At 63.8% G+C, this 53,131-nt stretch carries 65 protein-coding genes (2 of these 65 cut by a window edge); 42 read left to right on the forward strand and 23 right to left on the reverse strand.

Going from position 1 to position 53,131, the window contains the following annotated elements:
* Positions 1-456 carry the start of an ATP-binding cassette domain-containing protein gene (locus IVB45_RS15385; protein ID WP_027517420.1) on the reverse strand. The gene continues 1,350 nt to the left of window position 1, outside the view, so only the first 456 of its 1,806 coding nucleotides appear in the window; the start codon lies at positions 454-456; its stop codon lies beyond the left edge, outside the window.
* An 8-nt stretch (positions 457-464) separates the two neighbouring features.
* Positions 465-962, reverse strand: coding sequence for a YaiI/YqxD family protein (locus tag IVB45_RS15390; protein WP_007609125.1), 498 nt, complete (start codon positions 960-962; stop codon positions 465-467).
* Between the two features lie 141 nt (positions 963-1,103).
* Here IVB45_RS15390 and IVB45_RS15395 point away from each other — a divergent pair, with 141 nt between their 5' ends.
* Positions 1,104-1,904 (forward strand): hypothetical protein, encoded by an 801-nt coding sequence (locus IVB45_RS15395; protein ID WP_247360513.1) that lies wholly within the window; start codon positions 1,104-1,106, stop codon positions 1,902-1,904.
* A 125-nt stretch (positions 1,905-2,029) separates the two neighbouring features.
* On the opposite strand, the gene IVB45_RS15400 is transcribed toward IVB45_RS15395, so the two are convergent.
* Positions 2,030-4,402 (reverse strand): xanthine dehydrogenase family protein molybdopterin-binding subunit, encoded by a 2,373-nt coding sequence (locus IVB45_RS15400; protein ID WP_247360515.1) that lies wholly within the window; start codon positions 4,400-4,402, stop codon positions 2,030-2,032.
* Between the two features lie 211 nt (positions 4,403-4,613).
* On the opposite strand from IVB45_RS15400, the gene IVB45_RS15405 reads away from it, so the two are divergent.
* Both IVB45_RS15405 and IVB45_RS15410 read left to right on the forward strand, forming a co-directional pair.
* The gene (locus IVB45_RS15405) at positions 4,614-5,681 is read left to right on the forward strand and encodes a Ppx/GppA phosphatase family protein (RefSeq protein ID WP_247286523.1); all 1,068 of its coding nucleotides are present in this window, start codon (positions 4,614-4,616) and stop codon (positions 5,679-5,681) included.
* A 1-nt stretch (position 5,682) separates the two neighbouring features.
* On the forward strand, positions 5,683-6,369 hold the full coding sequence (locus tag IVB45_RS15410; RefSeq protein WP_027569580.1) for an RlmE family RNA methyltransferase: 687 nt from the start codon (positions 5,683-5,685) through the stop codon (positions 6,367-6,369).
* Positions 6,370-6,476: 107 nt separating this feature from the next.
* Here IVB45_RS15410 and IVB45_RS15415 read toward each other — a convergent pair whose 3' ends face one another.
* The gene (locus IVB45_RS15415; RefSeq protein WP_247360516.1) at positions 6,477-7,967 is read right to left on the reverse strand and encodes an MFS transporter; all 1,491 of its coding nucleotides are present in this window, start codon (positions 7,965-7,967) and stop codon (positions 6,477-6,479) included.
* A 401-nt stretch (positions 7,968-8,368) separates the two neighbouring features.
* Here IVB45_RS15415 and guaB point away from each other — a divergent pair, with 401 nt between their 5' ends.
* The 3 genes from guaB to IVB45_RS15430 all read left to right on the forward strand — a co-directional run bounded on the left by guaB (position 8,369) and on the right by IVB45_RS15430 (position 11,643).
* Positions 8,369-9,859, forward strand: coding sequence for an IMP dehydrogenase (gene guaB / locus IVB45_RS15420; RefSeq protein WP_007609139.1), 1,491 nt, complete (start codon positions 8,369-8,371; stop codon positions 9,857-9,859).
* A 313-nt stretch (positions 9,860-10,172) separates the two neighbouring features.
* Complete coding sequence (locus tag IVB45_RS15425; RefSeq protein WP_247360517.1) at positions 10,173-11,195, forward strand: NADP-dependent oxidoreductase; 1,023 nt, start codon at positions 10,173-10,175, stop codon at positions 11,193-11,195.
* Positions 11,196-11,346: 151 nt separating this feature from the next.
* On the forward strand, positions 11,347-11,643 hold the full coding sequence (locus tag IVB45_RS15430) for a hypothetical protein (RefSeq protein ID WP_247360691.1): 297 nt from the start codon (positions 11,347-11,349) through the stop codon (positions 11,641-11,643).
* A gap of 54 nt (positions 11,644-11,697) precedes the next feature.
* Here IVB45_RS15430 and IVB45_RS15435 read toward each other — a convergent pair whose 3' ends face one another.
* Positions 11,698-12,345 (reverse strand): acriflavin resistance protein, encoded by a 648-nt coding sequence (locus tag IVB45_RS15435; RefSeq protein ID WP_247360518.1) that lies wholly within the window; start codon positions 12,343-12,345, stop codon positions 11,698-11,700.
* Positions 12,346-12,513: 168 nt separating this feature from the next.
* Here IVB45_RS15435 and IVB45_RS15440 point away from each other — a divergent pair, with 168 nt between their 5' ends.
* Both IVB45_RS15440 and IVB45_RS15445 read left to right on the forward strand, forming a co-directional pair.
* Complete coding sequence (locus tag IVB45_RS15440) at positions 12,514-12,936, forward strand: MAPEG family protein (protein ID WP_027569585.1); 423 nt, start codon at positions 12,514-12,516, stop codon at positions 12,934-12,936.
* Between the two features lie 34 nt (positions 12,937-12,970).
* A complete protein-coding gene (locus IVB45_RS15445; RefSeq protein ID WP_247360519.1) occupies positions 12,971-14,269 on the forward strand; it encodes an RsmB/NOP family class I SAM-dependent RNA methyltransferase in 1,299 nt (432 codons plus the stop codon).
* Between the two features lie 125 nt (positions 14,270-14,394).
* Here the strand turns inward: IVB45_RS15445 and IVB45_RS15450 are convergent, their stop codons facing one another.
* The 3 genes from IVB45_RS15450 to IVB45_RS15460 form a co-directional block, all read right to left on the reverse strand.
* A complete protein-coding gene (locus tag IVB45_RS15450; RefSeq protein WP_007592195.1) occupies positions 14,395-14,604 on the reverse strand; it encodes a cold-shock protein in 210 nt (69 codons plus the stop codon).
* Between the two features lie 258 nt (positions 14,605-14,862).
* Positions 14,863-15,195 (reverse strand): DHCW motif cupin fold protein, encoded by a 333-nt coding sequence (locus IVB45_RS15455; RefSeq protein ID WP_027569587.1) that lies wholly within the window; start codon positions 15,193-15,195, stop codon positions 14,863-14,865.
* 156 nt (positions 15,196-15,351) lie between these two features.
* Positions 15,352-15,723: a nuclear transport factor 2 family protein gene (locus tag IVB45_RS15460; protein WP_247360520.1), complete on the reverse strand. Its 372-nt coding sequence runs from the start codon at positions 15,721-15,723 to the stop codon at positions 15,352-15,354.
* Positions 15,724-15,799: 76 nt separating this feature from the next.
* On the opposite strand from IVB45_RS15460, the gene guaA reads away from it, so the two are divergent.
* From guaA to IVB45_RS15475, 3 genes are all read left to right on the forward strand, one after another.
* Entirely contained in the window at positions 15,800-17,470 is a 1,671-nt protein-coding gene (gene guaA / locus IVB45_RS15465; RefSeq protein WP_275992119.1) for a glutamine-hydrolyzing GMP synthase, read from the forward strand.
* A 109-nt stretch (positions 17,471-17,579) separates the two neighbouring features.
* Positions 17,580-17,726 (forward strand): integrase, encoded by a 147-nt coding sequence (locus IVB45_RS15470; RefSeq protein ID WP_247360521.1) that lies wholly within the window; start codon positions 17,580-17,582, stop codon positions 17,724-17,726.
* The gene (locus IVB45_RS15475; protein ID WP_247360522.1) at positions 17,726-18,109 is read left to right on the forward strand and encodes a hypothetical protein; all 384 of its coding nucleotides are present in this window, start codon (positions 17,726-17,728) and stop codon (positions 18,107-18,109) included. The genes IVB45_RS15470 and IVB45_RS15475 overlap by 1 nt, the downstream gene beginning before the upstream one ends.
* Before the next feature lie 83 nt (positions 18,110-18,192).
* On the opposite strand, the gene IVB45_RS15480 is transcribed toward IVB45_RS15475, so the two are convergent.
* Complete coding sequence (locus IVB45_RS15480) at positions 18,193-19,104, reverse strand: LysR family transcriptional regulator (protein WP_247360523.1); 912 nt, start codon at positions 19,102-19,104, stop codon at positions 18,193-18,195.
* A 156-nt stretch (positions 19,105-19,260) separates the two neighbouring features.
* Between IVB45_RS15480 and IVB45_RS15485 the strand changes: the two genes are divergently transcribed.
* On the forward strand, positions 19,261-19,932 hold the full coding sequence (locus tag IVB45_RS15485; RefSeq protein WP_247360524.1) for a glutathione S-transferase family protein: 672 nt from the start codon (positions 19,261-19,263) through the stop codon (positions 19,930-19,932).
* Positions 19,933-20,123: 191 nt separating this feature from the next.
* Here IVB45_RS15485 and IVB45_RS15490 read toward each other — a convergent pair whose 3' ends face one another.
* Together IVB45_RS15490 and IVB45_RS15495 are read right to left on the reverse strand one after the other, a co-directional pair.
* Positions 20,124-20,717 (reverse strand): NAD(P)-binding domain-containing protein, encoded by a 594-nt coding sequence (locus tag IVB45_RS15490; protein WP_247286502.1) that lies wholly within the window; start codon positions 20,715-20,717, stop codon positions 20,124-20,126.
* Between the two features lie 41 nt (positions 20,718-20,758).
* Positions 20,759-21,493, reverse strand: coding sequence for an SDR family oxidoreductase (locus IVB45_RS15495; RefSeq protein ID WP_247286501.1), 735 nt, complete (start codon positions 21,491-21,493; stop codon positions 20,759-20,761).
* A gap of 267 nt (positions 21,494-21,760) precedes the next feature.
* On the opposite strand from IVB45_RS15495, the gene IVB45_RS15500 reads away from it, so the two are divergent.
* Both IVB45_RS15500 and IVB45_RS15505 read left to right on the forward strand, forming a co-directional pair.
* Positions 21,761-22,657, forward strand: coding sequence for a LysR family transcriptional regulator (locus tag IVB45_RS15500; RefSeq protein ID WP_247360525.1), 897 nt, complete (start codon positions 21,761-21,763; stop codon positions 22,655-22,657).
* Between the two features lie 148 nt (positions 22,658-22,805).
* Positions 22,806-23,708 carry an HNH endonuclease gene (locus IVB45_RS15505; protein ID WP_247360526.1) on the forward strand — a complete coding sequence of 301 codons (903 nt, stop codon included), beginning with the start codon at positions 22,806-22,808 and terminating at the stop codon, positions 23,706-23,708.
* Positions 23,709-23,724: 16 nt separating this feature from the next.
* Here the strand turns inward: IVB45_RS15505 and IVB45_RS15510 are convergent, their stop codons facing one another.
* The gene (locus IVB45_RS15510; protein WP_247360527.1) at positions 23,725-24,624 is read right to left on the reverse strand and encodes a LysR family transcriptional regulator; all 900 of its coding nucleotides are present in this window, start codon (positions 24,622-24,624) and stop codon (positions 23,725-23,727) included.
* Between the two features lie 108 nt (positions 24,625-24,732).
* On the opposite strand from IVB45_RS15510, the gene IVB45_RS39070 reads away from it, so the two are divergent.
* The 7 genes from IVB45_RS39070 (at position 24,733) to IVB45_RS15540 (ending at position 30,073) form a co-directional block, all read left to right on the forward strand.
* On the forward strand, positions 24,733-24,915 hold the full coding sequence (locus IVB45_RS39070) for a hypothetical protein (protein ID WP_346015312.1): 183 nt from the start codon (positions 24,733-24,735) through the stop codon (positions 24,913-24,915).
* A 24-nt stretch (positions 24,916-24,939) separates the two neighbouring features.
* Positions 24,940-25,377 carry a hypothetical protein gene (locus IVB45_RS15515; protein WP_346015313.1) on the forward strand — a complete coding sequence of 146 codons (438 nt, stop codon included), beginning with the start codon at positions 24,940-24,942 and terminating at the stop codon, positions 25,375-25,377.
* A 72-nt stretch (positions 25,378-25,449) separates the two neighbouring features.
* Positions 25,450-26,346 carry an MBL fold metallo-hydrolase gene (locus IVB45_RS15520; RefSeq protein ID WP_247360528.1) on the forward strand — a complete coding sequence of 299 codons (897 nt, stop codon included), beginning with the start codon at positions 25,450-25,452 and terminating at the stop codon, positions 26,344-26,346.
* 1 nt (position 26,347) lies between these two features.
* Positions 26,348-26,752, forward strand: a complete 405-nt coding sequence (locus IVB45_RS15525) for a nuclear transport factor 2 family protein (protein ID WP_247360529.1) — start codon at positions 26,348-26,350, stop codon at positions 26,750-26,752.
* Between the two features lie 142 nt (positions 26,753-26,894).
* Positions 26,895-27,776 carry an AraC family transcriptional regulator gene (locus IVB45_RS15530; protein ID WP_247360530.1) on the forward strand — a complete coding sequence of 294 codons (882 nt, stop codon included), beginning with the start codon at positions 26,895-26,897 and terminating at the stop codon, positions 27,774-27,776.
* Between the two features lie 167 nt (positions 27,777-27,943).
* Entirely contained in the window at positions 27,944-28,702 is a 759-nt protein-coding gene (locus tag IVB45_RS15535) for an SDR family oxidoreductase (RefSeq protein ID WP_247360531.1), read from the forward strand.
* Between the two features lie 111 nt (positions 28,703-28,813).
* Entirely contained in the window at positions 28,814-30,073 is a 1,260-nt protein-coding gene (locus tag IVB45_RS15540) for a serine hydrolase (RefSeq protein ID WP_247360533.1), read from the forward strand.
* Between the two features lie 7 nt (positions 30,074-30,080).
* Here IVB45_RS15540 and IVB45_RS15545 read toward each other — a convergent pair whose 3' ends face one another.
* Positions 30,081-31,628, reverse strand: a complete 1,548-nt coding sequence (locus IVB45_RS15545; protein WP_247360534.1) for a carboxylesterase family protein — start codon at positions 31,626-31,628, stop codon at positions 30,081-30,083.
* Between the two features lie 125 nt (positions 31,629-31,753).
* On the opposite strand from IVB45_RS15545, the gene IVB45_RS15550 reads away from it, so the two are divergent.
* From IVB45_RS15550 to IVB45_RS15560, 3 genes are read left to right on the forward strand one after another with little or no spacing between them, the layout of a single operon-like run.
* A complete protein-coding gene (locus IVB45_RS15550; RefSeq protein WP_247360535.1) occupies positions 31,754-32,551 on the forward strand; it encodes a helix-turn-helix transcriptional regulator in 798 nt (265 codons plus the stop codon).
* 57 nt (positions 32,552-32,608) lie between these two features.
* Complete coding sequence (locus IVB45_RS15555; RefSeq protein WP_247360536.1) at positions 32,609-33,271, forward strand: SRPBCC family protein; 663 nt, start codon at positions 32,609-32,611, stop codon at positions 33,269-33,271.
* On the forward strand, positions 33,271-33,633 hold the full coding sequence (locus IVB45_RS15560; RefSeq protein WP_247360537.1) for a metalloregulator ArsR/SmtB family transcription factor: 363 nt from the start codon (positions 33,271-33,273) through the stop codon (positions 33,631-33,633). The genes IVB45_RS15555 and IVB45_RS15560 overlap by 1 nt, the downstream gene beginning before the upstream one ends.
* A 38-nt stretch (positions 33,634-33,671) precedes the next feature.
* Here IVB45_RS15560 and IVB45_RS15565 read toward each other — a convergent pair whose 3' ends face one another.
* The 3 genes from IVB45_RS15565 to IVB45_RS15575 all read right to left on the reverse strand — a co-directional run bounded on the left by IVB45_RS15565 (position 33,672) and on the right by IVB45_RS15575 (position 35,123).
* The gene (locus IVB45_RS15565) at positions 33,672-34,076 is read right to left on the reverse strand and encodes an MAPEG family protein (protein ID WP_247360538.1); all 405 of its coding nucleotides are present in this window, start codon (positions 34,074-34,076) and stop codon (positions 33,672-33,674) included.
* 25 nt (positions 34,077-34,101) lie between these two features.
* Entirely contained in the window at positions 34,102-34,515 is a 414-nt protein-coding gene (locus tag IVB45_RS15570) for a GFA family protein (protein WP_247360539.1), read from the reverse strand.
* Positions 34,516-34,625: 110 nt separating this feature from the next.
* On the reverse strand, positions 34,626-35,123 hold the full coding sequence (locus tag IVB45_RS15575) for a peptide deformylase (RefSeq protein WP_247360540.1): 498 nt from the start codon (positions 35,121-35,123) through the stop codon (positions 34,626-34,628).
* 76 nt (positions 35,124-35,199) lie between these two features.
* Here IVB45_RS15575 and IVB45_RS15580 point away from each other — a divergent pair, with 76 nt between their 5' ends.
* From IVB45_RS15580 to IVB45_RS15590, 3 genes are all read left to right on the forward strand, one after another.
* Positions 35,200-35,784 carry a TetR/AcrR family transcriptional regulator gene (locus IVB45_RS15580; protein ID WP_247360541.1) on the forward strand — a complete coding sequence of 195 codons (585 nt, stop codon included), beginning with the start codon at positions 35,200-35,202 and terminating at the stop codon, positions 35,782-35,784.
* A gap of 103 nt (positions 35,785-35,887) precedes the next feature.
* Positions 35,888-36,466, forward strand: a complete 579-nt coding sequence (locus IVB45_RS15585) for a DUF308 domain-containing protein (protein WP_247360543.1) — start codon at positions 35,888-35,890, stop codon at positions 36,464-36,466.
* Between the two features lie 274 nt (positions 36,467-36,740).
* The gene (locus tag IVB45_RS15590) at positions 36,741-37,961 is read left to right on the forward strand and encodes an MFS transporter (protein WP_247360544.1); all 1,221 of its coding nucleotides are present in this window, start codon (positions 36,741-36,743) and stop codon (positions 37,959-37,961) included.
* Positions 37,962-37,983: 22 nt separating this feature from the next.
* Here IVB45_RS15590 and IVB45_RS15595 read toward each other — a convergent pair whose 3' ends face one another.
* The 3 genes from IVB45_RS15595 to IVB45_RS15605 all read right to left on the reverse strand — a co-directional run bounded on the left by IVB45_RS15595 (position 37,984) and on the right by IVB45_RS15605 (position 39,726).
* On the reverse strand, positions 37,984-38,370 hold the full coding sequence (locus tag IVB45_RS15595) for an ester cyclase (RefSeq protein ID WP_247360545.1): 387 nt from the start codon (positions 38,368-38,370) through the stop codon (positions 37,984-37,986).
* Positions 38,371-38,426: 56 nt separating this feature from the next.
* The gene (locus IVB45_RS15600; protein WP_247360546.1) at positions 38,427-39,299 is read right to left on the reverse strand and encodes a bifunctional helix-turn-helix transcriptional regulator/GNAT family N-acetyltransferase; all 873 of its coding nucleotides are present in this window, start codon (positions 39,297-39,299) and stop codon (positions 38,427-38,429) included.
* A 73-nt stretch (positions 39,300-39,372) separates the two neighbouring features.
* On the reverse strand, positions 39,373-39,726 hold the full coding sequence (locus IVB45_RS15605) for an MmcQ/YjbR family DNA-binding protein (protein WP_247286471.1): 354 nt from the start codon (positions 39,724-39,726) through the stop codon (positions 39,373-39,375).
* 162 nt (positions 39,727-39,888) lie between these two features.
* Here IVB45_RS15605 and IVB45_RS15610 point away from each other — a divergent pair, with 162 nt between their 5' ends.
* The 9 genes from IVB45_RS15610 (at position 39,889) to IVB45_RS15650 (ending at position 45,128) form a co-directional block, all read left to right on the forward strand.
* Positions 39,889-40,236 (forward strand): Lin0512 family protein, encoded by a 348-nt coding sequence (locus tag IVB45_RS15610; protein WP_247360547.1) that lies wholly within the window; start codon positions 39,889-39,891, stop codon positions 40,234-40,236.
* Positions 40,237-40,240: 4 nt separating this feature from the next.
* On the forward strand, positions 40,241-40,927 hold the full coding sequence (locus IVB45_RS15615; protein WP_247360548.1) for a GNAT family N-acetyltransferase: 687 nt from the start codon (positions 40,241-40,243) through the stop codon (positions 40,925-40,927).
* 73 nt (positions 40,928-41,000) lie between these two features.
* Positions 41,001-42,185 carry a serine hydrolase domain-containing protein gene (locus IVB45_RS15620; RefSeq protein ID WP_247360549.1) on the forward strand — a complete coding sequence of 395 codons (1,185 nt, stop codon included), beginning with the start codon at positions 41,001-41,003 and terminating at the stop codon, positions 42,183-42,185.
* Between the two features lie 97 nt (positions 42,186-42,282).
* Positions 42,283-42,492 carry a DUF2892 domain-containing protein gene (locus IVB45_RS15625; protein ID WP_027569619.1) on the forward strand — a complete coding sequence of 70 codons (210 nt, stop codon included), beginning with the start codon at positions 42,283-42,285 and terminating at the stop codon, positions 42,490-42,492.
* A complete protein-coding gene (locus tag IVB45_RS15630; RefSeq protein WP_247360550.1) occupies positions 42,489-43,010 on the forward strand; it encodes a sigma-70 family RNA polymerase sigma factor in 522 nt (173 codons plus the stop codon). The genes IVB45_RS15625 and IVB45_RS15630 overlap by 4 nt, the downstream gene beginning before the upstream one ends.
* 3 nt (positions 43,011-43,013) lie before the next feature.
* On the forward strand, positions 43,014-43,361 hold the full coding sequence (locus tag IVB45_RS15635) for a carboxymuconolactone decarboxylase family protein (protein ID WP_247360551.1): 348 nt from the start codon (positions 43,014-43,016) through the stop codon (positions 43,359-43,361).
* A gap of 34 nt (positions 43,362-43,395) precedes the next feature.
* Positions 43,396-44,073 (forward strand): DUF429 domain-containing protein, encoded by a 678-nt coding sequence (locus IVB45_RS15640; protein WP_247360553.1) that lies wholly within the window; start codon positions 43,396-43,398, stop codon positions 44,071-44,073.
* A gap of 8 nt (positions 44,074-44,081) precedes the next feature.
* On the forward strand, positions 44,082-44,330 hold the full coding sequence (locus IVB45_RS15645; RefSeq protein WP_247360554.1) for a hypothetical protein: 249 nt from the start codon (positions 44,082-44,084) through the stop codon (positions 44,328-44,330).
* Positions 44,331-44,423: 93 nt separating this feature from the next.
* On the forward strand, positions 44,424-45,128 hold the full coding sequence (locus IVB45_RS15650) for a glutathione S-transferase N-terminal domain-containing protein (RefSeq protein WP_247360695.1): 705 nt from the start codon (positions 44,424-44,426) through the stop codon (positions 45,126-45,128).
* Between the two features lie 2 nt (positions 45,129-45,130).
* Here the strand turns inward: IVB45_RS15650 and IVB45_RS15655 are convergent, their stop codons facing one another.
* The 3 genes from IVB45_RS15655 to IVB45_RS15665 all read right to left on the reverse strand — a co-directional run bounded on the left by IVB45_RS15655 (position 45,131) and on the right by IVB45_RS15665 (position 47,134).
* Positions 45,131-45,913: a sulfite exporter TauE/SafE family protein gene (locus IVB45_RS15655; RefSeq protein ID WP_247360555.1), complete on the reverse strand. Its 783-nt coding sequence runs from the start codon at positions 45,911-45,913 to the stop codon at positions 45,131-45,133.
* Between the two features lie 3 nt (positions 45,914-45,916).
* Entirely contained in the window at positions 45,917-46,549 is a 633-nt protein-coding gene (locus IVB45_RS15660) for a TetR/AcrR family transcriptional regulator (RefSeq protein WP_247360556.1), read from the reverse strand.
* Between the two features lie 213 nt (positions 46,550-46,762).
* Entirely contained in the window at positions 46,763-47,134 is a 372-nt protein-coding gene (locus IVB45_RS15665) for a tRNA-binding protein (protein ID WP_027569626.1), read from the reverse strand.
* Positions 47,135-47,239: 105 nt separating this feature from the next.
* On the opposite strand from IVB45_RS15665, the gene IVB45_RS15670 reads away from it, so the two are divergent.
* On the forward strand, positions 47,240-47,593 hold the full coding sequence (locus tag IVB45_RS15670) for an ArsC family reductase (RefSeq protein ID WP_247360557.1): 354 nt from the start codon (positions 47,240-47,242) through the stop codon (positions 47,591-47,593).
* 39 nt (positions 47,594-47,632) lie between these two features.
* On the opposite strand, the gene IVB45_RS15675 is transcribed toward IVB45_RS15670, so the two are convergent.
* Entirely contained in the window at positions 47,633-48,280 is a 648-nt protein-coding gene (locus IVB45_RS15675; protein WP_247360558.1) for a hypothetical protein, read from the reverse strand.
* Between the two features lie 371 nt (positions 48,281-48,651).
* On the opposite strand from IVB45_RS15675, the gene IVB45_RS15680 reads away from it, so the two are divergent.
* The 5 genes from IVB45_RS15680 to IVB45_RS15700 form a co-directional block, all read left to right on the forward strand.
* Entirely contained in the window at positions 48,652-49,407 is a 756-nt protein-coding gene (locus IVB45_RS15680) for an ABC transporter ATP-binding protein (RefSeq protein ID WP_018459153.1), read from the forward strand.
* Positions 49,400-50,146: an ABC transporter ATP-binding protein gene (locus IVB45_RS15685; RefSeq protein WP_027569630.1), complete on the forward strand. Its 747-nt coding sequence runs from the start codon at positions 49,400-49,402 to the stop codon at positions 50,144-50,146. The genes IVB45_RS15680 and IVB45_RS15685 overlap by 8 nt, the downstream gene beginning before the upstream one ends.
* Positions 50,147-50,179: 33 nt before the next feature.
* Positions 50,180-51,403, forward strand: coding sequence for an ABC transporter substrate-binding protein (locus IVB45_RS15690; RefSeq protein WP_027517482.1), 1,224 nt, complete (start codon positions 50,180-50,182; stop codon positions 51,401-51,403).
* 72 nt (positions 51,404-51,475) lie between these two features.
* Entirely contained in the window at positions 51,476-52,339 is an 864-nt protein-coding gene (locus IVB45_RS15695) for a branched-chain amino acid ABC transporter permease (RefSeq protein WP_027569632.1), read from the forward strand.
* Between the two features lies 1 nt (position 52,340).
* Positions 52,341-53,131 carry the 5' portion of a branched-chain amino acid ABC transporter permease gene (locus IVB45_RS15700; RefSeq protein WP_007592084.1) on the forward strand. Its footprint extends 178 nt past the window's final position, so the window shows 791 of its 969 coding nt (coding positions 1-791); it begins with the start codon at positions 52,341-52,343; its stop codon lies off the right edge, out of view.

A 53,131-nucleotide genomic window follows, 5' to 3' on the forward strand; every position in this document is an offset into this window, starting at 1 on the left:
AAGATCCAGATGGTTGGTCGGCTCGTCCAGCAGCAGGATATCGGGCGAGGGCGCCAGCACGCGTGCCAGCGCGGCACGGCGGGCTTCGCCGCCGGAGACATGCGCCGGATCTTCTTCGCCGCTGAGACCGAGCTGCTCGACCAGATAGCGCGCCTGATAGTGGTCGTCGCCGGCATTGAGGCCGGCCTCGACATAGGCGAGCGTGGTGGAGAAACCGGAAAAGTCCGGCTCCTGCGGCAGGTAGCGGATGGTGGCGCCGGGCTGCACGAAACGGCTGCCGCCATCCGGTTCGACCAGGCCGGCGGCGATCTTGAGCAGCGTAGATTTGCCGGAACCGTTGCGGCCGATCAGGCAGACGCGCTCGCCGGTCGAAACCGACAGTTCGACGCCCGCCAGGAGCGGCGTGCCGCCAAAGGTCAGCTTGATATCGCGCAGTTGAATCAACGGTGGCGCCATTCGGTGTCTCAGTCCTGTCTTGTTGCGGCCTGGTCGGCGCGGCGGCGCTGAATGCGGCGGATGGTCTGGTCGAGCGTCGACAGAAATGTCGAGCGGTCGCGCGGCGAATAGGATTTCGGACCGCCGGTGACTTCGCCGGCCGAGCGCAAATCGGTCATCAGGTTGCGGACCGCGAGCGTCATCCCGATCGATTCCTCGGTGAACGCCTTGCCGTTGGACGCAATCACATCGGCGCCGGCCTTCACGCAGCGGCTCGCGAGTGGAATATCCGAGGTAATGACGATATCGCCGGGCCCGGCACGTTCCGCGATCCAGTCATCGGCCGCGTCCATGCCGGCACCCGCGGCGACCCGCTCGATCAATGGATCCTGGGGCACGCGGATGAAATTGCCCGCGACCACGCTCACGGGCAGGCCGTGCCTGCCAGCGACGCGATAGATCTCGTCCTTCACCGGACAGGCGTCGGCGTCGACATAGATGCGGGTGGTGTTTTGAGGGTTCGTCATTGTCCGTAGATGGGGCTTGCGAAGCGGTTCCGCAGCAGCCGCGTGGTACCCCATTCGGGCCGCAAAGGCGAGGGGATTGACCCCGGTTCCTCAGGGCCTACGATTGGCCTGAAACAACAAGAATTTGGGGAAAGCCAAGCCATGCCGAACCGGCTCGAAACCTATCGCGTCGAGGCCTACAACACGGCCAAGCAATCCGAAAACAAGATGCATGACGATGCAGTGGCGCGCCGCTTCGGCTTTTCCGGTGGGCTGGTCCCCGGCGTCGACGTCTTCGCCTACATGATGCATGTGCCGGTGGCGCGCTGGGGCCGCGATTTCCTGTCGCGCGGGCTGATCGAGGCGCGTTTCATCAAGCCGGTCTATGACGGCGAGACCGCCGATGTCGATGCGACCGAGCACAACGGCCTGCTCACCATCGAGGTGTTCAGTCGCATCGAGCTCTGTGCCACCGGCACGGCGTCGCTGCCGGCAACGGCGACGGCGGTGTCGTTGAGCGACTATGTCGAGGTCCCCGCTATTGCCGAGCGCAAACCGGTCAGCCCGGCAACATTCGAGACCGGCAAATGGCTGGGCACGACGCCGCGTCGCTGGGCCGGGCAGGATGCGGCCGACTATCTCGCCGACATCCGCGAGGCCGATCCGATCTTCGCGCGCGAGGGGCTCGGCCATCCCGGCCTGATCCAGCGCGTCATGAACCGCGTGCTGGTGGACAACACGATCCTCGGCCCGTGGATCCATGTCGGCAGCCGCATGCAATTGCTGTCGGCCGCACGCGCCGGTGACGAGATCGCTGCGCGGGCCAAAGTCACCGCGAACTACGAGAAGAAGGGCCACCGCTTCGTCGAGCTCGACGCGCTGGTGGTCGCCAACGGCACGACGCCGCTGGCGCAGTGCCAGCACACCGCGATCTACCAGCCGCGCGAGCAGGCGGCCGCGTAGGCGCGAAAAAGGCACATCGCTACAACACCGTTATGCCCGGGCTTGTCCCGGGCATCCACGTTCTTGATGCCTCACGGCGTGGATGGCCGGGTCAAGCCCGGCCATGACGGCGGAGAGAAAATGCTTTACGCCGCTTTCCCCTTCGCGTCCTGGATCGCACGCCACACGCGCTCCGGCGTCAGCGGCATGTCGATGTGCTTGATGCCGTAGTCGGAGAGCGCGTCGATCACCGCGTTCACGACCGTCGACAAGCTGCCGGCGCAGCCGGCTTCGCCGCAGCCTTTGCTGCCGAGCGGATTGGTCGTGGCCGGCACCGGGTGGTCCCCGACCGTCATGTTCGGGACGTCCTCGGCGCGGGGCAGTGCGTAGTCCATCAGCGAGCCCGTGATCGGCTGGCCGCTCTCGTCGTAGCGGACGTGCTCCATCAGCGCCTGGCCGATGCCCTGGACGACGCCGCCATGGAGCTGGCCCGCGACCAGCAGCGGATTGATCACCGTGCCGAAATCGTTGACCGCGCTGTAGCGCACGATCTGCACGACGCCGGTCTCAGGGTCGATCTCGACCTCGGCGACATGGCAGCCGTTCGGGAAGGCCGACGGCACCGGTTCGCTGGTGTGATCGACGTCGAGGCTGTCGGGCACGCCCTCTGGCATCTTGCTGTCATGCAGGCGCTTGGCGAGCTCCATGATGTCGATGCTGCGGTCGGTGCCGGCGATGGTGAAACTGCCGCCTTCGAATTCGATGTCGGCTTCGGACGCCTCCAACATATGCGCGGCGGCGCGCTTGCCCTTCTCGATCACAAGCTTGGCGGCGCCCACGATCGCCATGCCGGTCGCGGTAATCGAGCGCGAGCCGCCGGTGCCATTGCCGGTGTGGACGATATCGCTGTCGCCCTGCACCAGCTTGACGCTGTCGAAGGGCACGCCGAGCTGTTGGCAGAGTACCTGCGCGAATGCGGATGCGTGGCCCTGACCGTAATCAAGCGTACCGGTGATGAGCTGCACGGAGCCATCGGGATCGAACACGATCTTGCCGAGTTCGACGCCGGGAGGTGCGGTCACCTCCAGATAAGAGCCGACGGCGATGCCGCGCAGCTTGCCGGACTTCTTGCTCTCCTTCTTGCGCTTGGCAAAATTCTCGTGGTCGGAGATTTCGAGCGCCTTGTTGAAGACAGCCTGGAAGTCGCCGCTGTCATAGGTGACGCCGGAGGACGCGGCGAATGGCATCTGGTTCTGCTTGATGAAGTTGCGTTTGCGCAAGGTCAGCCGGTTGATGCCCATCTCGTCGGCGGCGCGGTCGATCAGCCGCTCCATGTAATAGTTCGCCTCGGGCCGGCCGGCGCCGCGATAGGCGCCCATCAGCGTGGTGTTGGTCAGCACCGTCTTGATGTCGACGGCCATCAACGGTGTGCGATAGACGCTGGAAAAGTTCTTGCTGGTGTTGAGCGAGAGCGGACTGGGCGCAACGCCGGTGATGTAGGCACCGAGATTGCCGTAGCCCGAGAGCTTGGCGGCGAGGAAATGCCCCTCGGCGTCCAGCGCGAGCTCGGCGTGAATCTTCTGCGCACGGCCGTGGCTGTCGGACAAGAAGCTGGTCGAGCGTTCGTCCAGCCATTTCACCGGCCGTCCCAATTCCTTGGCCGCGTACAGGATGCACATGTACTCGGGATAGTTGACGTTCTTCATGCCGAAGGAGCCGCCGACATTGGCGGTGAGGATGCGCACCTTCTCGTTCGAAACCTTCAGGTTTTTGGCGAGATTGGCGCGGTTGCCGGCGACGCCTTGTGTCGGCATCTGGATGGTGTAGCGCTCGGTCGTGTTGTCGTAGGAGGCAAGGCCAACGCGCGGCTCCATCGAGACCACGGCGACACGGGTGTTTTCGATGTCGACCCTGGTCACGTGAGCGGCGCTGGCGAAGGCGGCGTTGACCTTCTCGATGTCGCCATAGTGGTAGTCGAGCGCGACATTGTTCGGGATGTGGTCGTAGAGTTGCGGCGCGCCGGCTTTTGCGGCGTCTTCAGGGTCGGTCACCGCCGGCAGCGGCTCGATATCGAGCTCGATCGCCTCGGCCGCGTCGCGCGCCTGGGCCAGCGTCTCCGCCACCACGAAGGCGACGGGATCGCCGACGAAGCGGACCTTGTCGGTTGCGAGCGGCTGGCGGTTGGTCTGGAGCAGGGGCGAGCCGTCACGGCTCTTCAGCGGCAGGCCGCAGGTGAAGGGGCCGTAGCCGGCCGCATCGAGGTCTTTGCCGGTCCACACCCCCAGCACGCCCGGCATCGCCCTGGCGGCGTCGATGTTGATGCCGCGAATGACGCCGTGGGCATGGGTCGAGCGGACGATCGCGGCATGGGCCTGGCCGGGCAGGTTGAAATCGTCGGTGTAGCGGCCCTTGCCGCGCACCAGCGTGTCGTCCTCCTTGCGACGGACCGGCTGCCCGACGCCATATTTTTGCAGTGCAATAGCGTTTTCGAGCGTGGAGGATTTGGTGTGTTCTTGCATGGAATTGACCTGAAAAGCCGGCAAATGCGCGGTTTGGGGGGCGCCTGGGGGACCGGACCCTTCAAAAATAACCCACCGGCCCGTTCACGACAACGCACGAATGGGCATGGTCCCATGTGATGCGTTGTTGCGCAGGATTGGCGCGCTGCTAAGGTTTCAGGCGAAAAAGCAATTCCAGATCGGCCCAACCGGCCGCGGAAAGACAGTTTGTATGAATGACCACACGCGGCTCCGCGACGGCCTTGCGCCGCACGGTGAGCTGGGGTCGATGGCGGCGGCGTTCGCCACTGAACCGGCCGTCGGCGCGCAAGCGCCGGGAACCGGCGTCTACGCGGCGCTCGACCTCGGCACCAACAATTGCAGGCTCCTGATCGCCTGTCCGACCCACGACGGCTTTCGGGTGGTCGATTCCTTCTCGCGCATCATCCGGCTGGGCGAGGGCGTCTCCGCAACCGGGTGCATCAGCGAGGCCGCGATCGAGCGCGCCATCGTGGCGCTCGGCATCTGCCGAGACAAGATCAACCTGCGCAAGGCGCGGCGGTTGCGGCTGATCGCCACCGAAGCCTGCCGCGCCGCCTCGAACGCCGAAGGCTTTCGCAGCCGCGTCGCTGCCGAGACCGGGATCGAGCTCGAGGTGATCGACCGCCAGACCGAGGCGGCGCTCGCGGTGCTCGGCTGCTCGCCGCTGGTCGACCCCAGGGGCCGCGGCGCGATCCTGTTCGACATCGGCGGCGGCTCGACCGAGCTGGTGCGGATCGAGCGCGACGCCGCAAATCCGGAGCCGCGCATCAAAGCCTGGATGTCGATTCCATTCGGTGTGGTCACCCTTGCCGAGCAGTTCGGGGGCCGCGACGTGACGCCGGAGATCTACGCCGCGATGGAGCGCGAGGTGGCCCATCACATCGCGCCGTTCGCCGAACAGCATGGCGGCGATCTCGCCGACATGCATCTGCTCGGCACCTCAGGCACTGTGACGACGCTCGCCGGCATCCATCTCAATCTCGCGCGCTACGACCGCCGCCGCATCGATAGCGTCTGGATGAACGACACCGACGTCACCGCGACCATCAACAAGCTGCTCGGCATGAGCTACGAGGAGCGTGCGGCGAACAGCTGCATCAGCGTCGAGCGCGCCGATCTCGTGCTGGCCGGCTGCGCCATCCTCGACGCGATCCGCCGCGCCTTTCCGCTGCCACGCCTGCGCGTCGCCGACCGGGGCCTGCGCGAAGGCATGCTGGTCGAAATGATGCGCGAAGACGGCGCGCTCAGGAGCTGGTGAGATGGCCAAGGACACCACCGGCCGCTTGCACGTCCAGGTCAAGACCCACGGCAAGCGCAAATTGTCGTCGAAGCTCTGGCTGGAGCGGCAGCTCAACGACCCCTATGTGGTGAAGGCGAAGGCGCTGGGCTATCGCTCGCGCGCCGCGTTCAAGCTGCTCGAGATCGACGACAAATACCGGCTGCTCAAGCACGGCATGGCGGTGGTCGATCTCGGTGCGGCGCCGGGCGGCTGGAGCCAGATCGCCGCCAAGCGCGTCGGCTCGGTCGACGGCAAGGGCAAGGTCATCGCGATCGACCTGCTGGAAATCCCCGAGATTGCCGGGGTCGAGTTCGCGCAGCTCGACTTCATGGACAATGACGCGCCGGACAAGCTCAAGGCGATGCTCGACGGCGGCGCCGACATCGTGATGTCCGACATGGCTGCCAACACCACCGGTCACCGCAAGACCGACCAGCTTCGTATCGTCGGCCTGATCGAGACCGCCGCCGCGTTCGCCTGCGACGTGCTGAAACCGGGTGGGACCTTCCTGGCAAAGGCGTTCCAGAGCGGCGCCGACGCCGAGCTGCTCGCCCAGCTCAAGCGCGATTTTGCCATGGTGCGTCATGTGAAGCCCGCCGCGAGCCGTGCGGATTCCTCGGAGCGCTACGTTCTCGCGACGGGATTTCGGGGCGGGGCGACGCAGTAGCCGCGAATTCCGTCATTGCGAGGAGCTCTTGCGACGAAGCAATCCAGACTGTCTCCGCGGAGGGATTCTGGATTGCTTCGCTGCGCTCGCAATGACGAGAAGAGAGGCTACCCCAGCCGCTGATCCCGCACGTCCTGCGTATCCTCGGTCGCCGCCTTGACGGCCGCCTTGGCCGCGCCCTTGCCGGCACCCTTACGGCTCGCGATCTCCACGGCCTTGCGGCCGGAGACTTCGTGGCCGGCATCGGCGGGCATCTGCCAGAAGAACCAGCTCGACGCCGCCGAGGTCAGCGCGATGGCGACGAAGGCGGGCGCGAACACGGTGGCATTGAGCTCGCTGACATGGCTGAGCCACATCGTCGTCTCCACCGACGCGGCGCCGACGGCGACGCCGGCCGAGACCGCGAGCTGCTGGTTGACGCTGACGAGCGTGGTGGCGCGGCTCATCTGCGCCTGCTCGACCTCGGCATAGGCCACCGTGTTGATCGCGGTGAACTCGAGCGAACGGAAGAAGCCGCCAACCACCAGGATGATCATGATGATCAGCAGCGGCGTCGTCACCGTGAAGAGGGCGCAGGCGGCGAGAAAGACGGCACTGATGATCGCGTTTACCGTCATCAGGTTGCGGAAGCCGAAGGCGCGGATGATGCGCGCAGCCAGCGCCTTCATGCCCATGGCGCCGAGCGAGGAGCCAAACGTGACGAGTCCGGACTTGAACGGCGAGAGGCCGAAGCCGATCTGCATCAGCAGCGGCAACAGGAACGGCAGCGCGCCGATGCCGAGCCGGAACATGAAGCCGCCGAAAATGGCCGCGCGCAGTGTCGGCAGCCTCAGCAGCGTGAAGTCCAGCACCGGCGATCCGGTTCGTCGCGCGTGAATGACATACAGCGTCATCGAGATCGATCCTCCGGCGACCAGGGCGGCAACCGTGCTCCACGGCAGCAGATTGAGTCCGGCAACCGACAGCCCGAACGCAATGCCGGCGAGCCCGAGGCCCGCGAGTACCATGCCGTAGAGGTCGAACGGCTCTCGTTCCTCGCTTTTGATAGGATCGATGAAGCGCAAGGCCATGAAGATGCCGAGCAGCCCGATCGGGATGTTGATCAGGAAGATCCAGTGCCACGACGCATAGGTGGTGATGAAGCCGCCGAGCGGCGGCCCGATCACGGGTCCGATCAGGGCAGGGACCGTCACCCACGCCATGGCGTTGACCAGCGCGCTCTTGTCGACCGACCGCAGCAGCACGAGGCGCCCGACCGGCGTCATCATTGCCCCGCCCATGCCTTGCAGGATGCGGGCGAACACGAAGTCGGTGACCGATGTCGAGAGCGCGCAGCCGACCGAGCCGACCATGAACACGCCGACGGCAATCGCAAACACCATGCGCGCGCCGAACCGGTCGGCGGTCCAGCCGCTCGCCGGGATGAACACCGCAAGCGACAGCAGATAGGAGGTGATCGCGAGCTTGAGCGTCAATGGGCTCGTGCCGATGTCGGCCGCGATCGCGGGCAGCGACGTGGCGATCACCGTCGAGTCCATGTTCTCCATGAAGAGAGCGGTGGCCACGATCAGCGGAATGATGCGTTGCTTGTCGACCATGACGGGGGTGGTAATGGAAATCAGAAGGAAGGGCGAGAATTGCGGCTTATCACCGCCACTGGGCCGCGACCATTGCGGATCCACGCATGGCACCTAAATCCTGCGTGACCCCAGGGTGGGGTGCGTCCTGCGTAGAAGAACGTGATGATCTGCCGGCACAGGAGGGGCGTGGACGCCGTCCGCCGGCACGAGCTGCCGCCGGTTATCCCGGCTGAATTTGCCTAAAAAGCCTGTGCATGGCTGGCCGGCGGTCCGAATTGCTTTGATTCGTCGCCCGCCCGTGCTATCGACCCGCGTCAACCCCACCGATGGGCTCCGATTCTCCGGCGTTGCCGCAAGGTACGCCGAGGGCGGCGCTCATCCATAGCTATTTGCGGCAGGGCCGCGGAAGGAGTTGGCACATGGCCACGGTGCAACAAGGCATTCGCGAAGCCCTTACGTTCGACGACGTGCTGCTGAAGCCGGGCCTGTCGGACGTCATGCCGGGCGAGGTCGACATCCGCTCCCGCGTCACCCGCGCCATTCCGCTCAACATTCCGATCATGGCTTCCGCCATGGACACGGTCACCGAAGCCCGCATGGCGATCGCCATGGCGCAGGCCGGCGGCATCGGCGTCATCCACCGCAATTTCGATCCCGAAGGGCAGGCCGCCCAGGTGCGGCAGGTCAAGCGCTACGAGTCGGGCATGGTGGTGAATCCGCTCACCATCAGCCCCGATGCCACGCTGGACGACGCGCTCAAGCTGATGAGCGATCACGGCATCTCCGGCATTCCCGTCGTCACCGGTGCGGGCAAGTCCACGCCGGGCAAGCTGGTCGGCATCCTCACCAACCGCGACGTCCGCTTCGCCACCGACCGCCAGCAAAAAATCTCCGAGCTGATGACGCATGAAGGTCTCGTCACGGTGCGCGAGAATGTCAGCCAGGACGAGGCGCGGCGGATGCTGCACCAGCACCGCATCGAGAAGCTGCTCGTGGTCGACGAGCAATATCGCTGCGTCGGCCTGGTCACCGTAAAGGACATGGAGAAGGCGGTCGCCCATCCGCTGGCCTGCAAGGACGCGCAGGGCCGCCTCCGGGTCGCTGCCGCCACCACGGTCGGTGACAGCGGCTTCGAGCGCACCGAGCGGCTGATCGACGCGGGGGTCGATCTCGTCGTGGTCGACACCGCGCACGGCCATTCCCGTCACGTGCTCCATGCGGTCAACCGCATCAAGCGTCTCTCCAACTCGGTGCAGGTCGTTGCCGGCAACGTCGCGACCTCAGAGGGTGCGCAGGCGCTGATCGATGCAGGCGCGGACTGCATCAAGGTCGGTATCGGCCCGGGCTCGATCTGCACCACGCGGATCGTTGCAGGCGTCGGCGTTCCCCAGCTCACCGCGATCATGGATGCGGTCGAGGCGGCGAAGAAGTCCGACATCCCCGTCATCGCTGACGGCGGTATCAAGTTCTCCGGTGACCTCGCCAAAGCGCTCGCTGCCGGTGCCGACATCGCGATGGTCGGCTCGCTGCTCGCCGGCACCGACGAGACGCCCGGCGAAGTGTTCTTGTGGCAGGGCCGCTCCTACAAGGCCTATCGCGGCATGGGTTCGGTGGGCGCGATGGCGCGCGGCTCGGCTGACCGCTACTTCCAGCAGGACATCAAGGACACGCTCAAGCTCGTGCCCGAAGGCATCGAGGGCCAGGTGCCTTACAAGGGTCCGGTCGGCAACGTCATGCACCAGCTCGCCGGCGGCCTGCGCGCCGCGATGGGGTATGTTGGTGCGAAGGACATGAAGGACCTGCACGACAAGGCCCAGTTCGTCCGCATCACCGGCGCGGGCCTGCGCGAAAGCCACGTCCACGACGTCACCATCACGCGCGAGGCGCCGAACTATCCGGGCGGGGGTTAGTCTCCGGCTGCGCGTTGGAATTCGCGCGCTTGCCCAAATGACGGTGTCATGCCCCGCGAAGGCGGGGCATCCAGTACGTCGCGGCCTTTCGGCTCAATCATAACCGTCTCGGAGTACTGGATCGTCCGCCTTCGCGGACGATGACGGCGAGTGTGTCGCGTGCGCGTGCCAAAAGCTCGTCATTGCGAGGAGCCCGCGACAAAATTGAGAAGCAATTTTGCGCTGGTGCGACGAAGCAATCCAGCCCTTTTGTGTTGACGAGACTGGATTGCTTCGCTTCGCTCGCAATGACAGAAAATTGGAGGAAGCCATCATGTCCCAAGGCAAACGCATCGTTCTCGCCGCGCGTCCCGTCGGCGAGCCAAAGCCGTCCGATTTCCGCATCGAGGAATTCGCGGTTCCTGCGCCTGCCGCAGGCGAAGTCCTGCTGCGCACGATCTGGCTCTCGCTCGATCCCTACATGCGCGGGCGCATGAGCGACGGTCCGTCCTACGCGACGCCGGTGCCCGTCGGTGGTGTGATGGAAGCCGGTACGGTCTGTGAGGTCGCAGCCTCCAACAATCCGAACTTCGCCAAGGGCGACATCGTGCTCTCGCGCGCGGGCTGGCAGACGCACGCGATCTCCGACGGCAAGGGGCTGAACAAGATCGACCCGAAGCTCGCGCCGATCTCGACGGCCGTCGGCGTGCTCGGCATGCCCGGCATGACGGCCTATACGGGCCTGCTCGATATCGGCAAGCCGCAAGCAGGCGAGACCGTCGTCGTCGCCGGTGCCTCCGGTGCGGTCGGTTCGGCCGTGGGACAGATCGCGAAGATCAAGGGCGCACGCGCGGTTGGAATCGCCGGCGGCAAGGACAAATGCGATTACGTCGTGAAGGAGCTCGGTTTCGATGCCTGCATCGATCACCGCGATCCCGATCTGGCGGCGAAGCTGAAGGACGCCTGCCCGAAGGGCATCGACGTCTATTTCGAGAATGTCGGCGGCGCCGTGTTCGAGGCGGTGTTCCCGCTGCTCAATGCGTTTGCGCGCGTGCCGGTCTGCGGCCTCATCGCCCATTACAACGACACTGAAGCGAAGCCGCCGAAATGGGCCGCCAGCATGATGCGCGCGACGCTGACCAAGCGGCTGACCTTCCGCGGCTTCATCGTCTCCGACTTCGCCTCCCGCCATGGCGACTTCCTGCGCGACATGTCCGGCTGGGTCCGCGAAGGCAAGGTCAAGTACAAGGAGTTCGTCACCGAGGGCCTGGAGAGCGCGCCCGAAGCCTTCATGGGGCTTCTGAAGGGGGCCAATTTCGGCAAGCAGCTGGTGCGGGTTGGGCCGGACACGGCTTGACCGGCCGCTCTCGGCCCGCTCAGGGGCCGGGTATGGTTAACAAAGAGTGACCGATCGGCCACACCCGCCCGTAAAAGCCGCAGGTGTGACCGTTGGTTCATTGACGGGCCCGCGAAGGCATTGAATCATTGCGCATATTTCAGGTGCGATGATGTTAGAGCTTGTTGTTTTCTGCGTAATTCTTGTGGCCGCCGGTTATTGGGCGACGATGTTTGTCATGGGCCGTCGCGACGACGTCATCCATGGCAAGTTCGTTCACACCGAGGACGCCGGCGCGTTGGCGCAATCCGCGATACCCACGCCTATGCCGCCGTTCCCCAAGCGTCCGGTCAAAGCCACGCGGCCTGCCAATGCTGCGCCTGCCAACACCGGGGCTAAGCCAGTGAACAGCGACGCGCTGCAGTCCTTGCTTGCCGCGATCCAGCAGGATCTCAAAAGCGTCGCTTGAGCAGCGACGGGCAGCGCTAATCCTCGCCGCCCATCTTGGCCCGATCGAACAAGGTTAAAGCACGCGATAGCGGATCATGTAGGCGTCCTGCGGCGCGACCGGGCTCGCCAGTGGCGAGGCGATGCGGTCGGCGAGGTGCCAAGGGCCGAACTGAGGGCCGAGCTGCTCGGAGCGATGCGGCTCGGCGGGCAGGCGGAGGCGGAATTCGAAGGTGCCTTTGCCGGGCAGGTTCACGACCAGCACGCGGTCCGCGGTGCGGTGGTTGAGCGCCACCGCGCCACGCAGCACGGAGCGGCCATCACCGAGCTCCCGCACGCCCTCGACCAGTGCCAGCGTCTGGTTTCGGTCGGTATGCAGCTCGATCTGGGTGTCGGACGCCGCCGCCAAGGTCTCCCTGGGCATGCGGATCTCGAACTCGACCGCGGGTTTTGACGGATTGAGGCCGAGATAGGCCAGCGCGGCATGGCGCATGTCGTAGGCGGCAAAGGCGAACAGAGCGAGGGCGGCGAGCGCAGCGAGGCCGTGCCTGAGGACATCGCGCCAGGTCCGATAGCTCATTCGGAAGTAGACCGTCATCGCCAGCGCCACCGCAAGCGCCGTCGCGATGCCTGCCAGCGCCGACATCAGGATGCCGAACTGGCCATCGGCGGACTCGGTCAACGCGCCGGTCAGGCTGGCGAACTGGCTGAAGAGGGTGTTCATGGCGGTCTCTCGCCTTGCGCGCCCCAAGGGGCAAAATCGCTTTAACTGTCGACAGTTGGTCGCCTCATCGGGAACGCCGGTTCAACTCGTTGATTGTCAGGACCAGCGGTGACGGCTAATGGACGCTAGCTGTGGCTTCCGCCGGATGGGACAACCCCGGGAATTCCGATGTCCGTTCAAATGGTTTTGCTGCCGGTCTTCGTGCAGGTCGGTCTCACCTTCGCGCTCCTGATCGCCATGGCGATGGGACGCCGGCGCGCGCTCGTCTCCGGCGAGACCAAGAGTCGTGACATTGCGCTGGGCGAGCCCAACTGGCCGAAGGGGGCCACACAATTCGCCAATTGCTACCGCAACCAGTTCGAACTGCCGGTGCTGTTCTATGTCCTGATCGCGCTGGCGCTCCCGTTGCGCCATGCCGATCTCTTCATCGTGCTGATGTCCTGGGTGTTCGTGGTGACGCGCTTCGTCCATGCCGGAATCTTCGTCTCCTCCAACAATCTCGGCCGCCGCTCCACGATCTGGCTCGCCGGCGTGCTCGTGCTGCTCGCGATGTGGATCTACTTCGCACTGAAGATGCTCTTGTTGATCTGACGGTTAGCCGTCGGATTTGATCTGAAAGATTCAAATGACTCCCGCTGCCCGGCTGTCCGCAGCCATCGAACTGATCGACACCATCGAGAAGGACCGCGTGCCCGCGGCCAAGGCGCTGAAGGAGTGGGGCACCGCGCACCGCTTCGCCGGCTCCGGCGACCGCGCCGCCATTGCCGGTCTCGTCTGGGACGTGCTGCGCCGCTATGCCTCGAGCGCCTACCTGATGGATTCGGATACCGCGCGGTCGCGGCTGATCGGCATGCTTCGCCTCGAGCGCAACATGGATACGGCCACGATGGCCGCGCTGTGCGACGGCAGCCGCTTTGCCCCCGCGCCGTTGACCGAGGCCGAGCAGGCCGCGCTCGCCTCGCGGTCCCTTGAAGGTGCCCCGGCCGCGATCGCCGGCGACTATCCGGAATGGCTGGATCCGTATTTGGCAAAAGCGTTCGGCGACGAGCGCGTCGCGGAGGCGGCCGCGATGGCGAGCCGGGCGCCGCTCGACCTGCGCGTCAACACGCTAAAATCCAATCGCGACAAGGCGCTGGGGGCGCTTGCTCATCTTCATGCGAAACCGACGCAGTGGTCCGCAACCGGCCTGCGGATCGAGCTTTCGGCCGATGCGCGCAACCCCGGCATCCAGGCCGAAGAGGATTTCATCAAGGGCGCCATTGAAGTGCAGGATGAGGGGTCGCAGCTTGCGGCTGCCTTGACCGCGGCAAAACCCGGCGAGCAGGTGATCGATCTCTGTGCGGGGGCCGGCGGCAAGACGCTGGCGCTCGCCGCGATGATGCAGGGCAAGGGCCGGCTGATCGCGACCGACAGCGACAAGCGGCAGCTTGCGCCTATCCACGAACGCCTGTCGCGCGCCGGCGTCCACAATGCCGATGTGCGCACTCCCAAGGGCGAGGTCGATCCGCTGGCCGAGATCAGCGCCACCGCCGACCTCGTCGTGATCGACGCGCCCTGCACCGGAACCGGAACCTGGCGCCGCAACCCCGATGCCAAATGGCGCATGCGCCCGGGCGCGCTGGAGATTCGCCTGCGGGACCAGACCGAGGTGCTCGAGCGCGCGGTGCCGCTGCTCAAGGCCGGTGGCCGCATCGCCTACATCACCTGCTCGGTGCTTTCCGAGGAGAACGGCGAGCAGGTGAGGGCGTTCACCTCCCGCCATCCCGAGTTCGCGGTGGTGCCGCCCGAGCAGACCGCGAGCGTGCTCTGGGACAAGGCGGAGGAGTTTGCGCAAGCCGCGCTGCAATCGCCGGAAGGCTGGCTGATGACGCCGCGGCGGACGGGCACGGACGGGTTCTTCGTCTCGGTGCTGAAGAAGGCATAACCCACCCCCGTCACCGCCGGTGCGGCGGCCCCCAAAACAAAAACCCCGCGAACCGGAACCCGGTCGCGGGGTTTTCTAGCTCTACGTTCTGCCGGTACGTCCGTGGTCAGAACGGTGCGCTGGCGTTAGCCGACGCGGAGATTGTCAGCCGAGGACTTGCCGCTGCGACGATCGGCGACGATGTCGAACGAGACCTTCTGACCTTCGTTGAGGGTCGAGAGGCCAGCGCGCTCGACGGCGCTGATGTGCACGAACACGTCCTTGTCGCCGTCATCCGGCTGAATGAAACCAAAACCCTTTTGATTGTTGAACCACTTCACGGTGCCCATAGCCATGGGAATTTCCTTTGCTTAAGAAGTTAACACGCGGACCGGTACGCACTATTGCGCCCATAATCCTGATCAGTCGATGTTGGAGAAATCATCTGAAGCGTGCGCGCCCGTCAGCAACGAAGCGAAGCGGCCCAGTCGTTCGGCCAAGTATCGATGATCACAATATAGCGAGATTTTGGGGCCACTTCAAGGCACCACCCGCCGCTCGGGATGTCCCCGAATTTTGCTATTTTGCGGTGCAAATTAACCCTTCCGGGGCGCTCAATCGACGATAAACAGCGTCGCCCCCGTCGCGGTCGAGGACCGGTGCGCTGCGTCGCCGAAATCCGAGACCTGGTAGCTCATCCCCGCCGTGAGCTTGAACTTGCGGCCGTCGCGCAGCTCGCTGTCGAGCTCGCCCTGCAGCACGTACAGCACGTGGCCGCGGTCGCACCAATGGTCGGCGAGATAGCCCGGCGTATACTCGACCATCCGCACCCGGAGATCGCCGATGTCGAGCGTGCGCCACTGCGCCTGCCCGGTCTCGCCGGGATGGATGGTCGGCTCGACCTTGCTCCAGTCGGTGACGGTGAAGGGGGAGGTGGGGAGCTTCATCTGGAATCCTGTGTCAGAGCCGGCGCCGGTGTTGTTAGCGTATGTGCTCGCCACAGTCTCCGTCATTGCGAGGAGCCCTTGCGACGAAGCAATCCAGACTATCTCCGCGGACAGATTCTGGATTGCTTCGCTACGCTCGCAATGACGGGGGACAGGCTAGTGCACCGGATGATTCGCCGATCCCTGCACGATCTTTCCGGCCGCATTCACCCGCAGATATTCGCAGATCCGCTTTCCCCGCTCGTTCTCGTAGAACACCACCACGCTATCAGGGCTGACGAACAATTCGATCAGCGAGAAATGCAGGTTCGGCAACAGCGCGAGCGCCTTGCCCCAATAGGCGCGCAACGCATCCTTGCCGCGCACGGTCCCGCTTTCATCGAACCCCATCGCTGGGATGCGGTCCGACGTCATCACGACGTCCTCGTCATAGAGCGTGAGCACCCGTTCGAGGTCGCGCGCGTTCCAGGCCTCGACCCAGGTGCGGCCGAGTGCGGCGAGATTCGACGGCTGATGATGGTATGGCATGACGTTCTCCCTGTTCGGCCCTTGGTGAGTGATGGGCCATATTAGGTCAATAATACTTACCTATATTGATTTGTCCATGCCCAAAGAAGAATGTGGGCCCGCGGCGCGCGCGGTTGCGGGAAAAGTCCCCGTCGCGTATTTGCTTGCCATGACAGCAGCACAGACCGACCGCTCCGCGTCGACGCCCTCCGTGGCCTCGGCGCATGACAAGATTCTCATCGTCGACTTCGGTAGCCAGGTGACGCAGCTCATTGCGCGTCGCGTGCGCGAGGACGGCGTCTATTGCGAGATCGTCCCGTTCAACAAGGCCGAACAAGCCTTCAACGAGATGAAGCCGAAGGCGGTGATTCTCTCCGGCGGGCCTGAGTCGGTGCATGAAGCGGGCTCGCCCCGCGCGCCGCAAGCGATCTTCGATTCCGGCGTGCCGGTGATGGGCATCTGCTACGGCCAGATGGCCATGGCGGAGCAGCTCGGCGGCACCGTCGAGGGCGGCCATCACCGCGAATTCGGCCGCGCCGATGTCGAGGTGAAGGCGCCGAGCAAGCTGTTCGAGGACGTCTGGTCGCCAGGCGGCAAGAACCAGGTCTGGATGAGCCATGGCGACCGCATTACAAAAATGCCGCCGGGCTTCTCGGTGGCCGGCACGTCGCCGAACGCGCCGTTCGCGATCATCCAGGACGAGACGCGCAAATATTACGGACTGATGTTCCACCCCGAAGTGGTGCACACGCCCGACGGCGCCAAACTGATCCGCAACTTCGTTCGCAAGATCGCAGGCCTGTCCGGCGACTGGACCATGCGCGCCTTCCGCGAGGAGGAGATCGCCAAAATTCGCGCCCAGGTCGGCAAGGGCAGGGTGCTCTGCGGCCTCTCCGGCGGAGTCGATTCCGCGGTCGCAGCCGTGCTGATCCACGAAGCGATCGGCGAGCAGCTCACCTGCGTGTTCGTCGATCACGGCATGCTGCGTCTCGATGAAGCCAAGACCGTGGTCGACCTGTTCCGCCACCACTACAACATCCCGCTCGTGCACGTGGATGCCTCGAAGCAATTTCTCGGTGAGCTCGAAGGCGTCACCGATCCCGAGACCAAGCGCAAGACCATCGGTCGCCTCTTCATCGAGGTGTTCGAGGCGGAGGCCAAGAAGATCGGCGGCGCCGACTTCCTCGCCCAAGGCACGCTCTATCCCGACGTGATCGAGAGCGTCTCGTTCACCGGCGGCCCCTCGGTGACGATCAAGTCGCACCACAATGTCGGCGGTCTTCCTGAGCGCATGAACATGAAGCTGGTCGAGCCCCTGCGCGAGCTGTTCAAGGACGAAGTGCGCAAGCTCGGCCGCGAGCTCGGCCTGCCCGAAATCTTCGTCGGCCGCCACCCATTCCCGGGCCCCGGCCTCGCCATCCGCTGCCCCGGCGACATCACCCGCGAAAAACTCGACATCCTGCGCAAGGCCGATGCCGTCTACATCGACCAGATCCGCAAGCACGGCCTCTACGACGACATCTGGCAGGCCTTTGCCGTGCTGCTCCCGGTGAAGACCGTCGGCGTCATGGGCGACGGCCGCACCTACGACTTCGTCGTGGGCCTGCGCGCCGTCACCTCCACCGACGGCATGACCGCGGACTTTTACCAGTTCGACATGAAGTTTCTCGGCGAGACCGCCACCCGCATCATCAACGAGGTGAAGGGCGTGAACCGGGTGGTGTACGACGTGACGAGCAAGCCGCCTGGGACGATTGAGTGGGAATAGTTTTTAGAGACTGAGTGTCGAAGGCGCGCTTTTAGGGGCTCCGTTTCGGTCGGTTCTGTACCATCATGCTCCATGATGGTATCTGGCGGCGAACCGAACGGAGAATGCCTTGTTGACCGATACGGGACTTCAGAAGCTCGAGCCTTTCGAGAGGCTTTGCAAGCGCGGCGACCGCGACGGCGTTGCCGTCCTGCCCATCAACAGGCGCAAGCAGATCTGTGAAAGTGGCAACCACACCATCAAGGTGGTGCATTGATGCGCGCCGCGATGAAAGTGGTGGTGGCCGCAATATTTGCGATGCCTGCTGCGGTGGCTCTGGCGAAGTCTCCGGATTGCGCGAGTTGGCCCACGAACATGGCCCTCGTGCACCTCAAGAACGCCGGCCTGATTGACATCCCATCGGTAATCGAGGCGCAGACCAAGGCCGTTCGTCTCGCATCCGAAAAGATCGGCAAAGACCTCTACCAGCAGGTTTACGACATCACCTTTCACACCAAGGATGGCAAGACGATCGAGGTCATCACGAAAAACCAGGCATCAAGCGTGGAATGCTCGATGAGCGGCGTCGACGTCTACGTGGTCTCGACGAAAATCGGCGGGTCGGCACAGCTGCCATCTGAGGGCACGACAAAAAAGTGATCCGGCTCGGTTATGGTGACAGTGCGCAAAACCAGTCTCAACTTTGGTGCACTGTCCGGTCACGCCGTCCACTCCCTGCCGCTTTAGCCTTCGCCGACCCTTAATTCCGGCTCCTCGGCGCAAATCGCGGCGAGGAAATCGATGAAATGCCGCACCCGGGACGGCATGCGCCGGCCGGCAGCGGTCACTGCGTTGATCGGGAAGGGCGGCGGCGCATGCTGGTCCAGAATGCGTACGACCTCGCCCGACGCCAGCACATCCGTGAACAACCAACTCGCGTGATGGGCAATGCCGAGGCCCGCGAGAACCGCGCCGCGGACATGCTCGGCGTCATTCGTGCGGAACGCTCCCCCACCATCGACCGTGACCTGCCCGCCGTCTACGTGGAAACCCCACCCAATGATATCGCCCTGGTAGACATAGCTGATGCGCTGGTGGTTGCGCAGTTCGCCTAGCGTTTGCGGCGCGCCGTGTTGGGCAAGATAGCTGGCAGAGGCCACGGTTATCATCCGCATGTCGCCGATGCGCCGGGCGACGAGTGCTGAATCCGAAAGCCGACCGATACGGATCGCGACGTCTATCCCTTCCTCGATGAGGTCAACGTGTCGCCCGGAGACTTCCATCTCAATCGCGACGTCGGGGAAACGGTTCCTGAAATCCGATAGCCGGGGAATAACGAACATCCTCCCGAAGGCTGGCGAGAGGGTCACGCGGACCAGCCCTGAAGGGGCGGACTGCCCCTCAAGGACTCTCTCTTCGAGCGAGTCGATATCCTGAAGGATACGGACGGTGGCCTCGTAATAGTCCTGTCCTGCCGGCGTCACGGCAAGGGCACGGGAATTTCTCGCGAGGAGTTGCGTCCCGAGCCGCGCTTCGAGCGCAGCGAGCTGCTTGCTGACGGTCGGCTGGCTGACGTTGAGGTCACGCGCCGCCTGCGAAAAGCTTCCGCTTTCGACGACGCGCACGAACATCCGTATCGCGTCCAGCTTATCCATCAATTTTTTCCGGACACGCCCCGCCGCGCATACAATCCTCAGTCCATTCCTCTCCGGAATAGATGGCATTCTATAGGCGTCAATTTCATTTGCAAAATGAATATGCGACTCGGCGTTCGGCCGCCAGCTCAGGGGGCCGTGCTGAAAGGAAGAGTGATGGCAATCAAGATCTATGGTGATGCGGGCTCGGGCAGCTTGCGTCGCGTGACCACGGCTGCGAAGATCATGGGCATTGAACTCGATCGCGTGAACGTCGACCTTTTCAAAGGCGAGAGCCAAACCGACGCGTTCAAATCACGTCTCAATCCCAACGGTCTCACTCCGGTTCTGGAGGATGGGGACACCATTGTCTGGGAAGCGTCAGCGATCAATCTGTATCTCGCCAGCAAGGTGAACTCGCCGCTGGTCGGAACCACGCCGGAGGAGCAATTCCAGGTGCTTCAGTGGATGTTCTGGTCCGGCGAACAGTGGCGCACCTTCACGACCACTCTCTTCGACGAGCGCGTCGCCAAGACGATCATGGGCTTGCCGAAGGACGAGTCCCTCATCGCGTTCGCTGAGCGTAAGATCCGCGCCGCAGCGAAGGTCCTCGACCAGCATCTTCAAGGCCGCAAGTTCATGGTTGGCGATGCGTTGACCTTTGCTGATATCGATATTGCGGCGCCTTTCTCCCAGGTCGATCGTGCAAAGTTTCCGTTCAAGGACTATCCGAACTTGATCGCCTGGCACGACAATCTTCTTCGGTCGTTCCCGGCGTGGGCGGAGACGAAGGCCGAAATTGACAACCGTATGGGAAGCTTTCTGACGAGCGTCGGTGTGAAGCTATAAAAATCCAGGCTTGCCCATACGCGAAATTGAATTCGCGATGCCAAGGCCAGGTTCTCCGCGGTTGTCGATGCGGCGGTAGAGGGCACGCCTGCGGTCGTCACGGCCAGTGCGCAGGGCGGATTAGCCGCAAGGCGTAATCCGCCCGCTTCGCCGGGCGTCGCTCCGCTCCTGAAACGGCGCCGATACGCCGATTACTGCTCCTTCCTGAACAAATCCTGGAAGATGAGCGGGCCCCAAACCCGGCCGCGTGCGTGCACCAGCGCGCCACCCTCGTTGAGCTTTCCCAGCTTGACGGGTGCGAACCCGAGTTGTTTGGCCAGCGCCGCCACGGGAGCAATCGCGTCGTCGTCGTCGCTCGAGAGAAAGACGACGCGGTGGCCGCCCTCGACGACCGGATCGGTGGCCAGAGTGGCCGCACCCAGGTGATTGAAACCTTTCACGAGCTTGGCGCCGGTGAACGCCTTCGCGACGACAGCGGAGGACAGAAGACCATCCAGCTCTTCTCCAAACCCGTTCGTCGCGTCGATGATCGTCTTGCCTTTCCAGCTCGGCAGGGCCTTCGCAACCTCGCGATGCTCCCCGAACGGGACCGCCAGGATGATCGTGTCGGCCTCCAGTGCTTCCCGCAGCGACTTGGCGACGACCGTGGGTCCAATCGCCCGGGCCTGCGGCGCCAACGCCTCGGGCGGCCGGCGGCTCGCGACCGTTACGGCGATGCTTTTACGGGCGAAGGCATGGGCGAGGGCCTGACCGATCTTGCCGAATCCTATGATTGCGTAGCTCATAATATTTCTCCAATCCGTGTTGATATTGATTTCCGGGCCGTTCAGATGGCCGAGAAGCCGCCGTCGACCGACAACTCCACCCCATTCACGAAGCTCGAATCGTCTGAAGCAAGAAACAGCGCGACCGCCGCGATTTCCTCAGGACGACCCATCGTTCCCCTGGGGATCAGGGATTCGAACATCCGCTTCGCTTCCTCGGTGAGAACCTGATCCTGCATCGGTGTGGCGATCGGCCCCGGGCTCAGCACGTTCACCCGGATATTCCTGCCCTTCAGTTCGTTGAGCCACGTGCGTGCAAATGAGCGCAGCGCCGCCTTGCTCGCCGCATACACGCCGTAACCAGGAAAACCTTTCACCGACGCAACGGACCCCGTCATGAAGATCGATCCGCCATCGCGAAACAGCGGCAACGCCTTCTGCACAGTAAACAGCGTGCCGCGCGTATTCAGGCCGAAGGTTGCATCGAAATGCTGCTCGGTGATCTCGCCCAGTGGGACGGCTTCGCCCATGCCGGCGCTCGCGTACAGGACGTCGATCCTGCCCTTGTCCCGCTTGACCGTTTCGAACAGGCGGTCGAGGTCGTCGAGATTGGCCGCGTCGCCGCGCACGCCCGTCACGTTCCGGCCAATCAACTTGACGGCGTCGTCGAGCGCCTCCTGCCTCCGGCCCGTGACGAAAACATAAGCGCCTTCTTCAACGAACCGCCTGGCGCTCGCCAGCGCCATGCCGCTCGATCCGCCCGTGATGACCGCAACCTTGCCGTCAAGCTTTCCCATGATTTCTCCTGTCGTGGTGTCGGGACAGCATCTGCCCCCGAGACCCGCGAGATAGGTCCGGCGGCGGCAGGCGTTGAGTGCGGAAACGCGCACATCGGTGGTGCGAAATCGATCCGGCCGGACGACTGACGCCAGCGGCGACGATCGACGTCGGGCCGTTGGGAAGGGGCTGCGCCTGCCGGAACGGGGCTATGATGACCGCCCATACTGCGGTACGAGGCGTTCGATTGGACTTGGAAGGCGCACCGCGCGGTGCGGGATTGCACCATGATCGACTGGGACGATATTCGCTATTTTCTAGCCGTCGCGCGGGGAGGCTCGGTGCGGGCGGCCGCCGAGCACCTCGGCGTGAACCACGCGACCGTGCTGCGACGCATCGCCCAGCTCGAGGAACGCCTCGGGGTCCAGATGTTCGAAAAGCTGCCTTCGGGCTACCGGCTGACGGCTGCGGGCGAGGAGGTCCTCGAATTCGCGGACCAGATGGAAGCGTCGTCGCACCAGCTGGAGACGCGCGTGTTCGGGCGCGACCAGAGCGTGCGCGGGCGTCTGCGGGTGACGCTGGCGCCGCCGATGGCGACACATTTGCTCATGCCTGATTTCGCCGATTTCGCGCGTCTGCATCCCGATATCGAGATGGATATCCTGTCGTTCGGCGAGCTGGCAAATCTGACCAACCGGGAGGCCGACGTCGCGATCCGCGTCGTCTACGATCGCAAAACGCTGCCGCAAAATCTTCACGGCATGAAGGGACCCGAGCTGTTCGGCGGCGTCTACATGTCCAGGGATCGACTGGCCGCGTGGCGTGCCGGCGCGCCTGATCCCATCCGCTGGATCGTCATCAGCATTCACGGCATCCCGGACTGGGCCAGCGCGGGTGAGGTTCGCACCACGGGCGTTCCATTCAGGGTCACGGACGCCGGGGCGCAGATCGTTGCGGTCCGGCAAGGGCTCGGCATCACGACGCTGCCGTGCTTCGTCGGCGATGCCGACCCGCTGCTGGCGAGGGTGCCGGGCAGCGAGTTGCACATGTACGGAACGGTCTGGCTCCTCACACAGGGCGAGACACGCAAGACCAAGCGCGTGCGGCTCTTCACGGAGTTCGTATCCCGCCGGCTCGCCGCGTATGCGCCGCTGCTGGCAGGGCTGGTGGTATCGCGCGACTGACGCGGGGCAGGTCGCTGTCAGAAAGGTTGGCCTCGACAGATCGTTGCGTTATCGTGCTTGAGAACAATCGAGTGGGAGTAGGGTGGTGACTGCTATTGGTCCAGCATCGCTGAGTGTTGTTTCTTGGAGAGGCAGCGCCGCTTAGGTCATGGGATTTGGGGTATTCATCCATCGATTGGACTCGATCTACGATGATAGCCCCGCTGAGCAGTACCAATTTCCCAGTCAATATCTTCATCGCGTTGAAGCCTGCATCGGCGATTGGATAGTATATTACGAACCGAGCAAGGTCGTAGAAACGCGCGGTTACTTTGCAATTGCTCGGGTTCGGCAGGTTATTCCCGATCCCGGTACTTCCGGGATGTATCTCGCTTTGATTGAACCCGGAAGCTATCTCGATTTTGCCAATCCAGTCCCATTCAACGGACCGACAGGTCCAGTAGAGCGCGGCGTCCTTAACGAGCAGGGACGGATTTCAGGACGCGCTCAGTCCGCAGTCCGCCCAATCTCCGTCGACGATTTCAATAGGATATGCGAGATTGGTTTCGCAGAGAACGCGCCTCTGCTGCCGCGGCGCGACGGCGACCTCCCATTGCTCGATCTTAACGACCAGCCGCAGGTGCCGTTCACGGTTGAGCAGCAGCGCGACCGTGTGAGCGTGACGGTATCGAGAATCCTGCGCGACCGAGTGTTTCGCCGTATCGTCCTCCGCGCCTACGATGAGCGTTGCGCCGTCACCGGCCTCAAGCTCATCAATGGGATGGGGCGCGCTGAGGTCGCGGCGGCTCACATACGACCCGTCGAGGCAAACGGGCCGGACATCATCAGCAATGGGATTGCTCTTTCCGGCACCGCACATTGGATGTTTGATCGTGGTCTCATCGGCTTCGCGGATGATTTGGAGATATTGATCTCGCGCCAAACAAATGATCTGGATGGAGTGCGATCGATCATCAACAAGACAGGGCACGCTCTTGCGCCGCGCCGGGCATCGGACCGTCCACATCCGCACTTCCTGAAGTGGCACCGCGAGCATTGTTTCAAACAATAAGCAAAAGCCGTGCGGCTCATACGACCGAACCCGCCCGTCGCTGAGCCGCGATCAGCATCTCCACAAACGCGGTGACCTTGGGCGGGCGGAAGCGAGCCGCAGGGTAGACCGTGTGGATGCCGCCGGATGGCAGTTGCCATTGCGGCAGGATGTGGATGAGGCGCCCCGCCGCGAGATCGTCCGCCACCAGGAAATCCGGCAGCACCGACAGACCGCCGCCGGCGAGCACGGCCGCGAGCACGCCCGGTGTCGTGTCGATGGCGATGCTCGCCTGCAGGCGCACGGCGCGTCGATCGAGATCGCCGCGCGAGAACTGCCACAGCAGCGGCTCGCGCAGCGCCATGTTGGCGACGAACGGGAGCGTCACGAGGTCGTCGGGATCGCGCGCGGCGGCGATCCGATCCGTGAACGCGGGAGCGCCGACCAGACATTGCCGGAACGATCCGATCTTGCGCGCTTGCAGGCTGGAATCGACCAGCCAGCCGACCCGGATCGCCATGTCGATCTGGCCTGAGGCGAGGTCGACCGTCTGATCTTCGAGCGTCAACTCCACCCGGCAGTTGGGATAGCGTGCCGCGTAGGCGGTGACGACGGCGACGACGACGGCGGTGCCGTAGTCGTTCGGCGCCGTGATCCGCAATGTGCCGGTCGGCGCAGCGGCTGCCTGAGCGAGTTCGTCGAAGGCATCCTCGGCTTCGCGCAGGATCATGACGCAGCGCGCATGAAACATGCGGCCCGCGTCGGTCGGATGGACCCGGCGCGTCGTGCGCACGAGAAGGCTGGTGCCGAGATCGCGCTCCAGTTGCGCCACTTGCTGGCTGACCACGGCCTTGGTGATGCCGAGCCGCTCGGCTGCCCGCGTGAAGGATCCGGTGTCCACGACGGCTGCGAAATAGGCGAGGCGGTTCAGGTTCATGGCTCGTCCGGTCAGATCTACTGTTAGCTAATACCATACATTCTGTCTGTTTTGTTGATATTTATCTACCAATGTGCGCATGCCACATTGCGGTTCAAGGAGATCGCCATGTCCGCGCGCATTCCCATCACCTACCTGTTCGACCCGCTCTGCGGCTGGTGCTACGGGGCCTCCACGCTGATCGAGCAACTCGTCGCCCGACCGGATTTTGCTATCGAACTTGCGCCGACAGGCCTGTTCGCCGGCGAGGGCGCGCGTCCGATGGACGACGGCTTTGCCGCCTATGCCTAGACCAACGACCAGCGGATTTCGCGCTTGAGCGGTCAGCCCTTCAGCGAAGCCTATCGCCGCGATGTGCTGGGCGACCGCACGCGCCTGTTCGACTCCGGCCCGGCCACATTGGCGCTCACGGCTGTCGCGCTCACGGCGCCTGATCGGGAGTTCGCGGCGCTGAAGGCCTTCCAGCTCGTCCGCTATGTCGAAGGCCGCGACAGCACCGACATGTCCGTTCTGTCGGATGTGCTCTGCGCGATGAACTTGCCGGAGGTTGCCGCCCGCCTGGCGAGCCCCGACAACGTATTGATCGCCGCGTATCGCGCGCGTCTCGAGGCAGCGCGTGCCGAAATGCGCCGGCTCGGCGCCAACGGCGTCCCGGCCCTGATCGTAGGCACCGGCAATGATCGCGGCCTTGTGCAAGCAAGCGCGCTGTTCGGCAGCCTGGACGTCCTGATCGATGGACTGAAGGCGGCGTGAGCGCAGCGATCAACACAGTCGAGACCATCCCATTTGAATTTCGAAATTGCAGACCAGCACCAGGAGACCAACATGCTGACAAGGAGAACCATCATGAAAACCACTCTCGCCGCGGGCGCCGCAGCAGTCTTCGCACCCGCAGGCGTCGGCCATGCCGCCGGCGGACTCACCTGGAAGCATTTTCCAGCCGGACAGAACGGCTTCTTCCGGGCTCCCGTTCTGGTGTCCGGGCCGAGCGAAGCCGTGCTGATCGATGGCGGCTTCACATTGTCCGATGGCAAGGCTGTCGCTGACGCCATCAAGGCCACCGGCAAGAAGCTCACCACCATCTATATCAGCCAGTCGGACCCGGATTATTATTTCAGCCTCGGCGCCATCAAGGCGGCGTTCCCGGAGGCCCGCGTGCTCGCGACGCCCGCAACATTGGCGGCCATTAACGCCAGCGTCGAAAAGAAGCTTGCCGTCTGGGGGCCGCAGCTCAAGGCGAACGGCCCGCAGGTGCTCGCCGATGTGGTCATCCCCGAAGCGTTCGACGGCAAGACGCTCAGCGTGGACGGCGAGACCATCGAGATCGTCAGCGCGGATGGCCTGGCCAACCGGCGCTACCTGTTCGTGCCCTCGCTCAACGCGGTGTTCGGCGGCGTGCTGATCTTCTCCGGCGTCCATGTCTGGACCGCCGACACGCCGACCCGAGAGCAGCGCGCCGCCTGGATCGCCAATCTCGAAAAGATCGCGGCGCGCAAGCCGGCGGTCGTCGTCCCCGGCCATCTGTCGGTGGATGGGAAGACCGACCTATCCGGTGTCGAGCACACCATCGCCTACCTCAAGGCGTTCGACGAAGAGCTGGCCAAGGTCAAGGAGTCCGCGGCGCTCAAGGCGGCGATGGAAGCGCGCTTCCCCGGCCTCGGCATGGGCGTTGCACTCGACATCGGCGCCAAGGTCGCCACCGGCGAGATGAAATGGGGTTGAGATGGGGGCGAACCTCGACCTGATCCGCGCCACCTACGAGGGATCGTCGTCGGAAGAGAACGGCCGCAATCTCTTGGCCGCTCTCGCTCCCGATGCCGCATGGACCGAAGCGGAAGGATTTCCGTACGCGGGCACCTATGTCGGACCCGACGCGATCATCTCAGGTGTGTTCCGGCGTCTCACCACTGAATGGACCGGCTACCGCGCCGATGTTCACACCTATCTCGAAGACGGCGACCGCGTCGCCGCCTTCGGCGTCTACTCAGGCACCTACAAGGCGACGGGCACATCCATGCGCGCGACGTTCGCGCATCTCTATCTGCTGAAGGACGGCAAGATCGCCAGCATGACCCAATATGTCGACACCGCGATGGTGCAGAAGGCGTTGGAGCCTGCTGGCCAGTAACGGCCGGCAGATGTTGGAATATACGAGAGAGGGCGCCCATCACGCTCAAAATAGGATCGACGGGATGCCTGCCAAACCGCAAGATCGGTCGAGCGTGTCATGGCCGTCAGCGACTAGATGGAGCCGCCACGGAGGAGGGACGATGAAGGCGGCGCTGCAAAACTATCAGGACCGGATGCGACGGGTGCTTGATCATATCGACCGGCATCTCGACGATGATCTGGATCTGGACACGGTGAGTGCTGTTGCGGCTTTCTCAAAATTTCATTTCCACCGGCAGTTCTCGGCAACCTTCGGATTATCAGTGCATCGCTATGTCCAGCTGGCCCGCATGAAGCGCGCTTCGCATCAGCTGGCCTTTATGGACGCCCTTGATGTCACGGAGATTGCGATGGATGCCGGTTACGATGCGCCTGACGCCTTCGCCCGCGCCTTTCGGCAACGGTTCGGACAATCGCCGTCGTCGTTCCGGAAGTCTCCCGACTGGGAGCCGTGGCTTGCGGCCTTCGGGCCTCTCGACAATGCGAGGAACAAGCTCATGCAGAAGACCTTTACCTTTGACGACGTGACGATCCGCGATGTGCAACCCACCAAGGTGGCGATCATGGAGCATCGCGGCGACCCGGCGACGCTTCCCGCCACGATCCAGCGCTTCATCGCGTGGCGCAAGGTGGCGAACCTGCACCCCAGGACAAGTCCGACCTTCACGGTCTGGCGCTCCGAGCGGCGTCCTGCCTCGCCGGCCGAGTACAGCACGGACCTCTGCGTCGGGACCGACCAGCCGATCGCGGCGAACGGCGAAGAGATCAAGGCCGGCGAGATCCCCGGCGGACGTTGCGCGGTGCTGCGCGTCGTCGGCTACACCGACAATCTCGAGCCGGCCGCGCTCTTCCTTTATCGCGACTGGCTTCCCGCCAGCGGCGAAGAAGCGCGCGACTTCCCGATCTATTGCCAGCGGCTGAGCTTGTTTCCCGAGGTGCCGGAGCACGAGACGGTCGCGGACGTTTTCTTGCCGCTGAAGTAGCGTCTGCTGACGGCGGCCTGTCACTCCGATCACGGAAACCGGCAGGCCGCCATTCGCGGATCAATACCGCCACGATGTGATCCCGCGTTCAACTCGGGAAACGGGTGGCAGCTCGCTGGTGCCTGATGTCTTGTTCGGCTCCTTTTCGACATCAGGAGAGTCTCGCGGTGGAACTGGCAAACAAGACGATCATCATAACCGGTGCCAGCAGCGGCATCGGTGCTGCCGCAGCATCATTGTTCGCGTCCGAAGGCGCCGATGTGGTGCTCGGGGCGCGTCGCGGCCCCGAGCTGCAGGCCGTTGTTGCAAGCATCAAGAGCGCCGGAGGGCGCGCGACGTTTCTCGCCGGCGATGTTCGGGACACCGGCTATGCAGCCCGCCTTGTCGAGCACGCCGTCAAGACTTTCGGAAAGCTCGACGGCGCCTTCAACAATGCCGGCATTGTCGGCGACATGACGCCAGTCCCCGAGATGAGCGTCGAAAACTGGACCGATGTGCTTGCGGTGAATCTCACCTCGGCGTTCCTCAGCGCAAAGGCGCAGATCCCGGCGCTGCGCAAGCAGGGCGGCGGTTCGATCGTTTTTACCTCGTCCTTCGTTGGCTTCAGCAACGGGGGCCTGCCGGGAATGGCGGCGTACGCAGCCTCAAAGGCAGGACTGATCGGCCTGGCTCAATCACTGGGCGCCGAGCATGCGGCCGAAGGCATTCGGGTCAACGCGCTCCTGCCTGGAGGGACCATCACCCCGGCGGCAGGCGAGGGAAATCCCGACGCCTTGAATTTCATCGCCGGGCTTCACCCGATGAAGCGGATGGCCAGTTCCAAGGAGATCGCGCAAGCGGCGGTTTTTCTCCTGAGCGACCGGGCATCGTTCATGACCGGCAGTCCCATGACGGTGGATGGCGGCATGTCGGTGCGCCTGACCTGACGACGAACCCGCCAAGCGCGCGGCGACGGTCACCTCGGCGCAAACATTGGATGTTCGCCACGTATCTCCATGATACGAGACCCCGTCGTTCGCTTCCGGAGCCCAATGCCCATGTCCGCCGCCACCGCCGCGAGTCAGCCGTCCGCAACCGCCGCCGAAACCGATTCCGAGACACTCGGCTGGATGAAGGGCTTCCCGCCACCGGAAAACCGCACCATCTCCTTCCAGAACGGCTCGTTTCGCAGCTTCCCCGAGCTGCGCTGGGCATGGAGCAACATTCGCCAGCTGGTGCCGACCGTGAACGTCTGGCGCGGGGCGGAGCCTGCATCGGTGCTGCCGCGCCAAGACCATGACATCGGCGCCTCCGCGTCGACCACGATGGACGGCCGGCCCATGACGTTCGCGAGGATGCTCGAGGAGACCTACACCGACGGCATCGCCGTGCTGCATCGGGGCAGGCTGATCTATGAGCGCTATTTCGGCGCGTTGAAGCCGCACAAGCCGCATATCGCGATGTCGGTGACGAAATCGTTCACGGGCGTGCTCGCCGGCATTCTGGTCGCCGAGGGCAAGATCGATCCGCAGGCGCCTGTCACGGAGTATGTGCCGGAGCTGAAGGCCAGCGCCTTCGGCGATGCGCGCGTGCACGAGGTCATGGATATGACCACCGGGCTCGAATACACGGAGGTCTATACCGACAAGAACTCTCACGTCTGGGGCCTCCGGCGGGCGAACGGCATGGCACCGATTCCGCCGGATTACGACGGCCCGACCACCATCTTCGAATTTCTGATGGCGCAGAAGAAGCAGGGCGAGCACGGCAAGGCCTTCGCCTACAAGACCGTCAACACCGACGTGCTCGCCTGGATCATCCGGCGCGTCAGCGGCATGAACTTGTCCGATCTGCTCTCCGAGCGCATCTGGCAGCCGATCGGCGCCGAGGAGGACGCGCATTACCACGTCGATCGCATCGGCACCGAAAGCGGCGGTGGGGGCCTCTCCACCACCTTGCGCGATCTCGCCCGCTTCGGCGAGACCATGCGCAATCACGGCCGCTTCAACGGCCGGCAGATCGTGCCTTCATCTGTTGTCGAAGACATCGCGCGCGGCGGCGATCCCGAGAAATTCAAGCCCGCCGGTTACACCACGCTACCCGGTGCCTCCTATCGCAATCAATGGTGGGTCACGCACAATGCCCACGGCGCCTATATGGCGCGCGGCGTTCACGGGCAGGGCATCTATATCGATCCCAAGGCCGAGATGGTGATCGCGCGCTACGCCTCGCACCCCGCAGCGGGCAACGCCGCCAACGATCCCGTGACGCTGCCGGCCTACATGGCGCTGGCGAAGGAGCTCATGGCGGGCGGGTGAGGTACGCCTACGGCAGCTCCCGCCAGCGCATCGGCAAAATGCCGTCCTGCCTGAAACTGGCGAGGAAGCGGAAGCGGGCGGCTTGCGGATTGGGACGGGCTTCGATCGTTGTGCCCAGGATCTGCACGACGTCCGTCTCGTCATAGGCCGGCCAGGGTGGCAGGCCCGATCCGTTGGGATCGCCATGCGCCGCGAAATTCACCCAATAGGCCATCATGGTCCGCGCCAGGGCGCGGTCCTCTTCGGCCGCCGGTGCCGAGCTGCCGATCACCTGTTGCGGTGTGAGTGTGCCGAACACGAACGGAATTTCGGTGACGTGCGAGGCGATCGGCGTGTAGCGCGAGGTATAGCTGAAGTGATAGCCGTAGACCGGCGCGCGTCCCCCGCGCCAATGCAATCGCAGCCACTGCCAGCATTGCTCGCCAACTACATAGTCGCCGTTAAGCGCCGCCGCGGAAGTCCTGGCCTCCGCGTCGGTCGCCGCGGGGTAGACCTTCAGGAAATCGGCCAAGCGCTCCTTGCCGAACATCGCCTCGGCCGCGGAGACAAAGGCTTGCGCTGATTGATCGGGCAGTGACTGCGAACGGAAAGGAAATTCCTCGGCCGCATTCCAGCCCGCCAGTAGCGGGATGTGCATCTGTTCGCCGCGCAGGAAGCGCCGCGCGGGCACATCAGGCACAACATGACCATCGATGCTCGGCGAGAAGGCCGTCACGACCGGGCTGGTCCTGAAACTCCACGGCGCGGATGCATTCAACCGATCGGCCGGCATGCTGCGCAAAGCTGCGATCGACGCGTTGTGCTGTTGCCGGGCATAAGCCAGACCACGCGCGCGGGCTTCTTCAAAGCCCTGGAGTGGGCCGTGCTTGCCGTCCCAGAACGCACCGCTCTGCCCAATGGCCTTGTGAAACAGTCCGTGCGCGAGCGGCGAGGCCATCAGGATGCCGACGGCCATGGCGCCGGCGGATTCGCCGAACAGGGTGACGTTGTCGGGGTCGCCGCCAAAGCCGGCAATGTTGGCCTTGACCCAGCGCAGCGCCGCCAGTTGATCCTGCAGGCCGTAATTGCCCGAGGGCGCCTCCGTATCGAGATCGGGATGGGCGAGGAAGCCGAGGATGCCGAGGCGGTAGTTGAAGCTGACGACGACGACACCCTTCGCTGCTAGCCGGCCGCCATCGGTTGCCGGATTCGCCGAGGAGCCGAACTGAAAGCCGCCGCCGTGAATCCACACCATCACGGGCCGCTTCTCATCCGCGTGCTTCGCCGCGGTCCAGACATTGAGATAGAGGCAATCCTCGTCACGCGGTCCCGGCCGCTGGTCGTTTTCGAGCGCCGATAGACACCCCGCGCCGAACACAAGCGCATCGCGCACGCCATCCCAGGGCGCAGGCGGCTGCGGTGCGCACCAACGCAGAGGCCCGACCGGCGGTGCTGCGTAGGGAATGCCTTTGAACGCGATCACGCTTGCATCGCGCGGGCCGCCACGCACGGCCCCCGCTTGCGTGCGGACCACGCGTTGCAGCCCGGCTGCTGTCGTACTCGTGAAACCATGCATGGCCGTTTCTTTCGATCACGTGGGCGGCGCCCGGACGCCCCGGGCAGGTTCAGGCGGCACCCTATCGACATTCCTCTCCGCTCGATTTAGATGTTCCGCCAATCAATTTCTAAAAACCGGCAAGCATGCGGCAGCCGCTCCGTTTTCCATGGTCTGATCTCGACGTGGATGATGTTTCCGCGCCCGTCATCGCCGTGCGCGTCGACGTGATCGGGACCAAGGGCGAGGTACCCGATCACAGGCACCGCAAGGGGCAACTTGTCTTTGCGCTGGGCGGCGCCGTGACGTGCCGCGTTCCCACGGGTCTGTGGATGGTGCCGCCGCATTGCGCGGTGTGGATTCCCGGTGGCCTGCAGCACGGCAACCTCGCGACAGAAAATGCCCGGCTGTTCTTCGTCTACATCGAGCCTGATCTCGTGGACCTGCCGGATCGGTGCTGCACGCTTTCGATCTCCCCACTGCTGCGTGAAGTGATCGTCGAGTTGTCCGATCAGATCGCGGATGACGAGGCGAGGGTGGACCTTCTGGCGAGCGTCCTTCTGCGTGAGCTTCCCCGCATGCCGGTTCAGCGGCTCCATCTGCCGCTCTCGCCCGAGCCGCGCTTGAAGAAGATTGCCGCAGCGCTGGCGAAAAACCCTTCCGATCGCAAGACATTGGGCGAATGGGCCGATCGCGTCGCGCTGAGCGAGAGCAGCCTCGCGCGCCTCATTGTCCGGGAGACGGGCTTGAGCTTTGGGCGTTGGCGCCAGCAATTGCACCTGATCGTCGCCTTGCGGGAGCTGACGTCCGGCGCCAGCGTCCAGCAGGTATCCGCCGCTCTCGGCTACGACTCCGTCGCGGCCTTCATCACCATGTTCAAGAAGGCGCTCGGGAAACCGCCGGGCAAATATCTGAGCGGCATCTCCTCGGAATATAAGAGTTGACTTATATTAGTTTAGATCGATATTCATCCTTGCACGAAACGACAGGGAGCAAGCGCTATGGAGATCGACATCGTCAGGGTATTGGGGCTGGTTACGCGCTCGGTGAGGAATTTCGAGAAGGACGGGAAAGCGGCCGGTGCGGTGACGCTGACGCGACTATACGAGACCAGCGTCGACGATCTCTGGGACGCAGTGACCAGCCCACAACGCATTCCGCGCTGGTTCTTGCCGGTCGAGGGAGATCTCCGGCTCGGTGGAAAGTACCAGCTCAAGGGAAATGCCGGCGGGACCATCACGGCGTGTACGCCGCCGACCCATTTTGCAGCGACGTGGGAATTCGGCGGCGCGATGAGCTGGATCGATGTCAAGCTGACGGCAGAACGAAGCCAGGCGCGCTTGACGCTTGAGCACACCGCTATCATCGAGGATCATTGGAATCAGTTCGGTCCAGGGGCAGTCGGCATCGGCTGGGATCTCGCTATTGCGGGGCTGGAGCGATATGTTGCGACCGGGGCATCGGTCGACCATGAGACGGCCGAGGCATGGATGGGCTCTCCCGCGGGCAAGGAATTCATGACGAGCAGCGGCGAGTATTGGCGCGCGGCGCACGTCGCAAGCGGCGTGGATCCTGCCTCCGCCAAGCAGCGGTCGGACCGCACCATCGCTTTCTATCGCGGCGAGACGCCGCCCGACGTCGCGCATCCGGGCACAGGAAGCTGATGCAAATCTTCGATGTCCTTGCCGATCCCGTCCGCCGTCGCATCCTTGAGCTGCTTGCGCCCGGCGAGATGGCGTCAGGTGAGGTCGTCGAGGCGATCGGAGCGGAGTTCGGGATCACGCAGGCCGCCGTGTCGCAGCACCTCAAGGTGCTGCGCGAGAGCGGCTTCGCGACTGTTCGGGCGGAGGCGCAACGACGGCTCTATTCGGTCGACGTCGCGGGGCTCCAAGCGGTGGATGCGTGGATCGGTCAGTTCCGCAATTTCTGGGAGCCGAAGCTGGACGCCCTGGCGACGGAAATCGCACGCGGCAAACGCGAGTGTCGTAATGCTCCAATGAACAAGCGGAGCGGGAAGAGGGCGTGAAGGCATCGCGGCAAAGGCAAAGTCGCCAAGGCGCCGCTTCAGTGAGGCACGAAAGGCGCTGCCAAGACTGCAAGCATGCCAAAGCTGGCGACATTCCAGAACAGTGAGCGGACGAGCGGTACGCCGGATAGGTAAAGCGCGGTGTAGGCGATGCGTCCGCCAAGATAGGCGATCGATCCCCAATAGGTCAGCTCGTTGTGAGCGCCTGCGGCGTGAGAGATGAGGATCGCGGCGGCAAAGAATGGAAACGTCTCCATGTAGTTGCGGAAATTTCGGTTGAGCCGGCCGGGGATGGGCTTGAGCGGCGGCATCTCGGTGTCGCGCGGGCTCGCAGCCCATCTGAGGCCGTATTGCAGGTTCGCGGCTTGCGCGGTGGCGACAAGCTGTACGAAGCCCCAGACGATTGCGGCGGCCAGCATCGATAGCTCGAAGCTCATCGCCATTGGCTGTCTCCCAATCTGCAAAAAATCAGCGCGATCCCGGGTGCCATTCCGGGAGTTTGGGAATCTCGGGATCGAGGTGATCCCAGGCATATCCGCGCGAGCAGAACAGCACGACGGACGGTTTGAACGTGCTGGCATCGTCAAGCGTGCCGACATAGATGCCGATAAACTCCGGCTTCTCGTCCGGCTTGTTATAGATCGGCGAGCCGCAGTTCGGACAAAACCCCTTGCGCTTGACTGCGCCGCTGTCGGCAGTGCGCTCGATTTCGCGCACCTCGCCTGTCACCGAGACTGCGCTGCGCGCGAACACGAAGATGGAGCTGTGGCCGCTGCCGGTGTCGCGCTGACAGTCGCTGCACTGGCATTGGAAGCCGCGGATCGGCGCGGACGCGATGGTGTAACAAACCGCGCCGCAGGCGCAACGACCTGAATGAGTCATTCGTGTCCCTCCCGACGGGGCCGACCGTTCCAATCATATCAGGCTGGTTTGACTTCTCCATATCGAACAGGCGGCGCGACTTCACACAAGTCCGATCTTTGCCGGCCCGCTCACCCGCGCGACATCTTCTCGAACTTCTTCACCAGCCGCTCCCGCTTCAGCCGCGACAGCCGCTGGATCCAGAACATCCCGTCGAGCTGGTCGATCTCGTGCTGGTGGCAGACGGCGCGCAAGGAGTCCGACTCCTCGCTGTGCATGTTGCCGTCGAGATCCTGATAGCTGATCCGCACGCGGGCGTGGCGCTGCACCTCGTCGTTGACACCGGGCATCGAGACGCTGCCTTCGCGATGCAGGATCATCTCGGGTGAGGCCCACTCGATCTCCGGATTGACATAGGTCTGCGCACCCTCCCTAGCGTCGAGCTCGAGCACGACGACGCGCAAGGGCACGCCGATATGCGGCGCCGTGATGCCGATGCCGGGCGCGGCGCGCATGGTCTCGAGCAGATCATTTGCAAGCTCGCGGAGCGTTGCCTCGAATGCCGTGACGGGGCGGGCCGGCAACGTGAGGCGGCGGTCGGGATAGCGGACGATCGGGCGAATGGTCATGCAGGCTCCTAGCACTCACGGATGGTTGAAGCATCCCGTTCTTGACGCCCTACCAACTGGAAGGTAGCTAGGGACCATGACCAACGTTTCCTCGACAGCCGACGACATCCTGGCGTGCGCGCGCAGCTTGATCATCGCGGGCGGCTATAACGGCTTCAGCTACGCCGACGTGGCCGAGGTGGTCGGCATCCGCAAGCCGAGCATCCACCACCATTTCGCCAGTAAGGTCGATCTGGTCCGCACCCTCGTGTCGCGCTACCGCGCCGAAGCCGAGGCGGGACTGTCCGCGCTCGAGCGCAATGTCCCTGATCCGCGCGAGCAGCTCGAAAACTATGTCGCTTACTGGAAGGCGTGCATCAATGATGCGACGGCGCCGTTCTGCGTGTGCGCGCTGCTGGCCAGCGAGCTTCCGATCCTGCCGGAGGAGGTTGCGCTCGAAGTCCGTGCGCACTTCCGCTCCTTGGCTTCCTGGCTGACGGCCGTCATGGAGCGCGGCAAACGAAAAGGGCAACTCAAACTCTCCGGCACAGCCCGCGTCGAGGCCGAAGGATTCATGGCGACCATTCACGGCGCCATGCTGTCGGCGCGTGCCTATGGCGATCCAAAGATGTTCGGTGTGATTACCACCCCGCTGCTGGACCGGCTGTCCAACAAGCACTGAGAGACATCAGCGAGACGATGACGACAGCCAGCAAGTGGGCTGGTCGAAGACGGTTTCGTTGTGTGTAAGAAAACTACCAACTAGTCGGTATGGAGAGACTGCGATGGCGCGATATCAATTGGATCCGGTTCATACCGACCGCGAGCGATGGCTGAAGCAATACTACTTCGTGCGAGCGGCGTTCTCGGTGGCTTGGGTCGCTGCTGCGTTTGCCGCCGCGGCTTCTTCTCCAGTGATCGCCGGCGCCTTGCTCGTCCTCTATCCCGCATGGGACGCCGCAGCCAACTTCGCGGACGCTGTTCGCAGCGGCGGACTCGCTCAAAACCGCACGCAGGCTCTGAACGTTGTGGTCAGCCTGGCGACCACCGTCGCGGTGCTTGTGACCTTGCAGATGAGCATGAACCGGGTTCTCGGAATCTTCGGGGCATGGGCGATTGTGTCCGGACTGCTGCAGTTGGGGACGGCCATTCGCCGCTGGCGGAGTCTTGGCGCGCAATGGGCCATGGTGCTCAGCGGTGGCCAGTCGACTCTCGCAGGCGGCTTCTTCATCTTTCAGGCCATGATGCCCGCGGTTCCCTCGATCGCGAACGTCGCGGGCTATGCTGCAGTCGGTGCGCTCTACTTCCTGGTCTCGGCGGTCTGGCTCACAGTCGGCGAGTGGCGGCGTAGCGCGGCTGTTTGAAGGCCTGTTCGCGGGGGACGAATTAATAGCGGCGGGATGATGCCATGATGCAGGTGTTTTGCCCGACAAGTCAAACGGCAGGCCTTCCTTCGCACTGCAAAGAGCTGCGCTGTAAGTCCTTGATCCCAAAGCGCCCGGCTACTGTGCATGGGATTGTTTTCGCATTTTTTTGTTTGGCAGGTCACAAAAGCATGCCGCAAAAACTTGCGTCGGCCTGTCGGTCCACCATGTTCCCATTCGTCTTCCACTCAGACAGACCGGACGGGAGACCAAAATGAACGCTTCCTCCTATCGCTGGGTGATCGTCGCCGCGGGCGGCTTGCTCGGCTGCGTCGCCATCGGCGGCATGTTTTCGCTGCCGGTGTTCCTGCAGCCGATCGCAAAGGATACCGGCTGGTCCGTGACCGGCATCTCCAGCGCGATGACAATCGGCTTTCTGGCGATGGCCTGCACCAGCATGGTCTGGGGCACGCTGACGGACCGGTTTGGACCGCGGCCGGTGGTGCTGACTGGATCGTGCGTGCTAACCGTGAGCCTGTTCGCGGCGAGCCACGCCACCTCGCTATTGGCGTTTCAGTTCGTCTTCGGCCTTCTGGTCGGGGCGTCCTGTGCCGCGATCTTCGCGCCGATGATGGCGACCGTGACCGGCTGGTTCGACACCCATCGCAGCCTTGCGGTCTCGCTGGTGTCGGCCGGCATGGGCATGGCGCCGATGACGATGGCGCCGCTCGCGGCCTGGCTCGTCTCTGGCCATGACTGGCGCACCTCGATGCAGATCGTGGCGCTGGTGGTCGGCGCCATCATGATCCCGGTCTCGTTCCTGGTGCGCCGCCCGCCGGCGCTCGCGCACGCCGTGGCCGCGCCTGCGGGCGAGGGCGCCGTGCAAGGTGAAATGTCGATGGGAGAGGCGCTGCGCTCGCCGCAATTCCTGATCCTGCTCGCGACCAATTTCTTCTGTTGCGCCACCCATTCCGGCCCCATCATTCACACCGTCTCCTATGCCGTGAGCTGCGGCATCCCGCTGGTCGCGGCGGTGACGATCTACAGCATCGAGGGCTTTGCCGGCCTTGGCGGACGCATCGCCTTCGGCCTGATGGGGGACCGCTTCGGCGCCAAGCGCGTGCTCGTCTCGGGCCTGCTGTTGCAGGCGTTCGGCGCACTCGCCTATGTCTTCGCGCACCAGCTCGCGACGTTCTACGCGGTCGGGGCCGTCTTCGGCTTCATCTATGCCGGCACCATGCCGCTCTACGCGGTGCTGATCCGCGAAAATTTCCCGCTCAAGATGATGGGCACGGTGATCGGCGGCACCGCCATGGCCGGTAGTCTCGGCATGGCCACGGGCCCGCTCGCCGGCGGCCTGATCTACGATGCGTTCTCGAGCTACGCCTGGCTCTATATCGCCTCCTGGGCGATGGGCCTCGGCGCCTTCCTGATGGCGATGAATTTCAAGCCGTTCCCAAAGCCGCAAGCGGAGTTGGCGCCGGCAGCAGCGTAAGCAGGTTCGTCGAGGCGCAACGCTAGAGCTGCGCCTCGATCGCGGGCTTGTCGATGATGGACCACACGTGTCGTATTTTTCCGTCGCGAAATTGATAGAACACGTTTTCGCAGAAGGACACGCGCCTGCCGTTCACATCCAGCCCCAGAAACGTTCCAGCCGGCGTGCAATCGAACTTCAGCCGGGACGCGATGTGGGGCGGATCGCAGACCAGCAGCTCGATGTCGAAATGCAGATCCGGAATTGCGCGAAAATCCTGCTCCAGCATGGCACGATAGCCGGACAGTCCGAACGGTCGCGCATTGTGGGCGACGTCATCGTGGACGAACTGTCCGAGGGCGGGCCAATCCTGCCGGTTCAGGCAGGCGATGTAGTCGCGGTAGATGTCGGCGAGGTCGGACCTGGTCATGGCGTGCTCCTGCGGCTCCGGCCATAACGCGGCAGCGGGAGAAAAGGCGCCGGCGCTCACAGACGTTTTTCGAAGAACAGGTCCGGGTAGGGGTCGTCATTGAAGCGGGGGATCTCGCTCCAGCCGCCTCGTCGGTAGAGCTGGCCGGCCTCCGCCAGCGCGCTGTTGGTGTCGAGCCGCAGCAGCTTGATGCCGAGCCCGCGCGCGGCATTCTCGGTCGCGTCCATCAGGCGCCTGCCGAGCCGCAATCCGCGCGCCGCCGGTGCGACCCAGAGACGCTTGATCTCGGCATAGCCGTGATCCGTGCCCTTGAGCCCGACGCAGCCGATCGGCAGCGTGTCCGACATTGCGACGATGAATGTGCCGCGCGGGCGGCGCATATCCTTGGCGTCGGGATCGCGCGACAGCGAGACGTCGAACCCCTGCTTGAAGCGGCGGCCGAGCTCGCCATAATATTCGCCGAGGCAATAGCGCGCCTGTTCGCTCCGCGGGTCCATCTCCTCCAGCGTGACGCGCTCGCGCGTCAATGCGTAAGCAATCAAATCCATCGCTGCCAGCAGCGCTTCGCGTTGCGAATGCTGGGCGAGGAAGCCCTCGGCCTGCGTATTCGACAGCGCCTCATAGGCCGCGAACTCGCGCCGGCCCGCACGCGTCAACGTCGCCACGCGGCGGCGCGCGTCGTCCTCATGCGCAATGGTCTCGACCAGCCCTTCGTCCTCGAGGCTGCGGAGCAGGCGGCTCATCAGGCCGGAATCGAGGCCGAGATAGTCGCGAATCTCGGCCACGTCCGAACGTCCGTGCCCGATCGCGTTGAGCACGCGCGCCGCCCCCAGCGGTCGCCCGCGTCCCAGGAATGACGTGTCGAGCGCGCCGACGGCGGACGTGACGGCGCGATTGAAGCGGCGGACGCGTGAAACAGGGTCGAGCATGATGTCTGACTTTAGTCAGGCATATCATCGATGTCAATCAGCGCAGGCTTTCGCTTCACCAGCGAACGGCGCTTCAATCCAGGCCCAGCGCCTTGCGGGATTTCCGCGTGAGTTTCGTCGCGACCATCGCGTGCGCCTGCGCCAGATAGGCCGTGAGCTCGGCGTCCGGCAGCGCGTTGTTGCCGACGAGCTGCACCCATTTGGCGCGCGCCAGATACGGTGCCGGCCGCGCAAGGCCGTGCTCGATCAACATGGCATAGGCCATGTTCGAGACCTTGAACATGTAGCCGCCGGAGCGCGCGGCAAAGCCGCCGCCGAGTGCGAACATCTTGCCGCCGACCTTGAACACCGAGGTGCCCTCCCACTGCACCACCTTGGTGACGGCGGGCAGGCGCAGGCAGCGGGTTTCGAAAGTTTTGGGAGTCATCGCTTGAGCGATAGCACAGCGCACGCGGCTTGCAACGCCGCAACGATGGAGCGGCCACTGCGTGCCGCGCCGCGTCCGGGATACGAGGGGACGACCCCACTTGTATCGTGCCGTTCGATCCCCCACACTCTCCACCACTCAATCAGTCACAGGAATAAGAACATGGCTCGCGTTCGCTGTATCACCGAGATGGGCATGGGCGTCGACGTTCACGGCAGGGACGCCACCAAGGCGGCGAAGCGTGCCGTCTCTGATGCCATCAGGCATTCGAGCCTCGGCTTCTTCCGGATGATCGACAAGACTGCGAACGACATGTTCGTGGACGTCACGATCGCAGTGCCGAATCCGGAAAGCGTTGACAAGGACGCGGTCGCGAAGGAACTGCCTTACGGCACTGTCACCGTCAACGCGGTGAAGGGCGGGCTGGAGATTCCGTCGGCCGCGGAACAGGGCAACGACCCGATCCTGATCGCCAATGCCGCCGTCATCGTCAGCTTCGACAAGGACTAGGCCGGTGTCCGATCATGATGAGCGGCTGCTGGATCGCCCGATCTGGAGCGCGCTGACGACCAGCCATAAACACCTGGCCGAGGGTGGCCCGCGAGCGCTGCGCTATCCGGTGGACGTGACGCCCTTTGCCGACATGGTCGACATGTCCGAGGCGAGCTTCGCCGCGCTCCGTGATCTCCTGTCGGGCTCGCAGGTCGCCGCGCTGTTCACACCGGAGGCCGTCGATGTTCCTGCAGGTTTCAAAGTCGTGCTGGCCGGACCCTGCGAGCAGATGATCGGCTCTCCGGCCGACAGTCGGCTTCGCGATGCCGAGATCGTTCGACTGGGTGCGGCCGACGTTCCCGCCATGATGGCGCTGACGGAGTTGACCAAGCCCGGTCCATTCGCGCGGCGCACCCACGAACTTGGGACGTTCCTCGGCATCCGTGCTGTCGGCGAATTGGTCGCGATGGCCGGCGAGCGCATGAAGCCGGGAAATTTCGTCGAGATGACGGCCGTCTGCGTCCACCCCGACCATCGCGGGCGGGGCTACGCGCAGGCGCTGCTGGCGGCTGTCGCACGCCAGATCGAGGCGCGCGGCGAAATTCCGTTCCTGCACGTGTTTTCGAGCAATTCGTCGGCCATCGCGCTGTACCAGCGGCAGGGGATGCGGACTCGGCGCCGCCTGCACGTCACCGCGTTCATGAAGTAGGAATGAGCTGCGGTCAGGCTTCATATCCGGCGAATTCACGCTATACCGATCCCTGCCATCATTGGGGAAACACATGGACGCCAGAACACCTGATTTTTCCGCCGCGCGGACGGCAATGCAGCGTTACGTCGATCAGGAGATCATTCCGGGTGCATCCTGGGCGGTGCTGCGGGGCCGCGAGGTCGTCGATCAGCAGTGCGTCGGTTTTGCCGACCGCGAGGCGAGCACCGCGCTGCGGCCCGATCACATTTTTCGTGCGTTTTCCAACACCAAGATCTTCGTCACCTGCGCGGTCATGCTGCTGGTCGAGGAGGGCCGCATCGAGCTCGATGACGTTGTCGAGAAATTCCTGCCGCAACTCGGCAATCGCAAGGTTCTCAAGCCGGGCGCTTTGACCCTTGCCGACGTCGAGCCTGCGAAAAGCCCGATCACGATCCGGCAGCTTCTGACCCATACCTCCGGCCTCAGCTACGGCATCTTCGATCCCGGTACGGTGCTGTTCAAAGGCTATAACGAGGCGCGCGTTCTCAATCCGTTGACGCCGCTGACCGACATGATCGACCATCTCGCCGATCTGCCGCTGTCCTTTCATCCCGGCGCGTCTTGGGAATATTCGGTTGCGACCGACGTGCTCGGACGTGTCGTGGAGGTCGTCTCCGGCAAGCCGCTCGACGCCGTGCTCAAGACGCGCATCTTCGAGCCGCTCGGCATGACCGACACCGGCTTCCACGTGCCGGACGCGCAGCAGGGCAGGCTGGTCGCGCTCTACAACGGCACGGATGTGCTCGGTCCCATGAAGCCCGGCCTCACCCGGGCCGACGACCTGCCTTATCCGCAAGCCTATCGGCGGCAATTCCCGCGGCTGTCGGGTGGCGGCGGACTGGTCTCGACCTTGCCCGACATGCTCGCTTTGATACGGGCGCTGCTTCCCGGCTCGGATGCTCTGCTGAAGCCGGAGACGCTGCGGCAGATGATGACGAACCAGTTGCCCGCCGGCGAGAACATCCGCTTCGCCAATCTCGGCCCGATCCCCGGCAAAGGCTTTGGCCTCGGCGGCGCCGTCACCTTCGCGCCGATGCCGTTCGATCCTCCGAATTCGACCGGCGAATTCCAGTGGGGCGGCCTTGCGGGCACCCATTGGTGGATCTGCCCGCAGGCCAATACCGCCGGTGTGCTGATGGCGCAGCGCTACATGGGCTTCTGGAATCCGTTCTTCTTCGAATTCAAGCGTCTGGCCTATCAGGCAGTCGGAGGCTGATCGCGAAAAAAATTGCACTTGCCGCGAATCCTTTCCGCTCGTCGCACCCTCTCTTGAGGGTCGAGGCATTTTGCTTCGGCTCGTCTCGGAGGATGTGATGGCATTTTACAGGAAGAACATCGGCGGCCTGCATCAGGCCGTGCGGATCGCCTTTGGCGTCGCGGTGGCCGTCGCGGCATTCGTGTACCTGACCGGCGCCGCGGCCTGGCTGGTTGCGCTCGGCGGCGCCGGCTTCGCACTGACCGGCCTCGTCGGCTATTGTCCGATGTGCGCGATGGCCGGCATCGGAAGAGGAGGCGTGTCGTGAGCGCCGCTGGGATCTCGCCGGACCTGTTCGAGGCCGCGCGCCTCGGCGATCCCCAGGCGATCGCGTCTCTGCTCGAGACGGCGCAGCCGAACATCCGCCGCTATGCCCGCGCCACCTGTCGCAGCTCGGCGGATGCCGAGGATGCGACGCAGGAGGCGCTATGGATCCTGTTTCGCCATGTCGGCACGATCCGCTCGTGGCTGGCGTTTTCGGCCTGGCTGTTCAGTGTGGTCCGCCGCGAATGCCTGCGGCTCGCCCGTAAGGCAGGCCTCGCGTCGGCGATCGACGACGGAGAGGCGGAGGCGCTGCTGCTGTCGCGTCCTGAAGCCGATTTGCGGCTCGACGTCGCGGCGGCCTTCGAGGCGCTGCCGCCGCACTACCGCGATGTCGCGCTGATGCGCGACGTCAAGGAAATGACCATCCACGAAATCGCCGACGCACTCGGCGCGACCCGGCAGGCCGTGAAAGCACGCCTGCATCGCGCCCGCGCCCTGCTGCGCGAATATCTGACGAGGTGAGCCATGACCTGTTATCAAAGCCCTGACGATCTGAAATCCGTCCCGGCCTTGGTGGCGCTCGCGCCGGTCGAGGCCAACGCGTTCCTTGCGTTCAACCACGCGGTCGAGCGCAAGGACGGATTGATTCCGCCAAAATATCGCGAGCTGATCTCGCTCGCGGTCGCGCTCACCACGCAATGCGCCTATTGCCTCGATGTGCACACGGCGCAGGCGGCGAAGGCCGGTGTAACGCGCGAAGAAATCGCGGAAGCCGCGCTGATTGCGGCGGCGGTTCGCGCCGGCGGCACGCTCGGCCATGCGTTGCTGGCGGAGCGCCTGTTCGAGCAGCACCGGGGCGAGGGACCGGGATAGAGGAGCGGGCGGATGTCCGTCAGGGATCAGGAAATTGCCAAACTATCTCGGCCTTGACGGATTTCGCTTCGGCTGGGTCGCTGCCTGGATCGACGACCGCGGCGATCACGGCTTCGATTATTCGCCGGGTCTCGTGCGGCTGCTTGCGCTGCCGCATGCCCGGGCGATGATCGACATGCCGATCGGCTTGAAATGGAGCGGATATCGCATCTGCGATTTGCGCGCGCGCGAACTGGTCGGTGCTGCCGTGTTTCTCGGCGCGCGCCGCGACCTCTGGAAATTTGCCGACATGGCCGCAGCTAACCGTCACTACTGGGAGTGCGAGGGCAAGGGCAAGGGCAAGGGCAAGGGCGTGTCAGCGCAGCTCTGGAACATCAGGGACAAGATCAGGGACGCCGACGAGATCATGACGCCGACGCGGCAGACGACGATCGGCGAAGCGCATCCGGAATTGATTTTCTGGAATCTCGCTGGGCGGGCCCGGCTTGCAAAGAAGACGTCTGCAGAGGGCCGGGAGCAGCGCATCGCACTCGTGCAGCAGCGCGGCTTCGCGCGCTTGCCGACATGGCTGACTCAACGATATGGCACCGGCATCGGCCGTGACGATCTCATCGACGCCTGTGCCTGCGCGATCGCGGCACGCGACAGCACGGAGCGGTTCGGCGGGGAGGAGACCGACCCGCGGGGCTTGCGGATGGAGATCAATTATTGAGGCTACCGATGAGGACGATTCGGGAAAAAGCTGCAATTTATTTGAAGCTTGCAGGAACAGACGATGGCCGGCCCGCGTTCCTCGTGCGAACCGAACACGGAGAAGCTCGTCCGATGAGGGATGCCAGTCAGTTCGCGACCGCGATGCTTGCGCTCGTCTTCACCGGAGCGCTGCTCGTCACCGGCCAGCTCTTCATCGAGCAACGCGCACAGCGCGACGTGATGCACGCCACCAACCATTTGCTGCGGCCGTTGTGACCTGTGCGGGAAAATGATCTGACCACTCGACCTTGCGTCGTTCGTCCGCTGGCCTAGACTAGGCGGCATCTCATGAACGAAGCCGGGGTCCTGATGTCCGATCTGTCCGCCTTTCCCGTCACCAAGCGCTGGCCGGCCAAGCACCCGGAGCTGCTCCAGCTCTATTCGCTGCCGACGCCGAACGGCGTCAAGGTTTCGATCATGCTGGAAGAGATCGGGCTTCCCTACGAAGTCCATCTCGTCGATTTCGGCAAGGACGATCAGAAGACGCCGGAATTCCTCTCACTCAATCCGAACGGCAAGATCCCGGCGATCCTCGATCCCGATGGGCCCGGCGGCAGGCCGCTGCCGCTATTCGAATCCGGAGCGATCCTGCAATACCTCGCGGAGAAGACCGGCAAGCTGCTGCCGCAGGATGCCGCGCGCCGCTACCAGACCATCCAGTGGCTGCATTTCCAGATGGGCGGCATCGGGCCGATGTTCGGCCAGGTCGGCTTTTTCCACAAATTCGCCGGCAAGGACTTCGAGGACAAGCGGCCGCTCGAGCGCTATGTGGGCGAGGCCAAGCGGCTGCTCGGGGTGATGGAGATGCATCTTGCCGGTCGGCAATGGTTCATGGACGACGACTACACCATCGCCGACATCTCCATGCTCGGCTGGGTGCGCAATCTCATCGGTTTCTACGGCGCCGGCGATCTCGTCGAGTTCAGCCAGTTCAAATCCGTCGCCGCCTGGCTCGAACGCGGGCTGGCGCGTCCGGCGGTCGAGCGCGGGCTCAACATTCCGAAGCGGCCGTAAGATCAGGTTAGCGCCTTGTGGGTCATGTAGAGGGCCATCAGCAGGATGACGACCATCATGACCCGGCGCAGCACCGATTTGCTGACGCGATTGGCTGCGCGCGCACCGAGATCAGTGCCGACCCAGAGGCCGGCAAGAATGCCGATGATGGCGGGCCAACCGACCATGAGTCCCTTGCTCCAGTAGATCCCGGCGGCCGGAATATTGGTCGGGATGACCGAGAAGACGAGGCTGACGAGCTGCGCTTGGTGCTGCGGCACCCGCAGGCCCGCCGCGAGCCCGACGGTGATCGCCAGCCCGCCGCCGATGCCCATGAAGCCGGAGGAAAATCCGGCAAGCGTGCCGATGAGGAGCAGCGGCAGCCAGGGCAGCTTGTCTCGGTCGCCGGTCTTATTGTTTTCCTCCTCGCGGTCGCGGCGCAGGATCAGGAGAGCGATCAGCGCGACGAGATAGACGACGTAAGTCCATTGCAACACCGAGTCGGAGACCGCCGCCGCAGCGTAGCCGCCGCCGGCGCCGCCGAAGAGAAACCCGATGCCGATCCAGACGATCCATAGCAACGGGCTGCGATTGCCGCTCTGCCAATAGCGGCGAACGCCCGCGAGTCCGGTCGGTGGAACCTGCGTGATCAGCGACGTCCCCTGGGCGACGTGTTGCTCGGCGCCGAGCAGCAGCACGCTGAAGATGACGAGACCGCCTCCGGGACTCGTGCCCATGAAGCCCGATGTCAGTCCGCCGATGAGGCCGACCCCAATGCCTGCGAGCAAGTCATGGATCCACGACATCGCTCAGCTCTTGATCCGTCGCTTGACGTCGGCCTTCGTGGTGCGAAATCCATCGATCACGCCGGTCACGGCTGCCATGCAGGCCTCGATGTCAAAATCCTGGCCCCAGCATTTTTGCAGCACAAAGCCCTGGAAGATCGCGATCAGCACGCGCGCGATCGCTTCCGCACCGAGATCGCGCTTGATGAGTCCGTCATGCTGGCCACGCTCGACCAGCGCGACAATCAGGGCGCGCGGCATGTCGATGCCTTCTACGATGCTGGTGCGGACGCGGCGGTTGCGCAGGGCCTCGGCCCAGCCGTGGATGCCGACACGGCGGCGCGCTTCGCCGGCGGGGTCGGTGAGCCATTGCGCGTAGACGCCGACCAGCGCGTGAAGTCCTTCGATCGGATCGCCCGATCCTTGCGCGACCGAGTTGAGCACGGCCTCGCGCCGGTGCCGGTCGTCGGCGAGTGCCTCGATCAGATCGTCCTTGCTCTGGAAGTAGAGATAGACCGCACCATGGCTCAGCCCCGACCGTTTGACGATGTCGGCCATCCCGGTCTGGTGAAAACCGTCCTCGGCGAAGCAGGCGAGGGCGGCTTCGAGAATCTGCTGCCGGCGGCCTTCACGTTGCTTGTCGCTGATCTTGGGCATCCGGCCATCCATAATAACTGACAGCTCGATCGTTTTAGTCGCTCTGCGGGCTAAAGACCCCAGAACGCTAATCAGATAAAAAACGATCAGTCAGTCATTTTTATTACCGAACTGGATCCCGGTCAACCCCGACAACCCGGACCGGGACACAGGCGGAGCGAATCGTTAAGGAGCGTCGCCGGCGGCCTGAAGACCGCCCTCGATCGCGCGGGGCTAGAACAGCCGTCCGCCGTTCGGGACGGGCTTGCTCGGCTGCACCAGCACGACCTTGCCGCTGGCATCAGGGAAACCGAGGGTCAGCACCTCCGAGACAACAGGGCCGATCTGGCGCGGCGGGAAATTCACGACCGCAGCCACCTGTTGGCCCACCAGCGTTTCAAGCGGATGGTTTTCGGTGATCTGCGCAGAACTCTTGCGCACGCCGATCGCGGGACCGAAGTCGATCCACAGCCGCCAGGCCGGCTTGCGCGCCTCCGGGAACGGCTTTGCATCGATGATGGTGCCGACGCGGATATCGACCGCGAGGAAGGTGTCGAAGTCGATGGTCGGCGATGCGGTCGCGGCTGGATCGTGGGTGACGTGCATGGAGTGTCCGTCCGAAGAGCTGGCATCATTCGCAATATTGTCGTGCGAACTGAAGTTGCGTACAACGCCGGAGCATTACGCTGCGACGCATGCGCGAGGACTGTCTTGCCCAACATCATCTACGGCATCAAGAACTGCGACACCATGAAGAAGGCGCGCGCCTGGCTCGACACCCATGGCGTCGCCTACACGTTCCACGACTACAAGGCGACGGGGGTGGAGAAGGACAAGCTCAAGCAGTGGAGCGACAAGGTCGGTTGGGAGACGCTGCTCAATCGCGCCGGAACGACCTTCAAGAAATTGCCCGATGCCGACAAGGAAGGCCTCTCGGAGAAAAAGGCACTGGCGTTGATGCTAGCGCAACCATCGATGATCAAGCGGCCGGTGCTTGAAGTTGCCGGCAAGCTGCTGGTCGGCTTCAAGCCGGACGTCTATGCCAAGGAAGTCACGACCAAGTAAGTCACGACCAAGGAAGCCGCCGCCAAATCGCGCTGACCGCTAGTTCAGCTCGATGATCTCGGTGGGAACGCCGGAGCACTGCTGGTCCACGAACTCGACCAACTCGGCCGGCGCGATGCGGCCGGGCGTGCGATGGAACAGGTCCCGATTGATCACCGCGCGCAATCTCGAGCGCGGCAGCGCGTCATTTCCGCGCATCAGATTCTTGATCTCGAAGCCGCCGTCCTCGCAGAAGGTCTTGAGCGACGCGATGACGTGACAGACCTTGCCGTCGGTCTGGAACGGCAGCAGCAGGCGCTCATAGGCGACGATACGGCCGTAGATGTCATCGACGTCGGCAACGCTGTAGACAGGCAGCCCGCGCGCCATGCATTCATGATAGACCGGCATCACCAGGGGCGCGAGACGCGGCCCGATATAGTCGTCGAGCAGAGCGCCCTTGCCGGTGTGTCCATAGGCCCGCGAGATGCGCGTACCTTCGCTCTGAATGGTTAGACGCGGCGTCGGCGTCGACATGTCCACCGTATAATAGATCAGATCGGAGAGCTCTTCCTCGAGCCGCGCAGGCTGGTACTCCCAGATCGCCGGGGTCGTCTGCTGGCGCGCATAAAGCCGCAGCCACGTGTTCAGGAGATCACGCTGCCTGATCGACTTGACCACGGAAGGAGCCGCGCTTGCAAAATCCAAGGCAATATTCCCGACGAATAGAAATTCCGGACGCTTGAAACCAGCGCATGATCCTCACTGCGGGAAAATTTTCCATGAAGGCTGGCGCATGGAACGAAAGACCGTTAACGACGGCTTGATGACCGGCGCTTTGCGAACCGGGAAGCCGGGCAGGCGCGACATCAAAACACGTCCGACTAAGGGAGCATAAGTCTCCCGGCCGGAGGCCTGACCTGCTCAGCTTTCCGCCTTGCCTAACCCCCGTCACCTCCGGCATATTCCGCGCCCGGAGGCGGCGTTCCGGATGGGCTCCAGGGAGTGGCTCCAAGGCCTCCGGAAAGCCGAAGCAACAAGGATAGCCACGCGCGTTGTGCGGGCAGGGGGAAAACTGTTTGGCCGATGAGTTCATTCTCGAAACGGAAGGCTTGACCAAGGAGTTCGCGGGCTTCTTCGCCGTCCGCGACGTTGCGCTCAAGGTTCGCCGTGGGAGCATTCACGCGTTGATCGGCCCGAACGGCGCCGGGAAGACGACGTGCTTCAATCTTTTGACCAAGTTCCTCAAACCGTCTGCCGGAAAAATCCTGTACAAGGGGCAGGACATCACCGCGATGGCGCCCGCCGACGTGGCCCGCCTGGGGCTCGTGCGCTCGTTCCAGATTTCGGCAGTATTTCCCCATCTCACCGCGCTGGAAAACGTCCGCGTCGCGCTTCAGCGCCAGCACGGCAGCTCTTTCGATTTCTGGCGCTCAAAGTCCGTGCTCAACCAGTTCAACGATCGCGCGCGCGAGCTGTTGAACGATGTCGGCCTCAGCGAGTTTTCCAATACGCCCGCGGTCGAGATGCCCTACGGGCGCAAGCGCGCACTGGAGATCGCAACCACGCTCGCGCTCGACCCCGAGATGATGCTGCTGGACGAGCCGATGGCCGGCATGGGCCACGAGGACATCGATAAGATCGCGGCGCTGATCAAGCGCATCTCCGCGAAATACACCATCCTGATGGTTGAGCATAATCTGAGCGTCGTGGCCAATCTCTCCGACATCATCACCGTGTTGACGCGCGGACAGGTGCTGGCGCAGGGCCATTACAGCGAGCTCACCAAGGACGAACGCGTCAAGGAAGCCTATCTGGGAGCCGGTCATGGCTGAGACTGCGACGGCGGACGCTCCTGCAAAGGCCGCGAGCGGCGGCAACCTGCTCCAGGTCCGCAACCTGGAAGCCTGGTACGGCGAGTCTCACATCCTGCACGGGATCAACTTCGACGTGAACGCGGGCGAGGTCGTCACCCTGCTCGGGCGCAACGGCGCCGGCAAGACCACCACGCTGAAGTCGATCATGGGCATCATCGGCAAGCGCACCGGCTCGGTGAAGTTCAACAACCAGGACATCATCCGCACGACCTCGGACAAGATCGCGCGAATGGGAATCGCGTTCTGCCCGGAGGAGCGTGGAATTTTCGCCAGCCTCGACGTGCGGGAGAACCTGCTGTTGCCACCGGTGGTGCGTCCCGGCGGATTGCCGCTCGAGCAGATCTTCGATCTGTTTCCGAACCTGAAGGAACGGCTCAACAGCCAGGGAACCAAGCTCTCCGGCGGCGAGCAGCAGATGCTTGCGATCGCGCGCATCCTGCGCACCGGCGCGAACTTCCTGATGCTGGACGAGCCGACCGAGGGTCTCGCGCCCGTCATCATCCAGCAGATCGGCCACACCATTGCGCGGCTCAAGAAGGAGGGTTTTACGATCCTCCTGGTCGAGCAGAACTTCCGGTTCGCATCCACCGTCGCCGACCGCTATTACGTGGTCGAGCACGGCAAGATCATTGACGGATTTTCCAATGCGGAGCTTGCCGCCAACATGGACAAGCTCCACACCTATCTCGGCGTCTAGAACGGCCAACAAGAAGATTCATAGGGAAGTAGCATGATGACAAAGTCGATTGCGTCGTTTCTGCTCGGCACGGCGCTGGCCGTGACCGCCACCGGTGCAGCTTTCGCGCAGGACAAGACCGTCAAGATCGGCGCGCTGTCCGATCAGTCCGGGCTCTATGCCGATCTCGGCGGACCGGGCTCGACGCTCGCCGCGCAGATGGCCATTGAAGATTCCGGTCTGGCTGCGAAGGGCTGGAAGATCGACATCATTTCGGGTGATCACCAGAACAAGCCCGACATCGGCACCGCGATCGCGCGGCAATGGTTCGACGTCGACAAGGTCGACGTCATCGTCGACGTGCCGAATTCCGGCGTGGCGCTCGCGGTCAACAACGTCATCAAGGAAAAGAACGGCGTCTATATCAACTCGGGCGCGGCGACCTCGGATTTAACCAACGCGCAGTGCTCACCCAACACCGTGCACTGGACCTACGACACCTACATGCTGGCTCACACCACCGGCCAGGCGCTGGTGAAGGCCGGCGGCGACACCTGGTTCTTCCTGACCGCGGACTACGCCTTCGGCGCGGCGCTGGAGCGCGACACCACCGCTGTCGTTACCGCAAATGGCGGCAAGGTGGTCGGCGGCGTCAAGCACCCGCTCAACACGCCGGACTTCTCGTCCTTCCTGCTTCAGGCGCAGGCCTCCAAGGCCAAGATCATCGGCCTTGCCAATGCCGGCGGCGACACCACCAACACGATCAAGCAGGCGGCCGAGTTCGGCATCGTCAAGGGCGGCCAGAAGCTCGCAGCGCTGCTGCTGTTCCTCACCGACGTCAAGGCGATCGGGCTCGAGACCGCACAGGGCCTCAACTTCACCGAGACCTTCTACTGGGACATGAACGACCAGACCCGGGCGTTCTCGAAGCGCTTCGCCGAGAAGATGAAGAACAACGCGCCGCCCACCATGGTGCAGGCCGGCGTCTATGCGGGCGTGCGTCACTATTTCAAGGCACTCGAAGCGCTCGGCGGCAACCCGCATGACGGCGCCAAGGTCGTCGAGAAGATGAAGTCGATGCCGACGGAAGACGATCTGTTCGGCAAGGGCGAGATTCAGCCCAACGGCCGCACCATCCACAATGCCTATCTGTTCGAGGTGAAGAAGCCCTCCGAGTCCAAGGGACCCTGGGATTTCTACAAGCTGGTCGGCACGGTGCCGGGCGACCAGGCCTTCACGCCGCTGTCCGAGAGCAAGTGCGCTCTGTTGAAGAAGTAAGATAACCGCCCGCAGGCCATCAGGCCTGCGGGCGACTTTCAGGGAACGCCGAAGGGACCGGGTGCGGGATCGATGCAGGCTCTTTACGCTCAGCTACTGGTGGGACTGATCAACGGCTCGTTCTACGCGCTGCTCAGTCTCGGGCTTGCCGTGATCTTCGGCATGCTCAACATCATCAATTTCGCCCATGGCGCGCTCTATATGATGGGCGCGTTCGTCGCCTACTTCCTGCTGAACCTCGGCGGCATCAACTACTGGTGGGCGTTGCTGTTTGCACCGATCATTGTCGGCATCTTCGGCATGATCCTGGAACGGACCATGCTGCAATGGCTGACCGGGCTGGATCATCTCTACGGCCTGCTTCTGACCTTCGGCATTGCGCTGATCGTGCAGGGCGTGTTCCAGAACTATTTCGGCTCCTCCGGCCTGCCTTACGCCATTCCGGACCAGCTCAAGGGCGGCATGAATCTCGGCTTCATGTTCCTGCCGGTCTATCGCGGCTGGGTCGTCATCTTCTCGCTGGTGGTCTGCATCGCGACCTGGTTCCTGATCGAGAAGACGCGGCTCGGCGCCTATTTGCGCGCCGCTACCGAAAACCCGACGCTGGTGCGCGCCTTCGGCGTCAACGTTCCGCGCATGATCACGTTGACCTATGGCCTCGGTGTCGGCCTTGCCGCGCTCGCCGGCGTGCTGTCGGCGCCAATCAACCAGGTGCGACCGCTGATGGGCGCCGACCTCATCATCGTGGTGTTCGCGGTGGTGGTGATCGGCGGCATGGGATCGATCATGGGCTCCATCATCACCGGCTTCGCGCTCGGTGTGATCGAGGGCCTGACCAAATATTTCTACCCCGAGGCCTCCAACACCGTCGTGTTCGTGCTGATGGTGCTGGTGCTCTTGGTGAAGCCAACGGGATTGACGGGAAGGGCGGCCTGACATGACAGCCTTGACGGACGACACGCTGCCGGTAACCCCGCGCGCGATCCGCGACGAGATGATCGTCTTCGTGGTGATGGCGTTGCTGCTGGCTTCGGTGCCATTCACGGGGGTCTACCCGTTCTTCGTGATGCAGGCGCTGTGCTTCGCGCTGCTCGCCTGCGCCTTTAACCTGCTGATCGGCTATGGCGGTTTGCTGTCCTTCGGCCATGCGATGTTCCTGGGCACGGCCGGCTATTGCAGCGCGCATGCGCTGAAGGTGTGGGCGTTGCCGCCGGAGCTCGGCATCCTCGTCGGCGTCGCCGGTGCCTTCGTGCTCTCGCTCATCACGGGCTATATCTCGATCCGCCGCCAGGGCATCTATTTCTCGATGATCACGCTGGCGCTGTCGCAGCTTCTGTACTTCATCTACCTCCAGGCCCCGTTCACCCATGGTGAAGACGGCATCCAGGGTATTCCGCAGGGCCGCATGTTCGGCGTCTTCGATCTGACCAAGCCGACCGTGCTCTACTACGTGGTTCTGGTCGGCTTCCTCGCCGGCTTCCTGCTGATCTTCCGCATCATCAACTCGCCGTTCGGCGAAGTCCTCAAGGCGATCCGCGAGAACGAGCCGCGCGCGATCTCGCTGGGTTACCGCACCGATCAGTACAAGTTCCTGGCTTTCGTCCTGTCGGGCACGCTGGCCGGCTTTGCCGGTGCGTTGAAAGTCTTCGTGGCGCAAAACGCCTCGCTCACCGACGTGCACTGGTCGATGTCGGGCGAAGTCGTGCTGATGACGCTGGTCGGCGGACT

The sequence above is a fragment of the Bradyrhizobium sp. 4 genome (assembly GCF_023100905.1).
Classification (GTDB): Bacteria; Pseudomonadota; Alphaproteobacteria; order Rhizobiales; family Xanthobacteraceae; genus Bradyrhizobium.

Coding starts and splice junctions, on each gene's coding strand:
- IVB45_RS15390 (WP_007609125.1), bottom strand. CDS start 962: ATGACGAACCCTCAAAACACCACCCGCATCTATGTCGACGCCGACGCC.
- IVB45_RS15395 (WP_247360513.1), top strand. CDS start 1,104: ATGCCGAACCGGCTCGAAACCTATCGCGTCGAGGCCTACAACACGGCC.
- IVB45_RS15400 (WP_247360515.1), bottom strand. CDS start 4,402: ATGCAAGAACACACCAAATCCTCCACGCTCGAAAACGCTATTGCACTG.
- IVB45_RS15405 (WP_247286523.1), top strand. CDS start 4,614: ATGAATGACCACACGCGGCTCCGCGACGGCCTTGCGCCGCACGGTGAG.
- IVB45_RS15410 (WP_027569580.1), top strand. CDS start 5,683: ATGGCCAAGGACACCACCGGCCGCTTGCACGTCCAGGTCAAGACCCAC.
- IVB45_RS15415 (WP_247360516.1), bottom strand. CDS start 7,967: ATGGTCGACAAGCAACGCATCATTCCGCTGATCGTGGCCACCGCTCTC.
- guaB (WP_007609139.1), top strand. CDS start 8,369: ATGGCCACGGTGCAACAAGGCATTCGCGAAGCCCTTACGTTCGACGAC.
- IVB45_RS15425 (WP_247360517.1), top strand. CDS start 10,173: ATGTCCCAAGGCAAACGCATCGTTCTCGCCGCGCGTCCCGTCGGCGAG.
- IVB45_RS15430 (WP_247360691.1), top strand. CDS start 11,347: ATGTTAGAGCTTGTTGTTTTCTGCGTAATTCTTGTGGCCGCCGGTTAT.
- IVB45_RS15435 (WP_247360518.1), bottom strand. CDS start 12,345: ATGAACACCCTCTTCAGCCAGTTCGCCAGCCTGACCGGCGCGTTGACC.
- IVB45_RS15440 (WP_027569585.1), top strand. CDS start 12,514: ATGTCCGTTCAAATGGTTTTGCTGCCGGTCTTCGTGCAGGTCGGTCTC.
- IVB45_RS15445 (WP_247360519.1), top strand. CDS start 12,971: ATGACTCCCGCTGCCCGGCTGTCCGCAGCCATCGAACTGATCGACACC.
- IVB45_RS15450 (WP_007592195.1), bottom strand. CDS start 14,604: ATGGCTATGGGCACCGTGAAGTGGTTCAACAATCAAAAGGGTTTTGGT.
- IVB45_RS15455 (WP_027569587.1), bottom strand. CDS start 15,195: ATGAAGCTCCCCACCTCCCCCTTCACCGTCACCGACTGGAGCAAGGTC.
- IVB45_RS15460 (WP_247360520.1), bottom strand. CDS start 15,723: ATGCCATACCATCATCAGCCGTCGAATCTCGCCGCACTCGGCCGCACC.
- guaA (WP_275992119.1), top strand. CDS start 15,800: ATGCCCAAAGAAGAATGTGGGCCCGCGGCGCGCGCGGTTGCGGGAAAA.
- IVB45_RS15475 (WP_247360522.1), top strand. CDS start 17,726: ATGCGCGCCGCGATGAAAGTGGTGGTGGCCGCAATATTTGCGATGCCT.
- IVB45_RS15480 (WP_247360523.1), bottom strand. CDS start 19,104: ATGGATAAGCTGGACGCGATACGGATGTTCGTGCGCGTCGTCGAAAGC.
- IVB45_RS15485 (WP_247360524.1), top strand. CDS start 19,261: ATGGCAATCAAGATCTATGGTGATGCGGGCTCGGGCAGCTTGCGTCGC.
- IVB45_RS15490 (WP_247286502.1), bottom strand. CDS start 20,717: ATGAGCTACGCAATCATAGGATTCGGCAAGATCGGTCAGGCCCTCGCC.
- IVB45_RS15495 (WP_247286501.1), bottom strand. CDS start 21,493: ATGGGAAAGCTTGACGGCAAGGTTGCGGTCATCACGGGCGGATCGAGC.
- IVB45_RS15500 (WP_247360525.1), top strand. CDS start 21,761: ATGATCGACTGGGACGATATTCGCTATTTTCTAGCCGTCGCGCGGGGA.
- IVB45_RS15505 (WP_247360526.1), top strand. CDS start 22,806: ATGGGATTTGGGGTATTCATCCATCGATTGGACTCGATCTACGATGAT.
- IVB45_RS15510 (WP_247360527.1), bottom strand. CDS start 24,624: ATGAACCTGAACCGCCTCGCCTATTTCGCAGCCGTCGTGGACACCGGA.
- IVB45_RS39070 (WP_346015312.1), top strand. CDS start 24,733: ATGTCCGCGCGCATTCCCATCACCTACCTGTTCGACCCGCTCTGCGGC.
- IVB45_RS15520 (WP_247360528.1), top strand. CDS start 25,450: ATGCTGACAAGGAGAACCATCATGAAAACCACTCTCGCCGCGGGCGCC.
- IVB45_RS15525 (WP_247360529.1), top strand. CDS start 26,348: ATGGGGGCGAACCTCGACCTGATCCGCGCCACCTACGAGGGATCGTCG.
- IVB45_RS15530 (WP_247360530.1), top strand. CDS start 26,895: ATGAAGGCGGCGCTGCAAAACTATCAGGACCGGATGCGACGGGTGCTT.
- IVB45_RS15540 (WP_247360533.1), top strand. CDS start 28,814: ATGTCCGCCGCCACCGCCGCGAGTCAGCCGTCCGCAACCGCCGCCGAA.
- IVB45_RS15545 (WP_247360534.1), bottom strand. CDS start 31,628: ATGCATGGTTTCACGAGTACGACAGCAGCCGGGCTGCAACGCGTGGTC.
- IVB45_RS15550 (WP_247360535.1), top strand. CDS start 31,754: ATGCGGCAGCCGCTCCGTTTTCCATGGTCTGATCTCGACGTGGATGAT.
- IVB45_RS15555 (WP_247360536.1), top strand. CDS start 32,609: ATGGAGATCGACATCGTCAGGGTATTGGGGCTGGTTACGCGCTCGGTG.
- IVB45_RS15560 (WP_247360537.1), top strand. CDS start 33,271: ATGCAAATCTTCGATGTCCTTGCCGATCCCGTCCGCCGTCGCATCCTT.
- IVB45_RS15565 (WP_247360538.1), bottom strand. CDS start 34,076: ATGGCGATGAGCTTCGAGCTATCGATGCTGGCCGCCGCAATCGTCTGG.
- IVB45_RS15570 (WP_247360539.1), bottom strand. CDS start 34,515: ATGACTCATTCAGGTCGTTGCGCCTGCGGCGCGGTTTGTTACACCATC.
- IVB45_RS15575 (WP_247360540.1), bottom strand. CDS start 35,123: ATGACCATTCGCCCGATCGTCCGCTATCCCGACCGCCGCCTCACGTTG.
- IVB45_RS15580 (WP_247360541.1), top strand. CDS start 35,200: ATGACCAACGTTTCCTCGACAGCCGACGACATCCTGGCGTGCGCGCGC.
- IVB45_RS15585 (WP_247360543.1), top strand. CDS start 35,888: ATGGCGCGATATCAATTGGATCCGGTTCATACCGACCGCGAGCGATGG.
- IVB45_RS15590 (WP_247360544.1), top strand. CDS start 36,741: ATGAACGCTTCCTCCTATCGCTGGGTGATCGTCGCCGCGGGCGGCTTG.
- IVB45_RS15595 (WP_247360545.1), bottom strand. CDS start 38,370: ATGACCAGGTCCGACCTCGCCGACATCTACCGCGACTACATCGCCTGC.
- IVB45_RS15600 (WP_247360546.1), bottom strand. CDS start 39,299: ATGCTCGACCCTGTTTCACGCGTCCGCCGCTTCAATCGCGCCGTCACG.
- IVB45_RS15605 (WP_247286471.1), bottom strand. CDS start 39,726: ATGACTCCCAAAACTTTCGAAACCCGCTGCCTGCGCCTGCCCGCCGTC.
- IVB45_RS15610 (WP_247360547.1), top strand. CDS start 39,889: ATGGCTCGCGTTCGCTGTATCACCGAGATGGGCATGGGCGTCGACGTT.
- IVB45_RS15620 (WP_247360549.1), top strand. CDS start 41,001: ATGGACGCCAGAACACCTGATTTTTCCGCCGCGCGGACGGCAATGCAG.
- IVB45_RS15625 (WP_027569619.1), top strand. CDS start 42,283: ATGGCATTTTACAGGAAGAACATCGGCGGCCTGCATCAGGCCGTGCGG.
- IVB45_RS15635 (WP_247360551.1), top strand. CDS start 43,014: ATGACCTGTTATCAAAGCCCTGACGATCTGAAATCCGTCCCGGCCTTG.
- IVB45_RS15645 (WP_247360554.1), top strand. CDS start 44,082: ATGAGGACGATTCGGGAAAAAGCTGCAATTTATTTGAAGCTTGCAGGA.
- IVB45_RS15650 (WP_247360695.1), top strand. CDS start 44,424: ATGTCCGATCTGTCCGCCTTTCCCGTCACCAAGCGCTGGCCGGCCAAG.
- IVB45_RS15655 (WP_247360555.1), bottom strand. CDS start 45,913: ATGTCGTGGATCCATGACTTGCTCGCAGGCATTGGGGTCGGCCTCATC.
- IVB45_RS15660 (WP_247360556.1), bottom strand. CDS start 46,549: ATGCCCAAGATCAGCGACAAGCAACGTGAAGGCCGCCGGCAGCAGATT.
- IVB45_RS15665 (WP_027569626.1), bottom strand. CDS start 47,134: ATGCACGTCACCCACGATCCAGCCGCGACCGCATCGCCGACCATCGAC.
- IVB45_RS15685 (WP_027569630.1), top strand. CDS start 49,400: ATGGCTGAGACTGCGACGGCGGACGCTCCTGCAAAGGCCGCGAGCGGC.
- IVB45_RS15690 (WP_027517482.1), top strand. CDS start 50,180: ATGATGACAAAGTCGATTGCGTCGTTTCTGCTCGGCACGGCGCTGGCC.
- IVB45_RS15695 (WP_027569632.1), top strand. CDS start 51,476: ATGCAGGCTCTTTACGCTCAGCTACTGGTGGGACTGATCAACGGCTCG.